The sequence below is a fragment of the Frigoribacterium sp. CFBP 13707 genome, assembly GCF_014842245.1.
GTDB lineage: Bacteria > Actinomycetota > Actinomycetes > Actinomycetales > Microbacteriaceae > Frigoribacterium > Frigoribacterium endophyticum.
This window is the reverse complement of sequence record NZ_JACYVL010000005.1, coordinates 1,354-50,008: the sequence shown is the minus strand read 5'-3', so window position 1 is coordinate 50,008 and position 48,655 is coordinate 1,354. Positions and strand designations below refer to the sequence as shown.

General features: G+C 74.5%; 39 protein-coding genes. 28 read left to right on the top strand and 11 right to left on the bottom strand.

Annotation, left to right across the window (positions count from 1 at the left end; genetic code table 11):
• Positions 1-16: 16 nt before the first annotated feature.
• The 6 genes from IFT45_RS10835 to IFT45_RS10810 all read right to left on the bottom strand — a co-directional run bounded on the left by IFT45_RS10835 (position 17) and on the right by IFT45_RS10810 (position 6,050).
• Positions 17-1,546, bottom strand: coding sequence for a DHA2 family efflux MFS transporter permease subunit (locus IFT45_RS10835; protein ID WP_185231597.1), 1,530 nt, complete (start codon positions 1,544-1,546; stop codon positions 17-19).
• 103 nt (positions 1,547-1,649) lie between these two features.
• On the bottom strand, positions 1,650-2,240 hold the full coding sequence (locus IFT45_RS10830; RefSeq protein WP_197982382.1) for a PadR family transcriptional regulator: 591 nt from the start codon (positions 2,238-2,240) through the stop codon (positions 1,650-1,652).
• Positions 2,241-2,274: 34 nt separating this feature from the next.
• Positions 2,275-2,928: an MOSC domain-containing protein gene (locus IFT45_RS10825; protein WP_185231599.1), complete on the bottom strand. Its 654-nt coding sequence runs from the start codon at positions 2,926-2,928 to the stop codon at positions 2,275-2,277.
• A 216-nt stretch (positions 2,929-3,144) separates the two neighbouring features.
• The gene (locus tag IFT45_RS10820; RefSeq protein WP_371810986.1) at positions 3,145-3,609 is read right to left on the bottom strand and encodes an acyl-CoA thioesterase; all 465 of its coding nucleotides are present in this window, start codon (positions 3,607-3,609) and stop codon (positions 3,145-3,147) included.
• Positions 3,610-3,663: 54 nt separating this feature from the next.
• Positions 3,664-4,749 carry a type IV toxin-antitoxin system AbiEi family antitoxin domain-containing protein gene (locus tag IFT45_RS10815; protein ID WP_192128119.1) on the bottom strand — a complete coding sequence of 362 codons (1,086 nt, stop codon included), beginning with the start codon at positions 4,747-4,749 and terminating at the stop codon, positions 3,664-3,666.
• Between the two features lie 167 nt (positions 4,750-4,916).
• A complete protein-coding gene (locus tag IFT45_RS10810; RefSeq protein ID WP_192128118.1) occupies positions 4,917-6,050 on the bottom strand; it encodes a LacI family DNA-binding transcriptional regulator in 1,134 nt (377 codons plus the stop codon).
• Between the two features lie 354 nt (positions 6,051-6,404).
• Here IFT45_RS10810 and IFT45_RS10805 point away from each other — a divergent pair, with 354 nt between their 5' ends.
• The 9 genes from IFT45_RS10805 to IFT45_RS10765 all read left to right on the top strand — a co-directional run bounded on the left by IFT45_RS10805 (position 6,405) and on the right by IFT45_RS10765 (position 16,869).
• Positions 6,405-8,081: a glycoside hydrolase family 13 protein gene (locus IFT45_RS10805; RefSeq protein ID WP_192128117.1), complete on the top strand. Its 1,677-nt coding sequence runs from the start codon at positions 6,405-6,407 to the stop codon at positions 8,079-8,081.
• 231 nt (positions 8,082-8,312) lie between these two features.
• Positions 8,313-9,266, top strand: coding sequence for an NAD(P)-dependent oxidoreductase (locus IFT45_RS10800; protein WP_192045307.1), 954 nt, complete (start codon positions 8,313-8,315; stop codon positions 9,264-9,266).
• Positions 9,267-9,412: 146 nt separating this feature from the next.
• Complete coding sequence (locus IFT45_RS10795; RefSeq protein ID WP_192128116.1) at positions 9,413-9,847, top strand: hypothetical protein; 435 nt, start codon at positions 9,413-9,415, stop codon at positions 9,845-9,847.
• 165 nt (positions 9,848-10,012) lie between these two features.
• On the top strand, positions 10,013-10,621 hold the full coding sequence (locus IFT45_RS10790; protein WP_192128115.1) for a hypothetical protein: 609 nt from the start codon (positions 10,013-10,015) through the stop codon (positions 10,619-10,621).
• Positions 10,622-10,787: 166 nt separating this feature from the next.
• Positions 10,788-11,345, top strand: a complete 558-nt coding sequence (locus IFT45_RS10785; protein WP_185231610.1) for an NAD(P)H-dependent oxidoreductase — start codon at positions 10,788-10,790, stop codon at positions 11,343-11,345.
• A gap of 298 nt (positions 11,346-11,643) precedes the next feature.
• Positions 11,644-13,422, top strand: coding sequence for an oligosaccharide flippase family protein (locus IFT45_RS10780; RefSeq protein WP_192128113.1), 1,779 nt, complete (start codon positions 11,644-11,646; stop codon positions 13,420-13,422).
• Positions 13,419-15,014 (top strand): glycosyltransferase, encoded by a 1,596-nt coding sequence (locus tag IFT45_RS10775; RefSeq protein WP_192128111.1) that lies wholly within the window; start codon positions 13,419-13,421, stop codon positions 15,012-15,014. Before IFT45_RS10780 ends, IFT45_RS10775 begins: the two co-directional genes overlap by 4 nt.
• Complete coding sequence (locus IFT45_RS10770; RefSeq protein WP_206759069.1) at positions 15,011-16,138, top strand: glycosyltransferase family 4 protein; 1,128 nt, start codon at positions 15,011-15,013, stop codon at positions 16,136-16,138. Before IFT45_RS10775 ends, IFT45_RS10770 begins: the two co-directional genes overlap by 4 nt.
• Positions 16,139-16,299: 161 nt before the next feature.
• Positions 16,300-16,869 (top strand): manganese efflux pump MntP family protein, encoded by a 570-nt coding sequence (locus tag IFT45_RS10765; protein ID WP_056052713.1) that lies wholly within the window; start codon positions 16,300-16,302, stop codon positions 16,867-16,869.
• Between the two features lie 340 nt (positions 16,870-17,209).
• On the opposite strand, the gene IFT45_RS17505 is transcribed toward IFT45_RS10765, so the two are convergent.
• A complete protein-coding gene (locus IFT45_RS17505) occupies positions 17,210-18,205 on the bottom strand; it encodes a glycoside hydrolase family 16 protein (RefSeq protein ID WP_192128106.1) in 996 nt (331 codons plus the stop codon).
• A gap of 326 nt (positions 18,206-18,531) precedes the next feature.
• Between IFT45_RS17505 and IFT45_RS10755 the strand changes: the two genes are divergently transcribed.
• Together IFT45_RS10755 and IFT45_RS10750 are read left to right on the top strand one after the other, a co-directional pair.
• The gene (locus IFT45_RS10755) at positions 18,532-20,823 is read left to right on the top strand and encodes a hypothetical protein (protein WP_192128104.1); all 2,292 of its coding nucleotides are present in this window, start codon (positions 18,532-18,534) and stop codon (positions 20,821-20,823) included.
• The gene (locus IFT45_RS10750) at positions 20,816-22,783 is read left to right on the top strand and encodes a PIG-L family deacetylase (protein ID WP_197982381.1); all 1,968 of its coding nucleotides are present in this window, start codon (positions 20,816-20,818) and stop codon (positions 22,781-22,783) included. Before IFT45_RS10755 ends, IFT45_RS10750 begins: the two co-directional genes overlap by 8 nt.
• 137 nt (positions 22,784-22,920) lie before the next feature.
• Here the strand turns inward: IFT45_RS10750 and IFT45_RS10745 are convergent, their stop codons facing one another.
• Positions 22,921-23,277 (bottom strand): PRC-barrel domain-containing protein, encoded by a 357-nt coding sequence (locus tag IFT45_RS10745; RefSeq protein WP_192128102.1) that lies wholly within the window; start codon positions 23,275-23,277, stop codon positions 22,921-22,923.
• 150 nt (positions 23,278-23,427) lie between these two features.
• Between IFT45_RS10745 and IFT45_RS10740 the strand changes: the two genes are divergently transcribed.
• From IFT45_RS10740 to IFT45_RS10730, 3 genes are all read left to right on the top strand, one after another.
• Positions 23,428-24,273, top strand: a complete 846-nt coding sequence (locus IFT45_RS10740; protein ID WP_192128101.1) for a gamma-glutamyl-gamma-aminobutyrate hydrolase family protein — start codon at positions 23,428-23,430, stop codon at positions 24,271-24,273.
• Between the two features lie 197 nt (positions 24,274-24,470).
• A complete protein-coding gene (locus IFT45_RS10735) occupies positions 24,471-25,907 on the top strand; it encodes an MFS transporter (protein ID WP_192128100.1) in 1,437 nt (478 codons plus the stop codon).
• 165 nt (positions 25,908-26,072) lie between these two features.
• Positions 26,073-27,458, top strand: a complete 1,386-nt coding sequence (locus IFT45_RS10730) for an NtaA/DmoA family FMN-dependent monooxygenase (RefSeq protein WP_371810972.1) — start codon at positions 26,073-26,075, stop codon at positions 27,456-27,458.
• Positions 27,459-27,541: 83 nt separating this feature from the next.
• On the opposite strand, the gene IFT45_RS10725 is transcribed toward IFT45_RS10730, so the two are convergent.
• Positions 27,542-28,003, bottom strand: coding sequence for a hypothetical protein (locus IFT45_RS10725; protein ID WP_167258303.1), 462 nt, complete (start codon positions 28,001-28,003; stop codon positions 27,542-27,544).
• A gap of 204 nt (positions 28,004-28,207) precedes the next feature.
• Between IFT45_RS10725 and IFT45_RS10720 the strand changes: the two genes are divergently transcribed.
• Together IFT45_RS10720 and IFT45_RS10715 are read left to right on the top strand one after the other, a co-directional pair.
• Positions 28,208-29,467 carry a D-arabinono-1,4-lactone oxidase gene (locus IFT45_RS10720; RefSeq protein ID WP_192045317.1) on the top strand — a complete coding sequence of 420 codons (1,260 nt, stop codon included), beginning with the start codon at positions 28,208-28,210 and terminating at the stop codon, positions 29,465-29,467.
• Positions 29,460-30,455, top strand: coding sequence for an aldose 1-epimerase family protein (locus IFT45_RS10715; protein ID WP_371810971.1), 996 nt, complete (start codon positions 29,460-29,462; stop codon positions 30,453-30,455). Before IFT45_RS10720 ends, IFT45_RS10715 begins: the two co-directional genes overlap by 8 nt.
• A 59-nt stretch (positions 30,456-30,514) precedes the next feature.
• Here IFT45_RS10715 and IFT45_RS10710 read toward each other — a convergent pair whose 3' ends face one another.
• Entirely contained in the window at positions 30,515-30,832 is a 318-nt protein-coding gene (locus IFT45_RS10710; RefSeq protein ID WP_056052739.1) for a hypothetical protein, read from the bottom strand.
• Between the two features lie 201 nt (positions 30,833-31,033).
• Between IFT45_RS10710 and IFT45_RS10705 the strand changes: the two genes are divergently transcribed.
• The 9 genes from IFT45_RS10705 (at position 31,034) to IFT45_RS10665 (ending at position 41,807) form a co-directional block, all read left to right on the top strand.
• On the top strand, positions 31,034-31,186 hold the full coding sequence (locus IFT45_RS10705; RefSeq protein ID WP_185231629.1) for a hypothetical protein: 153 nt from the start codon (positions 31,034-31,036) through the stop codon (positions 31,184-31,186).
• A gap of 232 nt (positions 31,187-31,418) precedes the next feature.
• Positions 31,419-32,552 (top strand): multiple monosaccharide ABC transporter substrate-binding protein, encoded by a 1,134-nt coding sequence (chvE, locus tag IFT45_RS10700; RefSeq protein ID WP_167258309.1) that lies wholly within the window; start codon positions 31,419-31,421, stop codon positions 32,550-32,552.
• Between the two features lie 117 nt (positions 32,553-32,669).
• Complete coding sequence (gene mmsA / locus IFT45_RS10695; RefSeq protein WP_197982387.1) at positions 32,670-34,199, top strand: multiple monosaccharide ABC transporter ATP-binding protein; 1,530 nt, start codon at positions 32,670-32,672, stop codon at positions 34,197-34,199.
• The gene (mmsB, locus tag IFT45_RS10690; protein ID WP_192128099.1) at positions 34,186-35,451 is read left to right on the top strand and encodes a multiple monosaccharide ABC transporter permease; all 1,266 of its coding nucleotides are present in this window, start codon (positions 34,186-34,188) and stop codon (positions 35,449-35,451) included. Before mmsA ends, mmsB begins: the two co-directional genes overlap by 14 nt.
• 153 nt (positions 35,452-35,604) lie before the next feature.
• The gene (locus tag IFT45_RS10685) at positions 35,605-36,594 is read left to right on the top strand and encodes a LacI family DNA-binding transcriptional regulator (protein WP_341777179.1); all 990 of its coding nucleotides are present in this window, start codon (positions 35,605-35,607) and stop codon (positions 36,592-36,594) included.
• Between the two features lie 97 nt (positions 36,595-36,691).
• Complete coding sequence (gene araB, locus IFT45_RS10680) at positions 36,692-38,449, top strand: ribulokinase (RefSeq protein WP_192128098.1); 1,758 nt, start codon at positions 36,692-36,694, stop codon at positions 38,447-38,449.
• Positions 38,446-39,156: an L-ribulose-5-phosphate 4-epimerase gene (locus IFT45_RS10675; protein ID WP_056052756.1), complete on the top strand. Its 711-nt coding sequence runs from the start codon at positions 38,446-38,448 to the stop codon at positions 39,154-39,156. Before araB ends, IFT45_RS10675 begins: the two co-directional genes overlap by 4 nt.
• Positions 39,153-40,691: an L-arabinose isomerase gene (araA, locus tag IFT45_RS10670; protein WP_192128097.1), complete on the top strand. Its 1,539-nt coding sequence runs from the start codon at positions 39,153-39,155 to the stop codon at positions 40,689-40,691. The genes IFT45_RS10675 and araA overlap by 4 nt, the downstream gene beginning before the upstream one ends.
• A 108-nt stretch (positions 40,692-40,799) precedes the next feature.
• Positions 40,800-41,807: an LLM class flavin-dependent oxidoreductase gene (locus tag IFT45_RS10665; RefSeq protein ID WP_167258321.1), complete on the top strand. Its 1,008-nt coding sequence runs from the start codon at positions 40,800-40,802 to the stop codon at positions 41,805-41,807.
• 78 nt (positions 41,808-41,885) lie between these two features.
• Here the strand turns inward: IFT45_RS10665 and IFT45_RS10660 are convergent, their stop codons facing one another.
• A complete protein-coding gene (locus tag IFT45_RS10660) occupies positions 41,886-43,124 on the bottom strand; it encodes a mannosyltransferase family protein (protein ID WP_192128096.1) in 1,239 nt (412 codons plus the stop codon).
• Positions 43,125-43,229: 105 nt separating this feature from the next.
• Between IFT45_RS10660 and IFT45_RS10655 the strand changes: the two genes are divergently transcribed.
• From IFT45_RS10655 to IFT45_RS10645, 3 genes are all read left to right on the top strand, one after another.
• Positions 43,230-44,327, top strand: a complete 1,098-nt coding sequence (locus tag IFT45_RS10655) for a LuxR C-terminal-related transcriptional regulator (protein ID WP_192128095.1) — start codon at positions 43,230-43,232, stop codon at positions 44,325-44,327.
• Positions 44,328-44,583: 256 nt separating this feature from the next.
• On the top strand, positions 44,584-47,883 hold the full coding sequence (locus IFT45_RS10650) for a S8 family serine peptidase (RefSeq protein WP_192128093.1): 3,300 nt from the start codon (positions 44,584-44,586) through the stop codon (positions 47,881-47,883).
• A gap of 154 nt (positions 47,884-48,037) precedes the next feature.
• A partial coding sequence (locus IFT45_RS10645; protein WP_371810970.1) for an endonuclease/exonuclease/phosphatase family protein occupies positions 48,038-48,655 on the top strand: 618 nt, incomplete at its 3' end.

Here is a 48,655-nt window from a genome sequence, read left to right as displayed (position 1 = left end):
CCGGTCGAGCGACCCGCTAGCGCGACCCCGCCGGGCTCTTCTCCGCCCGCTCCGCGCCCGCGCCGGCCGGGGGCCGACCGTGCGACACGCGCCGCGGCAGCGCGAACACGAGCAGGAAGGCGACGACCGCGAACGCCGCGCTCACCCCCATGGCCGCCGCCGCCGCGTCGGTGAAGCCGGTCGCCCGGCCCGCCGCCGTGGCGAGCTCACGCCCGCCGGGCAGCGACCCGAACAGCACGCTGCCGATGATGGCGATGCCCACGGCCGAGCCGATCCGCTGGATGGCCGAGATGACGGCGCTCGCCGAGCCGGCGTCCTGCGGGTCGACGGTCGCGACGATGAACTGCACGTTCGGCGCGATGAAGAACCCGTTGCCGAGCCCCGCGATCAGCAGCGGCGCGAGCAGCAGCCAGTTGGTCAGGTCGGCCGCCTCGGTGGTCATCAGCACGAGCCACATCCAGATGAGGCCGATCGCGACGAGCGCCGTGCCCAGCACCAGCACGTTGCGGCCGAGCTTCTGGGCGATCTGGTTGCTCTGCGACGACGAGATGATGCTGCCGACCGCGAACGGGATGGCGACGGCGCCCGAGGCGAGCGCGCTGTTGCCGAGGCCCGACTGCCAGAGCAGCGAGATCGTGAAGAAGATGCTGGTGAAGGCCGCGAAGTACACGAGGGCGAGCACGACGCCGCCGGTGAAGGAGGGGTGCGCGAACAGCTTCGGGGGCACGAGGGGAGTGCGGCCGCGCTTCGTGTACGCGACCTCCCAGGCGCCGAAGGCGGCGAGCAGCAGCACGCCCGCGGCGATGGTCAGGTAGGTCCAGAGCGGCCAGCCCTCGTCCTGGCCCTGGATGAGGGGGACGAGCAGCGCGACGAACGCGGCTGAGACGAGCACCAGGCCGATCCAGTCGAGGCCCTTGTCGGGGCGGGGCAGCGACTCGTCGCGCTTCGGCAGCAGGATGGCCGCGGCGATCAGCGTCGCGACGCCGAAGGGGAGGTTGACGAAGAAGACGAGGCGCCAGCCGTTCTCGTCGCCGAACGCCTGGATGATGAGCCCGCCGATGATCGGCCCGAGGGCCGACGAGACGCCGATGACGGCCCCCATGATGGCGAAGGCCTTGCCGCGCGACCGGCCGGGGAAGAGCAGCTGGATGAACGCGGTGACGGCCGGCACGAAGATGCCGCCCGCGAGGCCCTGCACGACGCGGAACACGACGAGCTGGACGTCGCTCGTGGCCACGCCGCAGGCGAGGCTGGCGAGCGTGAACAGCAGCACGCCGGTGAAGTAGACCCACTTGTGGCCGATCCGGTCACCGATGCGGCCGGCCGGGATGAGCGTGAGCCCGAACGCCAGCGCGTAGCCCGAGATGATCCACGACAGGGTCGACTCCGAGGCGTCGAGCGAGGTGCGGATGGTGGGCAGGGCGACGTTCACGATCGTGGTGTCGAGCAGGGCGATGAACATGCCCAGCAGGAGCGCCACGAGGGCGAACCAGGCGTGACGAGGCACGGCGGGTGCGGCGCCGGGGCGGGCGGGTGCGTCGGTCATGGGGGCCTTCCGTGCCGCGGGGGCGGCGGTGAGTGTGCCCGGCGCGGAGCGCGCAGCGGGCGGAGCGGGGGCGTCGTGGTCGACGGTGAGGGGGAGTCGCGGGTCAGCCCGACGAGGGCCTGCCGGTCAGTGCGTGCCTGGCCCCCGCCTCCTCGTCCTCGACGATGTCGGGCAGGGCCTCGATCAGCGTGTCGTGCCAGCTGATCTCGGCGCGGAGGCGGTGCTCACGGTGCGAGAGGGCGTGCTTCTCGGCGACGGACAGCCAGGGATCGGCGCGTCGACGGTGGTCGGCGGACTCGGCGAGCAGCCGCTCGAGCTCGGCGCGACGGCGCCGGACGGTGGCGGGGAGCTCGTCGACCCGGTCGGGGTCGACGCGGGTCAGGGCGAGGTCGAAGGGGTCGGGGCGCAGGACGATCTCGTCCTGCGCGTGTCGGCGGGACGCGTCGAGTGCGGCGCGGCCCGCGTCGGTGATGCCGTAGACCTGGCGCTCGGGGAAGGACCCCTCGCGCTCGGTGCGGACCGGGGCGAGCAGCCCCTCGGCGGCCAGCCGCTTGATGGCGCCGTAGAGGCCGCCGACCGAGACGTCCGTCCAGAAGTGCACGTGCTCCTGCTCGGCCTGCAGCCGGAGCTGGTGGCCGTGCATGTCTCCGTGGCGCGCGAACGAGTCGAGCACGAAGAGACGGATGGAGGACACGAGGCGTTACTCTCGCACGAGTAGTCGCCCGCGGTCAACTTTTCTGCAGAGACTGCACCGAGTCGCGGTCGACGACCTTGGCGGCGATGCCGCGCACCACGTCGGAGAGCCGCTCGTCGGCGTCGAGGAGCGACCGCGCGGCCTCGGGCGTCAGGCCGGCGAAGCAGTCGCCGATCGTGACGGCGTGGGAGGGTCGCGACACCACGACGATCTGGTCGCCCGCCGCGGCGGGCCCCGACTTCACGACCCGCAGGTAGGCGCCCGGGCGGCCCTCGGCCTGGAAGCGCGCCACCCACCGTGGCTCGCGGAGCCGGCGCTGGAAGGTCGCGCACGGGGTGCGGGGCATGGTCACCTCGAGGAGGAGGCCGTCGCCGACGGCCCAGCGCTCGCCGAGGACGGCCCCCGTCACGTCGAGGCCCGAGGTGCGGAGGTTCTCGCCGAACAGGCCGGGCGTGACCTCGTAGCCGAGCAGGTCGCCGAAGTGGAGCGCGTCCTCGTCGGCGTAGGCGTAGACGGCCTTGTCGGGGCCGCCGTGGTGCTTGCGGCTGGCCTGGACGTCGCCCCAGACGCCGAGCGGCTTGACGGGCACGGGCACGTCGAGTGGGCGCTTGTCGATCGCGGTCACGCCGACGCTGCCGGAGTCGGGCAGGAGGCGGTCGACGCGGCAGACGGCGGTGAGGAGGGGCACGGAGCCATGGTGCCCGAACGCGGCGGAGGCGACAAGCGGTCGGGGCGGAGCGGCCGCCGCGCGCTGGTCGACCGTTCAGGTCGCGGCTGCGTCGCTCACCCGGGCGACGCCCGAGACGCGAGCGTCACCTGAACGCTCGACGCGACGGTGCCACGACGGGACGACGCGACGATGCGACGGCGCACGCGGGCGGGAGCCCGCGAGCGGCCGTGGGCCTCAGCCCTGGCTGTTGAGCGACCCGGTCGGGATCCGGTCGCGGTCGTACGTGATCTCCGTGAAGCCGTGCGCCGCGGGGGCGCCGTCGGGCCCGATGTTGACGAAGACCATCCTGTCGATCGTCAGGATGCTCTGGCGGGTGACCATGTTGCGCACCTCGGCCCGCATGGTCAGCGACGTCCGGCCGAAGGCGGTCGCGCGGAGGCCCATCTCGACGAGGTCGCCCTGTGCGGCGCTCGACACGAAGTTGATCTCGGAGATGTACTTCGTCACGACGCGACCGTTGCCCAGCTGGAGGATCGCGTAGATCGCGGCCTCCTCGTCGATCCAGCGCAGCAGGCTGCCGCCGAACAGGGTGCCGTTCGCGTTGAGGTCCTCGGGGCGGACCCACTTGCGGGTGCGGAAGTTGATCTCGTCGGTCGTCTCCGTGGGCGACGCGAGGGGGTCGGGCGCGCCGGGGGTGATGGCGTCGGTCACGATGGTCTCCTTCGGGTGGGCCGGTCGGCTCGCCCAGAGAGCCTAGGGCGACGCTGCCGTGCGCGCCCGCACCGGGTGCGTCGCGCCGGGTCGCCCCCGTGCCCCGGGTGCCGGGCTCGGAGCGGGACGCCCTGGGCTCGGCGGCCGTCCCGCGCTCGGCGGCCGACCCCGGTGAGCGGCTGCCAGCGGCGACGGGCGCCGGGGCAGGCGCCACGCCCGGCGCCCGGCTCCCCGTGCCGACGGCGGCACGGGGCGCGAGCCGTCCCGGGGCGGGCGGCGACGTCGACCGCCCCGGCGGTGGAGCGCGACGGCTGCCTCGACGGCGTCCAGCACCTGGCGCCAGTCGTACCGCACGACCGCGTAGCTGAGGTGCATCGGGATCCTGCCCGCGACGTAGCCGCGGAGGTCCTTGACCGCGTCGCGGTCGAAGCGCTGGGCGTGCCACCGACGACCGTCGGTCTCGATGCCGAGGACGCCCTCCACGACGAGGTCGGTGCGCTCGCCGAAGCCGTTCGGCACCTGCGAGGTGACGTGGAAGCCCGCCTGACGCAGGCGGACCCGCACCACGCTCTCGAGGATGCTCTCGCTCGACACGTCGACCCAGTCGACGACGCCGCGGGCGTCCGCGGGCAGCCGGGCGGCGATGTCGCGGAGGTCGCGCGACGTGATGCGCCCTCCGTGCAGCGCCCAGTCCAGGAGCGCCACGGCGATCTCGAAGGACTCCTCGAGCACGGCCCTCACGAGGGCGTCCCGCACGTCGACCATCGCGACTCCACCGCGGCTCCTGACGTCGCCGTCGTCGTAGACCACCCGGCTCGACCTTCGGTGGCGCAGGCGCGAGGCATGGGGAGGGACCGACACCGTGACGAGCGGCGGTCGCTCCCACATCCAGGCCCCCAGCTCGAAGAGGGCGGACCCGCCCGTCAGGCGTCCTCCCACGCTGACCGCCACGACTCGTGCGTCGCCCCGGGGGAGGTTCGTGTACCAGCCGAGCCGGGGGCGGTGCAGGTCGCCCGACCTCACCGCCCGCGTGAGGTCGCGGTCGGTCGCGCCGGCTCGGCGCAGCTGCCGACGGGTGGCGAACCCGCCGGCGGCCTCGATCACCTCGACGACGTCTGCTGTGTGCATCCGCCCACCCTGGTCGAGCTGCGCGCGACAGCGGCGGCGGGCACCGGGCGCTGGGGACGATCCGCACGCAGCGACGGCGGGGGAGGGAGCGGCGCGCGCCGTTCGGCATCCGGCGCCCCGCACCCCGGCTCCTCGGCACCCGGCGGCACCCCGCACCGGTCGACGGATCAGGTCGTCGTGGCGCCGGGCGGGCCCCCCGTGCCTCGAGCCGCACGCTCGTCCTGACCGCTCGACGCGTCGCCCCGCCGGCCCCCAGCGGGAGCAGCACGGGTCGTGCGCCCCAGCACCACGGTGGTCGGCAGTTCGTGCACCTCCGGCGGTGCCGTGGTCCGCGGCCCCGTCGCGAGGGCGACCGCCGCCTCCGCCGCGAGCCGGGCCAGCTCGGCGACCGGCTGCGACACGGTCGTCAGCCCGGCGTCCACGGCCCGTCGCTGCCCGTCAAATCCCACGATCGACACGTCGCCGGGCACGTCCACGCCGAGTCGCTCGAGCGACGCCAGCACGCCGAGGGCGAGGTCGTCGTCCTCGGCGAGCACCGCGACCGGCAGCGGACCAGTCAGGAGGCGCGCCGCGGCTTCGTCGCCCAGCCCCGACCCCGCCGCGAGCTCGAGGAGGCTCCGCTCCGACGCGGCGACTCCTGCGGCGTCCAGCTCCGCGGCCCATCCCGCCTCCCGCTCGTGGGCGCTCCAGCGGAAGTCGCGGTCGGGCGCGGCTCGCAGGTAGACGAAGCGCCGGTGGCCGAGGCCGAGCAGCAGCCGTGTGGCCGTCCGGCCGGCGGCGAGGTCGTCGATGCCGACGCTGGGGTGCCCGGCGACGCGCTGGCTGAGGTAGACCACGGGCATGTCGAGGGCGGTCAGCGTCGCCTGTTCGGCGTCCGACAGGGCGAAGGAGGCGACGATCACCGCGTCGGCGTTGCGTCGCGCCGGGAGGGCCGCGAAGAACGCCTCGCGCTCGGTGCGGTCGTGCACCCGGTAGAGGAGGAGGTCGAGGCCCGCGGCGCGGAGCACGTCGTAGATGCCGTCGAGGATGCTGCCGCTGAACCAGTCGGTCAGCGGCGCCCCGATCAGCACGGCGACGCGGCGCACCTTGCCCGTGGCGAGGCTCGAGGCCGTCCGCGAGACGACGAACCCGAGCCGCTCGGCAGCGTCGACCACCGCGCGGCGGGTCTCGCTCCTCACCTTCGGCGACCCCCGCAGGGCGCGCGACACCGTCGCCACCGACACGCCCGCCGCGACGGCCACGTCGTCCATGGTGGGCACCCGCGGGGACTCGGGTGCAGTGCTGCTCGTCTCGTCGGCCATGGTTCCTCCTCGGTCGGTGCAAGCGCTTGCACAGATGATCTCATCTCCGGCGGCAACTGAGGCCCGACCAGGCTCGCTACACCGTCGACTGGATGAAGGTCCGTCTTCTTGCGGGTGGAGCTGCTCGTCTTGACGACGATCCGGGGCCGTTCCTAGGCTGTGCAAGCGCGGTCACCGACGTCCGCGCACGTCGGCGGTCGTGTGCGGCGGCGCGAGCTGCGCGCCGCTCGTCACCCGCCGCCGCGTCGAGCGTTCAGGAGGCACCGGCCGCCGGGCCGCGCACCCCGGGCGGGGTGCCGCCCGCACCTGAGAGCTCGACCCGCACCACCCACCACGACCACCCCGAGGAGCCCCATGACCGACACGGACGCCACCCCCACCGAGGTCCCCGTCGCCGACGCCGACTGGTGGCGCCAGGCCACCGTCTACCAGGTGTACCCGCGCAGCTTCGCCGACTCCGACGGCGACGGCCTCGGCGACATCGCCGGCGTGACCTCGCGCGTGCCGTACCTGGCCCAGCTCGGGGTCGACGCGATCTGGCTGAGCCCGTTCTACCCGTCCGAGCTCGCCGACGGCGGCTACGACGTCGCCGACTACCGCGACGTCGACCCGCGGCTCGGCACCCTGACCGACTTCGACGACATGGTCGCGGCCGCGCACGGAGCCGGCCTCAAGGTCATCGTCGACATCGTGCCGAACCACACGTCCGACCAGCACGTCTGGTTCCGCGAGGCCCTCGCGTCCGAGCCCGGCAGCCCCGCCCGCGCCCGCTACGTCTTCCGCGACGGGCTGGACGGCGGCGCCACCCCGCCGTCGACCTGGCCGTCGAACTTCGGCGGCAGCGCCTGGACGCGGCTCACCCGCCCCGACGGCACCCCCGAGCAGTGGTACCTGCACCTGTTCGCGCCCGAGCAGCCCGACCTCGACTGGAGCAACCTCGAGGTCCGCGACGACTTCAAGCGCACCCTGCGATTCTGGTCCGACCGGGGCGTGGACGGCTTCCGCGTCGACGTCGCGCACGGGCTCGCCAAGGACCTCGTCGAGCCCCTCCGCGACGCCAACCCGAAGGACTTCGGCCTGCCCACCGACGGCAGCGACCCCCTGTACGACCGCGACGAGGTCCACGAGATCTTCCAGGAGTGGCGCGAGGTGCTTGACGAGTACGACCCGCCCCGCACCGCGGTCGCCGAGGCCTGGGTCGCCCGCGAGCGCGTCTCGCTCTACGCGCGGCCGACCGAGCTCGGCCAGGCCTTCAACTTCGAGCTGACCCGGGCCGAGTTCGACCCCGCCGAGTTCCGGACCATCATCGAGTCGAACCTCGAGCTCGCGGCCGAGAGCGGCGCCTCCAGCACCTGGGTCCTGTCGAACCACGACGTGGTGCGCCACGCGACGCGCTACGGCCTGCCGGCGACGACCGACGGCGACGCCTTCCTCCTGTCGGGCGGCACCTCGCCCGAGCTCGACCGCGCCACGGGCCTCCGTCGCGCCCGCGCCGCGTCGATGCTCATGCTCGCCCTGCCCGGCTCGGCCTACGTCTACCAGGGCGAGGAGCTCGGCCTGTTCGAGGTCGCCGACATCCCCGACGACCAGCTGCAGGACCCGGTCTGGATCCGCACCGAGCACGGCCTCAAGGGCCGCGACGGCTGCCGCGTCCCGCTCCCGTGGGACACCTCGTCGCCCGCGTTCGGCTTCGGCACGCACGAGCCGCACCTGCCCCAGCCGGCCTGGTTCGCCGACTCGGCCGTCTCGGTCGAGGAGGGCGACGCCGACTCGACCCTGTCGCTCTACCGTCGTGCCCTGGCGCTCCGTCACCAGCTGCAGCGCGGCGAGGACCTCACCTGGGTCGACGACGACTCCGCGGTCGTGCACTTCGCGCGGCACGACGGCTGGCACTCGGTGACGAACTTCTCGACGGAGGCGGCGGCCCTGCCCGAGGGCGAGGTCCTGCTGTCGAGCGGTCCGGTCGAGACGCCGGCCGGAGGCGCGGCGCAGCTCCCGGGGGAGACCACGGTCTGGCTCCGCGTCCGCTGAGCACCACGACGGCCCCGACGGCAGCTGCCGTCGGGGCCGTCGTGCGCCCGGGTCCGTCGCCCTCGCCGGGCGCGGCGGGCGCCACGTGGCGCCCTGCCGTGGTGAGAGGAGACGCGGATCGCCGTTGACCCGCGCCTCGTGCCGCAGGAGGCGCGGCCCCGTGCGACGACGACACTCTGCCACCGCGGGCACCCCCCGGACGGGGTCGTGACCTGATCGATAGATTGACGCATGACCAGCGTCGCCGTGACCGTCCTGCCCGCCGCCTCGACCGGGGCCGACGCCTGGGGCGCCGAGCCCGCCCGGCGGGCCCTCGAGGAGTCGGGGGCCCGGGAGGTGCCGCTCGGCGACGACACCCGGATGATCGTCGTCGCGGGCTCGATCGACCAGGGCGAGCTGCGCCGGGCGATCGACGAGCACCCCGGCGTCGCCGTCGTGCAGCTGCCGAGCGCGGGGGTGGACGTCCACGTCGAGACGATGCGGGCGACCCGGCGGGAGGGGCTCGTCTTCACGAGCGCCAAGGGCGCCTACAGCGCCCCGGTCGCGGAGCACGCGTTGGCCCTGGTGCTGGCGACGCTGCGCTCCCTGCAGATCAGGGCCCGCGCCTCCTCGTGGGAGTCCGAGCAGCGCGGCGTCTCGCTGAACGGGGCGCACGTCGTCATCGTCGGCGCGGGCGGCATCGGCACGGAGCTGCTGCGGCTGCTGCAGCCCTTCGACGTCGGGGTGACGATGGTGGTGCGCACCGCACGCGAGGTGGAGGGAGCGGAGCGCACGGTGACGACCGACCAGCTCGACGACGTGCTGCCCGACGCGGACGTGGTGGTCGTCGCGGCCGCCCTCACCGAGGGGACGACGCGCCTGGTCGGCCGACGACAGCTCGAGCTGATGCGCGACACGGCCGTGCTGGTCAACATCGCCCGGGGAGCGCTCGTCGACACCGACGCGCTCGTGGAGGCGCTCGCCGAGGGCCGGATCGGCGGCGCGGGGCTCGACGTGGTCGACCCGGAGCCGCTGCCGGACGGGCACCCGTTGTGGAGCGAGCCGCGGGCGCTGGTCACGCCGCACCAGGCCAACACGGAGGAGATGACCGCGCCGCTGTTCCAGGCGCGGGTGCGGGCGAACGTCGAGGCGCTCGCGAGCGGCGGCGCCCCGGAGGGGGTCGTCGACGTCGACGCCGGGTACTGAGCGGCGCGGCGCGCAGTCGTCGGCCCGGGCGGCTCGCGTCGAGGGATCAGGAGCGAGGGGCTGATCCGGGGGAGGATCGTCGGGGAGGAGCGTGTCGCTCCTGATCGCTCGACACCTCGACGAGCCGGCCGACAGGGAGGACGCCCGTGCCCCACGACCCCGACGTCGATCTGCTGGTCGAGGCGGTCGCGGCCGTGCACCGCGAGCTCGCCGCCCTGCCCGTGGTGCGCGGGCTGCTCGCGACGCGGCTGGTCGACGCCGGCACGTCGCCCGTCAGGGTCGCGGCCCGCGTCGGCGTGCGCCGGGTGGTCGTGCGGTCGTGGCTCGCCGCCTGGGCGGGGTCGACCGAGGGGCAGCGCCGCGACGCGGACGCGTTCCCCGTCGTGCTGACGGCGGGGGAGGAGGTCGAGCAGCTGCGGGAGCTGAAGGGGGCGACGCGACGGCTGACGGCCGAGCGGGCCGGGCTGGCGCTCGCCGCCGTGGAGGACGGCGCGACGGTCGCCGACCTCGCGGGGGCGACGGGCGAGACGGAGGGGCAGGTCGGTCGATGGCTCAGGGGCGAGCCGACGCGCGGGCGCTGAGCCGGGACGGGCCGACGCTGCCTCCTGAACGGTCGACGCCGAGCGGCGGCGCGGCGGCCCGGCGGCGGGGCCCGGCAGCCCGGCGGCCCCGACCCGGACGCTGCCGCACCAGGACGAGGCCGCACGCTCAGCAGTCCGCAGCCGCGGCGGCGTACCGTCGCCGCCATGCCCCGCACAGACGACCGCTTCACCGGCCGCATCGCCGGCATCGGCACGACCTCCGGCACGCGCGTCGTCGTCGGCATGTGGCAGAGCTCCCCGCTCGGGCGCTTCAGCGACGTGATGGTGGAGTCGCCCGACGGCCACCGGACGCTGCTGGCCCCGACCGAGGTGATCGCCGAGTACGTGTCGTCGACGTACACGTTCGACGAGGTGCGGGTGGTGCCCGTCGCCGTCCACCGGGTCGACGGCGGCCTGCGGATCACCGCGGGCGACCTCGACGTGCGTCTCACCGTCGGCGGCGTCTCGGCGCTCGGCATGCTGCTCCGGCTCGTCCCGCGCGGGCTGGCCACCCGCCCCGCGTGGCTGCGCGTCGTCGACCCGGTGGCCCGAGTCCTCGTGCGGGGAGCCCGGACGGCCGGCACCGCGGGCGGCGGCCGCCGTGAGTTCTACGGCGTCACCGTGGCCCGCCACGTGACGGCGGCCGAGGTCCGCGACGGCGACCGCCACCTGGGCACCCTCGCGCCCTTGTCGCCGCGGGTGCGCTTCGGCTTCGGCTCGGCTCCGGCGCAGCCCAGCCTCGTCGACGTGGTCAGCACGATCCGCCACGCCTGACCCCGGCCGCCGACCCGGCCGCCGACCCCGGCCGCCGACCCGGCCGCCGACCCCGGCGACCCGCCGACCACGGCTGCCTCGCCAGCCCGCGGGAATGCCCCCCGCCCCCGCCGGGTAGTACCTCGGTGACGCGTCATCGTCCGCAGCCCCCACCCAAGGAGAACCCATGACCACCGTCCTCGTCCTCGTCGGCAGCCTGCGCTCCGGCTCCACGAACGCCCAGCTCGCCGAGGCCGCCGCGCAGGTCGCGCCCGCCGGTGCGACCCTGACCGTCTTCGACGGCATCGCCCAGCTCCCCTTCTACAACGAGGACGTCGACGTGCCCGGGTCCGTGCCGGAGGCGGCGGTCGCCTTCCGCTCCGCCCTCACCGAGGCGGACGCCCTGCTGGTCGTCACCCCCGAGTACAACGGCACCATCCCCGCGGTTCTCAAGAACGCCATCGACTGGGCCTCGCGCCCCTACGGCGAGAGCGCCCTGGCCGGCAAGCCGACCGCGGTCATCGGCAGCGCGTTCGGTCAGTTCGGCGGCGTCTGGGCCCAGGACGAGGCGCGCAAGTCGCTCGGCATCGCCGGTGCCCGCGTGCTCGACGACGTCACGCTGAGCATCCCCGGCTCGATCGAGCGCTTCGCGGAGGTCCACCCCTCCGACGACGCCGAGGTCGCCCAGCAGCTGACCGCGGTCGTCGCCGCGGTCGTCGCCTCGACGGAGCCCGCCGCGGCCTAGCCCCCCGACGGGCCGGCCCGGGGACGTCCTCGCGGTCGGCCCGCCGTCTCGGCGCCGTCCCCCGGTCGGCCCCGCCGGGGGACACCAGTGCTGACGCCGAGGAGCGGACACCGAGGAGGCGCGGGCTCGGGTCCCCGGCAGGGGCCCCGTCCGGGGCGTTGTGGCTCAAAGGGCCATGGGATAGCGTCGGCTCGTCGCTCGACCCGGACGCCGACCCCTCGTCCTGGCCTCGTGACGCACTCTCACCCCGTGCGTCGACGTCGGGCGCGCCCACCCGAACCCCGACAGGACCCGACCCATGCAGGCCCTCCCGCCTGACCGTCACCGGCGCCCCGAACGCCCGACGGCTGCCTCGCCCGTGCCCGAGCACCGGCCCGCGATCGCCGCGCCCGCGATCGCCGAGCCCGCGCCCGCGACCCGCGCGCCCCGAGCGCCGCGCCACCTCGCGACCGAGCCCGCCGGTGCCGAGCCCCCCGCCGCGCCCGTAGCGCCCGCGCCCGTCCCCACCCCCGCGTCCCCCGAGCCCCCCGCCGAGTCCCGTCTCTTCGGCCGCGGCCTCCTCTACGTCGTCGTCTGGTCGCTGCAGCTCGTCGCCGGCACCGTCGTGTCGCCCGTGCTCGCGCACCTGCTCGGCGTCTCCGACTTCGGGGCGCTCGCCTCGGCGCAGGCGATCTTCCAGGTCGTCAGCGTGCTGGCCCTGCTCGGCCTCGACCAGGCCCTCGTCCTGCAGCACGCCGAGGACGGCGACGCCCGCGCCGCCCGCGGCCTCGTCGCCGTCGGCCTGGTGGTGTCGTTCGTCGCGACCGGAGCCGCCCTCGTCTCCGTGCCCCTGTGGGCCGGGGCGGCCGGGTTCGGCCCCGACCACGACCTCCTCCTCGTCGTCCTGCTGTGGACGGCGCCGTCCGCCGCCGTCCAGGTCATGCTCGCCCTCCTCCTCGCCGAGGACCGCTTCCGCGCCTTCGCGACGACGAGCATCGTCTCGGCCGTCGGCGGCCAGGTCATCGGCCTGACCCTGCTGCTGACGCTCGGGGGCGGCGCGCTCACCTACGCCTGGGGCAGTGTCATCAGCCAGACGCTCGCGATGCTGCTCGGCCTCGTCCTGACGCGCCCGCGCCTCCGGGGCCTCGTCGACCGCGGAGTGACCCGGCGTGCGATCGCGTTCGGCGTGCCGCTCGCCCTCGCGAGCCTCGCCTACTTCGTGCTCAACGCCGGCGACCGGATCGTGCTGCAGCGCCTGCTCGGCCCCGACGCCGTCGGTCAGTACCAGGTGGCATACGTGGTGGGCTCGTCGGTGATCCTGATGCTGTCGTTCACGTCGAACGCCTGGGCGCCGCACTTCGCCCGCATGCGCGACGCGGTCGAGCGGACGGCCCTCGCCGTCCGGTCGCGCGACGAGATCTACCGGCTGCTGAACCCCGTGGTGCTCGCGATCACGCTGGTCACCCCGTTCGCGATGCCGATCCTCGTGCCGGCCAGCTTCGACCCGACGAGCCTCGTCGTGGTCGTCTGGGTGGTGGCCCTGACCGCCTACCCGGCGACGGCCGGCGGAGCCAGCGGCCGCCTCCTCACGATCGAGCGCAAGGCGGGCACGATCGGCGTCATCACGGCCGTCGCGGCGGCGGTCAACGTCGGCCTGAACTTCGTGCTGGTGCCGCTGCTCGGCATCCTCGGCGCGGCGGTCGCGACCGTGATCGCCTACTCGGTGCTGTCGGCGCTGCAGCTCCGCGTGCTGCCCACGCGGGCGAGCTGGCGCGGAGCCCCCGCTCCGCTGCTGTGGTCCGTGCTCGCCACGGTCGTCGTCGCCGGCGCCTCCACCCTGCTGCCCCAGACCCTCGAGTGGAACCTCGGCCGCGTGGTCGTCGCGCTCGCCTGCCTGCCGTGGTTCTTCCGCCGCCTGGCCGCGGCCCGCCGAGGTCCCCAGCCCGAGGGCCCCGAGGAGTCGCGGGTCGAGCCCGCCGACGAGGGCACCGGGGAGTCGCGGGTCGAGCCCGCCACCAGCTCCGCCCCTGCGCCGCAGCCCGCCCCGAGCTCCGCCCCGCACCCCGCCCCGCACCCCGCCCCCGAGGAGACCCCGTGACCCGCGCCCCGCACCCCGCCGACCCGGCGCCCCGGCGGGTGGTGCTCGTCGATCTCTCCCGGCCCCTGCCCGACCTCGTGGCCGACGACCGGCACGCGACCGCCCTCGTGGTGGCGACCTGGCACGGCCGACCCGTGGGGTCGCTCGAGCTCGCGCTCGACGCCGATCCGGAGGCGACGCGGGCACGGCTCGCGCCGCTGCTCGCGCTCGTGCCCGCGGCGCGCGCCGTGGAGGAGGCGCGACCTCCCCGCCTGGGTGACGACCGCCTCCCGAGCGTCACCGTGGTGGTGTCGACCATCGTCGCGCGTCGGGAGGACCTCGAGCTGATGCTCGACGGCTTCGCCCGGGTCGACCACCCCGACGTGGAGTTCCTGATCGTCGACAACCGGCCCGTGCTGCCGGCCGACGACGTGCTGCCCGGGCTCGTCGCCGGGCGTGACCGGGTGCGGGTCGTCCACGAGCCCCGTCGGGGCATCTCGGCCGGGCGCAACGCCGGGGTCGCCGAGGCCCGGGGCGAGATCGTCGTCTTCACCGACGACGACGTGCGGGTCGAGCCCGACTGGCTCCGCGAGCTGACGCGGCCCTACGTCGACGACCCGTCGATCGACGCCGTGACCGGGCTCATCCTGCCCGCCGAGCTCGACACCCCGGCGCAGATCTGGTTCGAGCGGTACTACGGCGGGTTCAGCGGCGAGCGCACCTGGCAGCCGCTCGTGCTCACCCCGGAGCGGGCCGCCGGCGGGCTGCTCACCGGGGCACGCGTCCGCGTCGAGGCCGACGGCGAGCTCGTGCGGCGCTTCGCCGTCTACGGCGTCGGCGCCTTCGGGGCCGGCGCGAACATGTCGTTCCGGCGGAGCGCCCTGCGCCGCATCAGCGGCTTCGACCTGGCCCTCGGCACCGGCACGCCGGCCCGCGGCGGCGAGGACCTCGCGGCCCTCGTCGGCGTGCTCTGGACGGGCGGGCGCATCGCCTACGAGCCGGGCGCCGTCGTCCACCACCGGCACCGCCGCGGCACCGACGAGCTGCTGCACCAGCTGCGCGGCAACGGCCTCGGCTTCACGGCGATGCTCACCGGGCTCGTGCTGCGCGACCCGCGGCACCTGCTCGGCCTGGCCTGGCAGGCGCCCCTGGCCGTGCGGTCGATGGCCGTCCAGAGCGTGCGCCGCATCGGGGGAGGCGCGGGGCCGGTCATCGAGGACGCCCCGGCCGGTGCGCCGGGCGCGGCTCGTGCTGACCTCGCCGACGGTGCCGCCGGTGCCGCCGGTGCCGCCGGTGCCGACGGTCCGGCCGGTGCCGACGGCGCGGCCGGCGCCGACGGCGCGGCCGGCGACGCTGGCCACGGCTACCCGCGGTCGCTCGTGCTCGCCGAGCTGCGCGGCTACCCGTCCGGGCCCCGCGCCTACCTCGTGAGCCGTCGCGCCGCGCGGCGGAGCTCGTGGGTCGCGCCGGTCGACGAGCCGAGCTGGCCCGTGCGCGGCCGAGCAGGTCGGGCAGACCGCCCCGGCCCGGCCGCGGGCGGCACGGCGACCGCGCCGGCGACCGTGGGCGGTGCCGGCGACCCGGCCCGCGACTCCCTCGTGCCCCGGCCGTGAGCGAGGGGCGGCCCCTGCGGGTGCTGACGACCGTCGAGACGCTCGCGCCGGTCGGCGGCGTCGAGGTCTGCACCCTGCAGGACGTCACGGGGCTGGCGTCCCGCGGGCACGACACGACGGTGCTCTGGCACGTCGACGGCGAGCACCGGGCGGCCTACGAGGCCGTCGGGGCGACGCTGCGCGGGCCGTTCCGGTTCGACGCGGCGCCGCGGAGCGCTCTCCGCGACCTGGCGGCCTTCGGCCCGTCGGTGGCGGAGGCCCGTCGGGCCCGCGCCGACGTGCTGTGGCTGAACCGCCCCGAGCAGATCGTCTGGGCGCAGGTGGCGAGGCGTGCCGCGGGCCTGCCCGTGGTGGCGCACCTGCACCACCTGCCGAACTACGACCGGACCCGCCTCGTGATGTCCGGGGTCGCCCACTTCGTGGCCGTCTCGCACCACATGGCGGCGGTCTGGGTGGCCGCGGGCCTCGAGCCCGAGCGCGTCACGGTCGTCCACAACGCGGTCGATCCCGGCGATTACCCCCTCGGCGGGCCGGCCGAGGCGGAGGTCGCGCGTCGAGCGCTCGGGCTCGACCTCGCGCCCGGCGCCCGCGTCGCGCTCGCCTACGGCCGGCTGACCGTCGGCAAGGGCGTCGACGCGCTCGTGAGGGCGTGGGGGAGGCTCGCGCTCGATCCGCGCCGGGCCGTGCTCGTGCTCGCCGGCCCCGAGCCCGACGCGGCCGTCGCCGAGGCCCTCGACGCGCTGCCGCCGGGCAGCTGGCGGCGGCTCGGGCTGCAGGGCGACGTCGTGCCGCTGCTGCACGCCGCGGACGTCGTCGTGATGCCGTCGGCCGAGCCGGAGGCCTTCGGCCGCGTGCTGGTCGAGGCCATGTCGACCGGTCGACCCGCGGTCGCGACGGCGGTCGGTGCCGCGCCCGAGGTGCTGACCGGCGAGTTCGCGCGCTTCCTCGTGCCGCCGCGCGACGAGGCGGCGCTGGCCGCGACGGTCGGCGCGGCCCTCGGGTGGCGCGAGGTCGACCCGGGGCTGGGCGAGCGGGCACGCGCGCACGTCGCGACGGCCTTCCCGCACGGTCGGCACCTCGACGAGCTCGAGGCCGTCCTGCGGCGGCACGCCCGCGCGCGCTGAGCGGTGCGGCGGCGCGGTGCGGCTGCGCCAACCCAGGATTTCGTCTCGTCGAACATGCCTGACCAGCCCTTTCCGTGCAGTCGAGCCCCCGGGGCCGTGCCAGGATCGTCGAGTTCCGCCGGGCGACGACGCCTCGTGCTCGTCTCCTCGAAAGGTCGTCCGTGAGCGTCTGGGCCCTCCTCCTCATCGCCGTCGGCGTCTCCGCCGACGCCTTCGCCGTCGCCCTCGGCAAGGGCCTCCACCTGCGGGCGCGGGCGCTGCGCAACGCCGTCGTCATCGCCCTGGCCTTCGGGGCCGCCCAGGCCCTGATGCCGCTCATCGGCTGGCTGCTGGGAACGGCGTTCGCCCCGGTGATCTCCGGCGTCGACCACTGGATCGCCTTCGGCCTGCTCGCGCTGGTCGGCGGCAAGATGATCTGGGAGGCCGCGCGGGCCCACCCCGACGACGACGTCGACGCCGACCGGGTGCCGCTGCGCGAGCTCGTCGTGCTGTCGGTGGCGACGAGCATCGACGCGTTGGCGGTGGGCGTGACTCTGGCGTTCCTGCCGGTGTCGATCGGCGCGTCGGTCGCGCTGATCGGCGTCACGACGGCGGTGCTGACGTTCGTCGGCGTGCTCGTCGGGGCGAAGGTGGGTTCGGCGCTGGGCCGCCCGGCCGAGATCGCGGGCGGCGTCGTGCTCGTGCTGATCGGGACGAGCATCCTGCTCGAGCACCTCGGCGTGCTCGCCTAGGGCGCGCCGCGCCGCGCCGCGCGGTCCCGCGTCGAGCGTTCAGGGGCGGGCCGCGCCGCGGGCCCGCTGCCGCCGCGGGCGGCCGCTGCGCCCTGACTCGTCAACGCGCGTCTGCCGCGGCGACGCAGCGCGGCCTGACGTCGAGCGTTCAGGGGCGGGCCGCGCCGCGGGCCCGCTGTCGGCCCGGGCGGCCGCTGCTCCCTGAACCGTCGACGCGCGTCTGCCGCGGCGACGCAGCGCGGCCTGACGTCGAGCGTTCAGGGGCGGGCCGCGCCGCGGGGCCGCTGTCGGCCCGGGCGGCCGCTGCGCCCTGAACCGTCGACGCGCGCCGCGCCCCGGCTCAGCCGTCGTACCGGTCGATCGTCGCCCAGTCGATCTCGACGTGCCCTGCGCCGTCCGGCGGCGTCTCGCCGGCCGCCTCGACCTGCATCACCCAGTGCATCGACGCCGTCGGCAGCGCCTCGCTCGTGGTCGCCCACACGCGGTCGTCGACGAGGTAGTCGATCCGGTCGGGTCGCCACTCGATCGTGTACGTGTGCCAGCCGTCGAAGGAGATGCCGGTGTCGCCGACGAACGAGTTCACCGACGGGTCGCCCGGCGTGTGGTTGTAGCCGCGCACCGTGCCGTCGAGGCGCCCCTCGGGGAAGTCGACCTCGCCGTCGTCCCAGTCGTTGCCGTCGCTCCAGAGGAGGAAGGCCGCGTAGAACCCGGGCACCGCGTCGGCCCGCATCCGTACGCTGAACCGCCCGTGCACCTGCCCGCCCCACTCGCCGCCGACGAGCGGCACCACGGCGGCGCTCGTGACGGCGCCGTCGCCGGCCGACACCGCGAGGTCGAGCACGCCGTCGCGCACCGACACCGCGTCGGCCCGGTAGTCGCCGATGCCCGACGTGTCGGTGAAGCCGTCGTAGGCGACCCAGCTGTCGTCGTACCGACCGGGGAAGCGCCCGGCCGCGACCGGGTGCGCGAAGTCGTCCGAGAAGGTGCGCGTCCAGCCGGGCCCCGAGCTGGTCGGCATCGCCTGGCCGCTGCCGTTCGGCGCCACGCCGGCCCCGGCCCCCGTCCCGCCGACCCCCGTCCCGTCCGCCCCCGTCGACGGCGCAGGCTCGGCCGCGGCCGAGCTCGTCGGCTCCGGGCTCGGCGTGCTGGAGGGGCGGTCGGTCACGTCGGGGTGCCTCCCGGGCGTCGAGGTCGAGGTGGAGGTGGGGCCGCCCGCGTCGTCCGCCTGCCGCGCCGTGCTCGTCGACACGGTGACCGCGACGGCCACGGCGACGGCGGCGACGAGCAGCCCGACGGCCGCGACGACGCGCCTCGGGCGCGGGGGTCTGCGGGGCACGTCTCAGCTCTCCGGCCGTCCGCGTCGGGGTCGCCGCGAGCAGCTCGCGGCCGGGAGGGCCGTCGACAGCCTCGCCGCCGGGGGCTCCGCGGTCAAGCCGAGCGGCCGTCCTGCCCGCAGAAACGCCCTGATGCCACCCGTTCGAGGGTCGCGGGGCATCCGGGGTGCCGGGCTACACTCGCAGGACCGGCAGGCTACCCGCGCCCGCCGTACCCGAACGACGCCGGCCTCGACCGTGCGTGCCCGCGACCCCTCCGCCCCGCCCCACCCAGGCTCGGCGGGCGAGCACGTCCCTCCCCGCCGACGGCAACCCCTGGAGATCGCTCGTGCCCCGAGTCGTCCCCGTCACCGTGAGCGCGCGCCCCGACGGCGTGCACCCCGAGCTCCCGCGCGACGGAACCCCCCTGCCCGTCCCGACGATGGGCCCTGTGTCGCGCCTCGCGGCCGCCGCGCTCGTCGCCCTCACCCTGCTCGGCCTCGCGGTCGCGCTGGTCGCCGACCTCGTCGTGCTGCGCCAGGCGACCGCCACGGTCTTCCTGCTGCTCGAGCTCGGCGTCGCGCCGGCGCTCCTCGCGCGCCCGCTGCGCGCCTCCCGCTTCACCCTGGTGGCTCTGGTCGGCGGTCTCGTCGCCGCGGTGCTGACCGGCATCACGATGGCGACCCTGCACGTCTGGGTGCCCGTCCCCGCGGCCGTCGTCGTCGCGACCGCCACCGTCGTGATGCTGGTGGTCGCGGTGCGACGCGACCTCCGGGCACTCCGCGACGGGCGCCTCCCGCAGGCCCCGGCCGTCGAGGTGCCTCGGCCCGGCGACCAGGCCCCGGACCCCCGTGCCCTGGACCGACGGGCACTGGACCCCGAGGCCCCCGCCGAGGCGCGGGCCGCGTCGACCGCCCGCCTCCCGCTGGTGCCCCTCGCCACCGTCGCCGGGGTCGCCCTCGTGGTCGTGGCGTCGCTGCTCGTCCGGGGCGACCCGCCCCCCGGCGGCCTGCTCTCGATCGAGGGCCCGCTGTGGTGGGCCGGCCTCGTGCTGCTCGTGGCGGCCGCGGTCGTCGCCGTCGTGTCGCGACGCAGCCCGGCGCTGCCCTTGATGAGCCTGAGCGGCGTCGCTGTGCTGTCGCAGGCGATCGCCTACGGCACCCCGACGATGGTCTCGGCGGCGCGGCACGTCGGCGTGGTCGAGTCGATCCGGGCGAACGGCGGCACGTCGACCGGCGTCGACATCTTCCAGTCGTGGTCGGGGCTGTTCGCGGCCGTGGCGTGGGCCGCCGACGTCGCGGGACTCCGCGACGTGATGGTGGTCGCGACCTGGTGGCCGGTGATGATCAGCCCGCTGATCACCCTCGCGGCGACCGTCCTCGCGGCGAGGTTCCTCACCGACGACGGCCGCGCCTGGATCGCCGGCGGGCTGTTCGGCCTGACGCTCACGCTCAACACGCTGTACTTCTCGCCCCAGTCGCTCGGCGTCGTGCTCTCGCTGTCGGTCTTCGCGCTGGCCCTCAGCGGTCGCCCGCCGATCTCGGGCGCGCGACGTCGGTCGCGCCCCGCGTCGGTCGCGCCGTGGCGCCTCGCCGCCGTGCTGGTGCTGGGCTGTGCCCTCGCCGTGACGCACCAGATCTCGCCGTACCTCACCACGGCGGCGCTGGTCGTGTTCGTCGCGTTCCGGCTGATCCGCCCGTGGTGGCTGCCGACGCTGGTGCTGGTGCCCGCCGTGCTGTGGGCGCTGTCGAACGCGTCGGTGCTCGGGGCCTTCCTGCTGCCGACCGCCTTCGGCGACGTGGTGTCGAACGCCGCGCCGCCCGCGCACTCGGCCGCGACCCTGCCCGTGCCGGTCGTCAAGACCCTCGCCTTCGCGCTGCCCGCGGCCGTGCTGGTGCTGCTCGGCCTCGTCGCGCTCGTGACGGTCGTGCTGCGGCGGGGCGACCGCCGCGCCTGGGCGCTCGCCGTCGCGGCGGTCAGCCCGGTCAGCCTGGTGGTCGCCACGAACTACGGCGCCGAGGGCATCTTCCGCGTCACGCTGTTCGCCGCGCCGTGGCTGAGCGTGCTCGCGGCGTCGCTGCCCTGGCACCGGCTGCTGCCGCGGCTGGCCCGGTCGTCCGCCCGTGCCCGCCGGCGGGCCGCGGTGGTCGTGACCTCGGTCGCCCTCGTCGTCGTGGTCGGCGTGAACGTCTTCGGCGCCACCGCCCTCGACTGGAACCGGGTCGCGAGCGCCGACACGACGCGCGTCACCGCCCGCTACGAGGAGACCGCGGCCGCCGGCGCCGCGCTGCTCGTACCCGGCACCGGCAACGCCACCCCCGGGGCCCGCACCGCCCGCTACGACCAGGTGCAGTACCTCACCCGTGAGGCGCTCGGCGGCTGGCCCGACACGTCGTCGTACGACGCGGCCGCCGACGAGGCGCGCCTCACCTCGGGCCTCGAGGCGTGGGACGCGACCGAGCGGTGGGTCCTCGTCTCCGACGTGGTCGGCGCCTACGACGACCGCTACGGCTTCCAGTCGTACGACGACTACACCGAGCTCGCCGCGGCGTTCGCGGCCGACGACCGCTGGGAGGCCGTCATGACGACGCCCACCGCCACCCTCTACCGACTAAGCACGACAGGAGCCGGCGATGAGTGAGCCGACCAGCACGACGGCCCCGAGCCGGGGGGAGTCGCGGGTCGGCACCCGCAGGACGCCCCGGCGCCCGTCCCCCCGCGCCCTCCGCCTCGTGGCCGTCGCCGTCGCCGCGCTGGCCCTCGCGCCGCTGTTCGTCGGGCCGCTGGCCGCGCCGGCCGAGGCCGCGACCACCGGCACCGCCGCCCTGCCCGCCGCCCCGTCGCTGCGGCAGTCCGGCTGCGCGGCCGGCACCACGCTGTCGGTCGTCGCGCACCAGGACGACGACCTGCTCTTCCAGAGCACGGCCCTCGGCGCCGACCTCCGTGCCGGGCGCTGCGTCACCACGGTCTACGTCACCGCGGGCGACGCGGGGCGTGCGTCGACCTACTGGCGCGGCCGCGAGGCCGGGGTCCGGGCGGCCTACGCGCAGACGCTCGGCGTGGCCGACACGTGGTCGTCGACGACCGTCTCGCTCGGCGGCCGAGCCGTCGGGATCTCCCGCCTCGGCGGGTCGTCGAAGGTCCAGATGGTCTTCCTGCACCTCCCTGACGGCGGCCTCGACGGGAAGGGCTTCGCGGCCACCGGCCGGCAGAGCCTGCCCCAGCTGTGGGCGGGCACGCAGTCGCGCCTCAGCACCGTCGACGGGCTCACGAGCTACTCGCTGGGCGAGCTCCGCGCGCAGCTCGTCACGATCATGAAGGGCGTGGCCCCGACCAACGTCGACACCCTCGACCACGTCGGAGCGATCGACGACGGCGACCACCCCGACCACCACGTCGTCGCCTACCTCACCGACGCGGCGCGGCGGCAGCTCACCACCGCTCCCGGCTTCGCCGGCTGGCGGGGCTACGGGCTCTCGCAGCTCCCCGTTAACCTCACCGACGACCAGGTGCGGGCCAAGTCGCTGGCGTTCTTCCGGTACGCGGCCTCCGACGACGGCACCTGCGCGAGCTGGGACGCCTGCTGGGGCCGCCCGGAGTACTCCTGGCTGTCGCGCGAGCAGACGGTCGGCACGCCGACCATGACCGCCCCGGGCGGAGGGCCCGTCACCACGACGCCCGTGACGACGACCCCGACGACGCCCGCCCCGACCGACCCCGCGACCGACGTGACCGCCGGCGCGGTCGCGACCGCCAGCTCGGAGAACGGAGCCGACGGCCAGACCGCCGCCGCCGCGATCGACGGCGTCGCCGACGGCTACCCGGGCGTCGCCACCGCCGAGTGGGCGACGGTCGGCGGCCGCGCCGGCTCGTGGCTCCAGCTCACCTGGGCCGCCGCCCGCAGCGTCGACCGCTTGGTGCTGAGCGACCGTCCGAACGCCGACGACCAGGTGACGGGCGCGACCCTGACGTTCTCCGACGGCTCGACCGTCACGGTGCCCGCGCTGGCGAACGGGGGAGGCGCCACCACGGTCTCGTTCCCGGCCCGCTCCGTCTCGTCGGTGCGCGTCACGGTGACGGCCGTGTCGTCGACCACCCGGAACGTCGGCCTGGCCGAGGTGCGGGTGCAGTCGACCGCCGCGGCGACCACGACGCCCGCCCCGGCCCCCGCCCCGACCCGTGTCGACGTCACGGCCGGCGCCGTCGCGACGGCGGCGTGGGACGACCCGTCGACGGGCCAGACCGCCGACAAGGCGATCGACGGCGTGGCCGACGGGTACCCGACCGCGCCGACCGCCGAGTGGGTCGCCCCCTGGGGGCGCACCGGCGTCACCCTGACGCTGACCTGGCCGACGGCGGTGACGACCGACCAGGTCGTGCTGCACGACCGGCCCAACGGCTCCGACCAGGTGACCGCCGGCACCCTGACCTTCTCCGACGGGTCGACCGTCGACGTGCCCGCCCTGGCGGACGACGGCTCGGCCACCACGGTGTCGTTCGCGAGCCGCAGCACCACGTCGGTGCGCTTCACCGTCACCGGGGTCAGCGCCAGCACGGGAAACGTGGGCCTGGCCGAGATCCGGGTGCGGGGCACGCGCTAGCCGAGCCGCGGGCGGCGCGGCGCGGCCGGCCGGCCGCCTGCCCGCCTGCCCGCATTCCTGCCCGCCTGCACGACGAGAGGCGCGGTGCCGACCGGCACCGCGCCTCCTCGCTGCTCCCGTCGGCCGACGGGCGCCGCCTAGCGGCGGCCGAGCCGCCGCTCGCCGCCCGTGCCGAGCGTGTAGGGCAGTCTGTAGTAGGCGAACAGCTCCTGCTCGCGCTGGGCCTCGAGCTCGCCGTCGGTCTCGATCGACGGCGCCTCCTTCGCGAGCTTCTTGTCGAACTGCACCTTGAGGTGCTTCGGCGCGACGAGCGCGCCGTCGAGCGGCACGAAGACGAGGCGGGTGCGGCCGAGGATGCCGACCTGGACGGCGGCGAACGACGGCACGTCGCTCGACGTGTCGAAGTAGATGCTCTCGAGCGTGCCGATCTTGTCGCCGGTGGGGTCGACGACCGCGAGGCCGACCCAGTCTCGGAGGTTCTCCGGTTCGAACATGGCGTGACCTCTCTGCCGCCCCGGCGTGGTCCGGGGTCGTGCGCCTCCGACGGTACCGGCCCGGACCGCCGTGCGCCCTGCCGAGCGGCGGGTCGCGTCGAGCTCTCAGGAGACGGCGTGGCGTCGTGCCCCGGGTGGCACGATGGGCGCATGTCGCTCCTGAGCCCTCGACACGACGACGCCCGCCCCGACGAGGCCAGCCCCGCCGACGCCCGCCCCGCCGACGCCCACGGCGCCCGGCGCCTGCTCGTCGTCGACGTGGCCGACGGCGGCCGCGACGACCCCGCGTTCGAGGCCGAGCTGCAGCGGCTCACCGCCTCCGTCGTCGCCGCCGCCGAGGCGCTCGGCCTCGTGGTCGACCGCGTGGCCGCCGAGCAGGCCGGCGACGACGAGCTGGGGCGCCGGCTGGCCGCGGCCGACGCCGTCGTGCTCACCGGCGGCGAGGACGTCGACCCGTCGACCTACGACGGCGACGTCGCCGAGCCGCACGGCGGCCAGACCTTCCCCGACGCCGACCGGGCGCAGATCGCCCTGGTGCGGGCGGCCGTGGCGGCGCGCACGCCGCTGATCGGCATCTGCCGCGGCATGCAGCTCGTGAACGTCGCCCTCGGCGGCGACCTCGTGCAGCACCTCGACGGCCACGTCGCGGCCGACGTCGACGACAGCATGGTCGACCACGTCGTCAGCGTCGCCGACGACAGCAGCCTCGCCAGCGTGCTCGGGGCCACGACCCTCGACGTGCGCAGCTCGCACCACCAGGCCGTCGCCCAGCCGGGGCGGGGCCTCCGCGTGGTCGCCTGGGCCGCCGACGGCACGCCCGAGGCGATGGAGCACGAGGAGGCGCCCCTCTGGTGCGTGCAGTGGCACCCGGAGGACGCGGGGTCGCGCGGCACCGTCCTCACCGACCTGCTCGTCGCGGCGCGCGACGCCGCCGGGGCCCGCGTCGACCCGGGGCGCGCGCCCGGGGCCCCGCCGGTGCGTGCGCCCAGGGCGTAGCCCGGCCCGCTCGGGGGCCTTGCGGGCGGGGGAGGGGGCCGTGTCACACTGGACGGACAGCGCCCTCGTCGTGGAGCGGCAACACCCCCACACCCGTCAGACCTGACCCGCGACGAGTGCGCAGCGCCCCGGCCCCGGCCCCGGCGCGTCCCGACGCTCGTCGTCGTGCGCCTCCGTGCGGGAGAACGGAGGCCCTCGTGACCGACACCACCACCCGCCCCGCCGACCGGCCCGAGACCGAGCCCGTCCGCGTGCCCTCGACCTACACGGGCTCGATGCGCGTCAGTGACGTCGGCACCGCCGACCGCGCCGCCGAGGCCGCCGCCGCCCGCGGCACCGTCCACGTGCTGACCCCGTCGGCCGTGGTCGGCATCGCCGTGCTCGGCCTGTCGACCTTCCTCGCCATCACCACCGAGCTCATGCCGGTCGGCCTGCTGTCGACGATGAGCGTCGACCTCGGCGTCTCCGAGTCGCGCATGGGCGTCGTCGTCACGGTCTACGCGCTCGCCGTCGCCCTGCTCGCCCTGCCGCTCACCTGGGCCACGGCCCGCGTGCCGCGCAAGGCCGTGCTCGTGACCACGCTCGTCGGCTACACGGCGTCGAACCTCATCGTGGCGCTGGCTCCCTCCTTCGCCGTGGTGTGCGCCGGCCGGGTCGTCGGCGGCGTCGCGCACGCCCTCTTCTTCTCCGTCGCGTCGGCCTACGCGACGCGCATCGTGCCTCCCCGGCTGGCCGGCCGCGCGATCGCGTTCGTCTACTCGGGCAGCTCGCTCGGCTTCGTCATCGGCGTGCCGCTCGCGACGACGGTCGGCGACCACCTCGGCTGGCGGGCCGCCGTCGGGGCCGTGGCCGCCGCCTCCGCGCTGCTCGCCGTCGTCGCGGTGGCGTTCCTGCCCGCGGTGCGGGGCGAGTCGTACCCGCACGTCGGCTCGGTCCGGTCGTGGGCCCGCACCGGGCTGCTGGCCGTGGTCGTCGCCGACCTGCTGCTCTTCGCGGGGCACTACGTGGTCTACACGTACGTCGGGCCGTACCTCGTGACCGCGGGGCTCGGCGACGACGCGGTCGGCACGGCGCTGCTGGTGCTCGGCGCGACCGGGGTGGTCGGGCTGCTGACCGCGGGCGCCTTCGTCGACCGCGCCCCGCGGCAGACCCTCCTCGTCGCCGTGGCGACGATGGCCGTCGCCCTCGCGGCGCTGCCGCTGGTGCACGGCTCGCTCGTCGGCACCTTCGTCGTCGCGGGCGTGTGGGTCGCCGCGAACGGCACGACCGGCACCCTCTTCATGGCGGCGGCGATCCGCGCGGGCGGCGTCAGCCCCGACATCGCGGGCGCGCTGATCAACGCGGGCTCGAACGTCGGCATCGCCGGCGGCGCGGCGCTCGGCGCGCAGCTGACCGGGGTCACCGGACTCGGTGCGCTGCCGTTCTCGGCGGCCGTGGTCGTCGCCGCGAGCTTCGTCGTCGTGGCGCTGGCCCGCCGCGGATTCCCGCTCCACGGTCACGCGCAGGAGCAGCTGTCGACGTCGAACCTCCGCACCATCACGTCGTCGGTCGCGGCCGTGACCGGGTCGGTGGCGGTGGTGCGCGGCACGGCGACGGGCTCCGGCCCGGCCGTCACGGGCGGCCGCCGCCGCTGAGCCCCGGCCCGGCGCGACCGAGCGCAGAGCGACGCCCGGCCCGACCCGCACCGACCCAGCGCAGAGCGACCCCGCCCCGCCCCGCCCGGCCCCGGCCCCGGCCACCCGCCGCAACGCGGCGCAACGCGCCCCCGGCCGGAGGCGCGGTGTGGCATCGTCGTCGACGTGACCGACACCGAGACCCGCCCCAAGCAGCTCATCCTCAACCTGTTCGAGATGAACTGCGTCGGGCACATCACGCACGGCCTCTGGCGCCTGCCGGGCAACCACCGGCGCGAGTACACCGACATGGCGTACTGGATCGAGCTGGCCCGCCTCGCCGAGAGCGGCGGCTTCGACGCCGTCTTCCTCGCCGACGTGCTGGGCACCTACGACGTGTACGGCGACAGCCCGGCCCCGGCGCTGCTCGAGGGCATCCAGGCACCGGCGAACGACCCGATGCTGGTCGTCCCCGTCATGGCCGCCGTCACCGAGCACCTCGGCTTCGGCGTCACGGCGTCGACGAGCTACGAGCCGCCGTTCGCGTTCGCCCGCCGCATGTCGACCCTCGACCACCTCACCAAGGGGCGGGTCGGCTGGAACGTCGTCACCTCGTACCTGCCGAGCGCCGCCCGCAACTTCGGCCTCGACGACCAGATCCCCAAGGAAGAGAGGTACGCCCGCGCCGCGGAGTACCTCGAGGTGCTCTACGCCCTGTGGGAGGGCTCGTGGGAGGACGACGCCGTCGTCGCCGACCCCGCGGCCGACGGCCTGGCTCCCGGCTCGGGCGTCTACACCGACCCGTCGAAGGTGCACGCGATCGACCACGTGGGCCGGTTCTTCCGGGTCGCCGGCCCGCACCTCAGCGAGCCGTCGCCGCAGCGGACCCCGGTGCTCTTCCTCGCGACGGCGTCGCCCACCGGCGTGGCGCAGGCCGCGCAGCACGCCGAGGTGGTGTTCACCGGCGGCCGGGCCGTGCGTCAGGTGGCCGAGGCGACGCGCGCCGCGGCCGTCGAGGCCGGCCGGTCGGCGGACGACGTGTCGTTCATCGTCCAGGCCGGCGTCGTCACGGCCGAGACCGAGGAGGCGGTGGCCGAGAAGCTGGCCCTCTACCGGTCGTTCGCGAGCGAGCAGGGCGCGCTCGTGCACCGCAGCGTCCCGTTCGACGCCCCGTCGCACCCGCGCGACCGCACGGTGCGCGAGGCCCTCGAGGCGGAGGGGCGGCTCGACCACCCCGGGGCGGCGGCCCTGCCGCTCGACATCACCGTCGGCCAGCTGGTCGACAGCGTCGACGAGGCCTGGGGCGGCGCGTTCTTCGTGGCCGGCACCCCGACGGTCGTCGCCGACGAGATCGAGCGCTGGCTCGACGAGGAGGGCATCGACGGCATCAACCTCCGCCAGTACCACTCCTTCGACACGCTGCGCGACTTCGTCGAGCTCGTCGTGCCCGAGCTGCGGCGTCGGGGCAGGGTGCGTGAAGCGTACGTGCCGGGGCAGACCCTGCGTGAGCGGTACACCGGGGGCGGCCCGCGCCTCCCCGACTCCCACCCCGCGGCGGCGCACCGCCGCTGACGGGGCCGTGCCGGAGGCGGTGGTCGCGCCCCGGGGGAGGGCTCGACCCATCGGGCGGGCGCGACCTAGCGGGCGGGCGTGGCCTAGCGGGCGGTCCCGGCCCGGTACCGCGCCGGGGTCGGCGGCACGCGCAGCCAGGCGGTGCGGGTGACGCCGTCGCGCGAGACCCACTCGACGAAGACGGTGCCGAGCACGGCCAGCTCGTCGAGCTCGCCGGGCGTGGCGATGCCGACGGAGGCGCCGCGGCGGAGGGACGACGCGGTGCGGACGACGTCGTGCGGCAGCTCGACCGACACGCGGCGCGGCGTCTGGCCGCCGATCGCACGGAGCACGAGGCAGGTGCCGAGGGGCACCGCGGGGTCGCTGCCGTCGTTCGGCGACTGCAGGTACGTGAGGTAGAAGCGGGGGGCGCTGCGGCGGCGGAGGGCGACGACGCGCTCGGGCCGGACGGAGGCGGGGTCGACGCGGGGGCGGGTCCGGCCGCGGGCGCCGAGGCGCGCGCCGGTCGCGGTGACGCCGTCGGCGTCGGAGCTGGTGGTGCTCATGCTGGAGGGTCCCCTGGTCGTGGTGGTGCGGCGCCGTCCTGTCGGCGCATGCCAAGGCAACCGCACGGCCGGTGTCCGCGCAACGGAGGACACGGGCCCAGTTGGGGGGACACCTCGGCCCCAGAGAAGGGGGACCGGTCGCCCCGGGCGGACGGAGTGAGCGCTCACGTAGACTGGCACCGCCATCCGAGCCGAAGGAGTCTCATGCACAACTGGGCCGCCAACGTCGAGTACTCGACGACCGACCTCCGCCGTCCGGCCACCGTCGACGAGCTGCGCGACGTCGTCGCCTCCAGCCGCCGCGTGAAGGCGCTCGGCTCGCGCCACTCGTTCAGCCGCATCGCCGACACCGACGGCGTGCTCGTCTCGACCGAGGCGCTGGGCGTGCCGATCGAGCTCGACGCCGACCGCGACGTCGTCCGCGTCGGCGCGGCCGCCACGCACGCCGTGCTGGCCCGCGAGCTGCAGCGCCACGGCCGGGCCCTGCCCAACCTGGCCTCGCTGCCGCACATCTCCGTCGCCGGCGCCGTCCAGACCGGCACCCACGGCTCGGGCGTCGGCAACCCCGCCCTCTCGGCCTCGGTCAGCGCGGTCGAGATCGTCCGCGCCGACGGCTCGCTCGACGTCGTCCGCCGCGGCGACGAGGCCTTCGAGGCGACGGTCGTCGGCCTCGGCGCCCTCGGCGTCGTGACGGCCCTCGAGCTCGACACCGTGCCGACGTTCGACGTCGTGCAGACCGTCCACCAGGGGCTGCCCTGGGCCGCCGCGCTCGAGCAGCTCGACGCCGTGCTCGCCCACGCCTACAGCGTCAGCCTGTTCACCCGCTACACCGGCGACGACGTCGAGCAGGTCTGGAGCAAGGCCCGGGTCGACGGCGTCGGCTCGTCGGGCCTCGACCTCCGCGAGCTCGGCGGCCGTCCGGCCGAGGCCGCGCTGCACATGCTGCCCGACACGGCGGCCGACGCGGTGACGCCCCAGCTCGGCGAGCCCGGGCCGTGGCTCGACCGGCTGCCGCACTTCCGCGCCGAGTTCACGCCGAGCGCGGGCGAGGAGATCCAGAGCGAGTACCTGGTGCCCGCCGAGCACGCGGCCGCGGCCGTCGAGGCGCTCCGGGCGATCGGCGACCGGCTCGCCGAGGTCATCTTCGTCAGCGAGATCCGCACCGTGGCGCCCGACGCGGCGTGGCTGAGCCCGAGCGGCGGCCGGCAGAGCGTCGCCTTCCACTTCACCTGGCGACGTCAGGCGGAGGCGGTGCTGGCGGTGCTGCCGCTGGTCGAGGAGGCGCTGGCCGGCTTCGACGCACGACCGCACTGGGGCAAGGTGGCGACCCTCGACCACGAGACGCTGCGCGCCCGCTACCCTCGCCTCGACGACTTCGCGGCGCACGCCGCCGCCGTCGACCCGGAGGGTCGCTTCCGCAACGCCCACCTCGACACCGTCGCCCTCGGAGGACACCGTGCCTGACGTCACCACGACCACCCCCACCACGACCGGCCCCGCCACGACCGGCCCCGCCACGACCGGCCCCGCCGGCCCGCTGCCCGTCAGCGGCGCGCCCGTCTCGCTCGAGCACGGCCCCTACCGGGCCGAGCTCGCGGCCGTCGGCGCGACCCTCCGCAGCCTCACGCACGACGGCCGCGACCTCGTCGTCCCGTTCGCGGCCGACGTGGTCCGCCCGCTCTACCGCGGGGCGCTGCTCGCGCCGTGGCCGAACCGCATCGTCGACGGCGCCTACGACGAGGCGGGCGAGACCCTGCAGCTGCCGCTCAACGAGGTCGAGCGGGGGCACGCCCTGCACGGGCTGGTCGGCTGGGCCGAGTGGCGCGTGGAGTCGAGCGAGCCGCACCGCGCCTCCCTCGTGACGGAGCTGGCCCCGAGCGACGGCTACCCCTGGCGGCTGGCGCTCCGCGCCACCTACGAGCTCGGCGACGCCGGCCTCACCACGACCGTCGAGGCCACCAACGTCGGCGTCGGCGAGGCGCCCTACGGCGTCGCGCCGCACCCGTACCTCGTCGCCGGCGAGGGCCGGGTCGACGACTGGGCCCTCACCCTGCCGGCCGACAGCTACCTCGAGGTGACCGACGACCGCCTCGTGCCGACCGGCGTGCACGGGGTGACCGAGCGCGAGGGCTTCGACTTCCGCGAGGGGAGCGTCGTGGGCGAGACCTTCGTCGACCACGCCTTCACCGAGCTCGCCCGCACCGGCGAGGGCCAGGTCGCGACGGCACGGCTGACGGCGGCCGACGGCGGGGGCGTCGAGATGACCTGGGGCCCCGAGCTGCCCTGGGTGCAGGTGCACACGGCCGATCGCCCGGAGCGCGAGAACGACCGCGTCGGCCTGGCCGTCGAGCCGATGACCTGCCCGCCCGACGCCTTCACGAGCGGCATCGACCTGGTGCGCCTCGCTCCGGGTGAGAGCCACGTCGCGAGCTGGACGATCACCGCGATCTGACGCCGACGGCGCGGGCGCCCGGGCAGCCGGGTGCCTGCGCCTGCGCCCGCGCCTGCCCCCTAGGCGCTGAGCGCCTCGTGGCCGAGCGGCTCCGACTGCCAGGTGACGGCCGACACCGTCCCGGTCGACAGCCGCAGCAGGGCCGCCTCGAGCGCGCGGCGGGTGCGACGCCCGGCCAGCTCGTCGCGCACCACGACGTCGAAGCGCAGCAGGTCGGGCAGCTCCGTGAGCAGCACCGTGCCGGCGTCGGCGAGCTGCACGAGGTACTGCCCCTCGTCGACGCGGGCGGCCGCGTGCTCGGCCAGCAGGCGTCGCGACAGCCAGAACAGGCCGGCGCTGTCGTGCGCGGTGTGGACGGTGGCGGTCACGGCGAGCATGCAGTCATGGTGCCTCGTCATCCGCTCAGGCCCGTGAACGCCGTGTTGCGAACGTGTGAACCATGCCGGATGCGCGGACGACTTGACATCGGACGGATGCTGATTCAGTATTGCCCCGAACCACCCGATGTGAGCGCTCACATGACAGTGATCGAGCACGACGGTTCACTCCGAGGCACGTTCTCTGACGAAGAGGTCACCGTGAACACCAGCACCCCCGACGGCTCGCGCGCCACCCCCGCGTCGACCGTCCGCCCCCGCCGCTCGCCCGCGGCGACCGCGCCCGACGCGTCCGCGTCGCCGACCCGCGGCACGGCTCGCCGCGCCCCCGTCACGGCCCTCGACGCCGTCTGACCCCCGACCCCCGACGGGCGCTCACGCACCCCGTCGGCCCGTCCCCGACGCGGCCCCGCCGCCGACCAGGACGCGCTCCACCGGCCAGCCCGGCACGCCCTCCCGCGTGCCTCCCCGGCCGTCCGCACCACCGAGCACCACGCACGAGCACCACCCTTCAGCACCACCTCCACAGCATCACCATCCGTCATCGACGACGCCGTCGAGATGACACGGACACGAAGGAATCACCGTGAAGAACAAGAAGCTCATCGTCGGCATCGTCGCCGCCGGTCTGGCGATCTCCCTGGCCGGCTGCTCCGGCGGAGCGGGCGGCCGCGGCGGCGACAGCGGCAGCGGCAGCAGCGGCGGGGACAACTCCGGCGCCCTCGTCGGCGTCGCGATGCCGACCAAGGTCTCCGAGCGCTGGATCAAGGACGGCGACGCCGTCAAGAGCGCCCTCGAGGACAAGGGCTACAAGGTCGACCTCGAGTACGCCGACAACAAGATCCCCCAGCAGGTCCAGCAGGTCAGCAACATGATCACCAAGGGCGCCAAGGTGCTCATCGTCGCCTCGATCGACGGCGGCTCGCTGAGCGACCAGCTCGACTCGGCCGCCAAGGCCGGCATCAAGGTCATCTCGTACGACCGCCTCCTCACCGGCAGCGAGAACGTCGACTACTACGTGTCGTTCGACAACTACAAGGTCGGCGTCGACCAGGCCACCAGCCTGCTCACCGGCCTCGGCCTCGCCGACGCCGACGGCGCGAAGATCGACGGCGCGGCCGCCAAGAACATCGAGGTCTTCGCGGGCAGCCCCGACGACAACAACGCGACGTTCTTCTTCAACGGCGCGATGGAGACCCTCAAGCCCTACCTCGAGGACGGCTCGCTGACGATCGGCTCCGGCCAGGACCAGTTCACGCAGGCCGCCACGCTGCAGTGGGACCCGGCGACCGCCAAGGCCCGCATGCAGAACCTGATCGCCTCGACTTACTCGGGCGGCACGAAGCTCGACGGCGTGCTGTCGCCCTACGACGGCATCTCGATCGGCATCATCTCGGCGCTCGAGGGCGCCGGCTACAGCGACTCGGCGCTGCCGATCGTGACCGGCCAGGACGCCGAGGCCGCCTCGGTCAAGTCGATCATCGCCGGCCAGCAGTACTCGACGATCTACAAGGACACCCGTCAGCTCGCTGACCAGTCCGTCGTGATGGCCGACGACATCCTCAACGGCAAGACGCCCGAGACGAACGACGACAAGACGTACGACAACAAGGCGAAGGTCGTCCCGACGTACCTCTTCCAGCCCACCATCGTCACGAAGGACAACTACAAGGAAGTCCTCGTCGACAGCGGCTACTACACCGAGGACGACCTCAAGTAGGTCACGCCCCCTCGGGGCGGGGGAGGCGCGGCTGACGCCAGCCGCGCCTCCCCCCTCCCCGGCCCCCTCAGCACCACCCACACGGAAGAAGGAACAGTGGCGAACACGATCCTGGAGATGCGCGACATCACCAAGACGTTCCCCGGCGTCAAGGCACTGCAGGACGTCACGCTGGAGGTCGAGCGCGGCCAGGTCCACGCGATCTGCGGCGAGAACGGCGCCGGCAAGTCGACGCTGATGAAGGTGCTCTCGGGGGTCTACCCCGCCGGCTCCTTCGAGGGTCAGATCCTCCTCGACGGCCAGCCCGTCGAGTTCAAGAACATCAACGACTCCGAGGCCGCGGGCGTCGTCATCATCCACCAGGAGCTCGCCCTGAGCCCCTTCCTGTCGATCGCCGAGAACATCTTCCTCGGCAACGAGCAGTCCAAGGGCGGCTTCATCGACTGGAACAAGACGAACCTCGACGCCGCGGGCCTGCTCGCCCGGGTCGGCCTCCGTGACAACCCCATCACGAAGGTCACCGACATCGGCGTCGGCAAGCAGCAGCTGGTCGAGATCGCCAAGGCCCTCTCGAAGAAGGTCAAGCTGCTCATCCTCGACGAGCCGACCGCGGCGCTGAACGACGACGACTCGGCGCACCTGCTCGACCTGATCAAGAGCCTGCAGGGCCAGGGCATCACGTCGATCATCATCAGCCACAAGCTCAACGAGATCAAGGAGATCGCCGACAAGGTCACGATCATCCGCGACGGCAAGACGATCGAGACCCTCGACATGCACGCCGGCGAGGTCTCGGAGGACCGCATCATCAAGGGCATGGTCGGCCGCGACCTCGAGAGCCGCTACCCGGCCCACGAGTCGTCCATCGGCGAGGAGCTCCTCCGCATCGAGGACTGGACGGTGCACCACCCCCTCGACGCGTCGCGCGAGATCATCCACCAGGCCAACCTGGCCGTCGCGGCCGGCGAGATAGTCGGCATCGCGGGCCTCATGGGCGCGGGCCGCACCGAGCTCGCCATGAGCGTCTTCGGCAAGAGCTACGGCACCGGCATCTCGGGCACCGTCTACAAGCGCGGCGAGAAGATCGACACCAGCACGGTGACCAAGGCCATCGCGGCCGGCATCGCCTACGCCACCGAGGACCGCAAGAAGTACGGCCTCAACCTGATCGACGACATCCAGCGGAACGTCTCCGGCTCCGCGCTCCGGAAGCTCGCGAAGCTCGGCTTCGTGAACGGCTCCGAGGAGAGCACGGTCGCCGAGCGCTACCGCAAGAGCATGAACATCAAGGCCCCCACCGTGGCGGCCGTGACGGGCAAGCTCTCCGGCGGCAACCAGCAGAAGGTCGTGCTCTCCAAGTGGATGTACGCCGACCCCGACGTGCTCATCCTCGACGAGCCCACCCGCGGCATCGACGTCGGGGCGAAGTACGAGATCTACACGATCATCAACCAGCTGGCCGACCAGGGGAAGGGCGTCATCGTCATCTCCTCCGAGCTCCCCGAGCTGCTCGGCATCTGCGACCGCATCTACACCCTCTCGGAGGGGCGCATCACGGCCGACGTGCCGATCGCCGACGCCACCCCCGAGTTCCTCCTGAAGTACATGACCCTCGAGCGAGAGAGCCCCGTCAATGAGCGCGCCTAGCCCCACCCAGGCCACCGAGCCCAAGCCCACCGGAACGGGGAACTCCTCGCCGCGCGGCCAGTCCGGCTCCGTCAACCCGATCACCGGCGCCGTGTCGTACCTGGCCGGCCAGCTGCGTCAGATCGGCCTGTTCATCGCGCTGATCGTCATCGTGCTGTTCTTCCAGATCACGACCAACGGCATCACCCTCGCGCCGATCAACGTCTCGAACCTGGTCGTCCAGAACAGCTACATCCTGATCCTCGCCATCGGCATGGTCATGGTGATCATCGCCGGCCACATCGACCTCTCGGTTGGCTCGGTCGTCGCCTTCACCGGCGCCATGGCCGGCGTCATGATCACGCAGTGGGGACTGCCCTGGCCCGTGGCCGCGGTGCTCTGCCTCGTGATCGGCGCCCTGGTCGGTGCCTGGCAGGGCTTCTGGATCGCCTACTTCGGGATCCCGGCGTTCATCGTGACGCTGGCGGGCATGCTCGCCTTCCGCGGCGCGGCGCAGATCGCCCTGCAGAACCAGCAGATCTCGCCCTTCCCCCAGGGCTTCCGCAACATCGGCTCCGGCTTCCTCCCGGCGTTCGGCACGACGGGCTACGAGCCGCTCACGCTGATCCTCGGCGCGATCGCCTCGGTCGCCCTGATCGGCACGGGCCTCCGCGGCCGCGCCGTCCGTCGCAAGTACCAGCTCGAGGACGAGCCCTTCCTGTGGTTCATCACGAAGATGGTCTTCACGGTCGCCCTCGTCATGTACATCGGCTTCCTCCTCGCCAGCTACTCGGGCACCCCGATCGTGCTGGTCGTGCTCGCCGTGCTCGTCGTCGTCTACTCGATGGTGATGAAGAACTCGGTCTTCGGCCGCCACGTCTACGCCATCGGCGGCAACCTGCACGCCGCTGAGCTGTCGGGCGTCAAGACCAAGCGCGTGACGTTCCTGCTGTTCGTCAACATGGGCGTCATCTCGGCCCTCGCCGGCCTGGTCTTCACCGGCCAGCTCAACCTCGCCAGCCCCAGCGCCGGCAACGGCTTCGAGCTGGACGCCATCGCGGCGGTCTTCATCGGCGGCGCGGCGGTCACGGGCGGCATCGGCACGGTCACCGGCGCCATCGTCGGCGGCCTGATCATCGGCATCCTGAACAACGGCATGTCGATCCTCGGCGTCGGCACGGAGTACCAGTCGCTCATCAAGGGCCTGGTGCTGCTCGCCGCGGTCGCGTTCGACGTCTTCAACAAGCGTCGCGCCGCGTCCTCCCGCAAGTAGGAGGCGAGACGTCGACCGGTCGGTCGGTCGACGACACGAGGAGGCGCGGGTCGAGGTCGACCCGCGCCTCCGGCGTCCCCGCAGGGGTCGCCTCCCCGCAGCACGGCCGGGCACCCGCCCGGCTCCCGGCCCTCGTTCCCTAGGATCGTCTCCGTGCCCACCCTCTTCGACGTCGCCAGGGCTGCCGGCGTCTCGCACCAGACGGTGTCCCGTGTCGTCAACGGCGACCCCACCGTCCGCCCGGTCACGAAGGCCAAGGTCGACGCCGCCGTCGAGGCCCTCGGCTACCGTCCGAGCCTCGCCGCCCGGGCCCTCGCCAGCCGCAAGACGCGCTCGATCGGGCTGATCAGCACCGGGTTCCCGTTCTACGGGCCGTCCAGCACGATGCACGGCTTCAACGGCGCCGCGCGGCGCGCCGGCTACCAGGTGTCGATGGCGACGCTCGACAGCGACGACGCCGACGGGGTCCGCCAGGCGGTCGACGCGCTCGTGGGCCAGGCCGTCGCCGCGGTGGTGCTGATCGCCCCCGACGCCGAGGCGCTCGACGTGCTGCGCTCGGCCGACGTGACGGTGCCGCTCGTCACGGCCGACAGCGTCGCCGACGACGGTCACCACCCGGTCTCCATCGACCAGGCGGCCGGCGCCGAGCGGGCGGTCGAGCACCTCGCGTCGCTCGGCCACCGGGCGGTCGCCCACGTCGCCGGCCCCGACGCCTGGATGGACGGCCGCGACCGCGAGCGCGGCTGGCGCGACGCCTGCGCGCGGCTCGGCCTCGACGCCTCGGTGCTGCTCCGCGGCGACTGGACCCCCGCCTCCGGCCACGCCCTGGGGCGGGAGCTCGCCGGGCGCGACGACGTCACGGCCGTGTTCTGCGCCAACGACCAGATGGCGCTCGGCGTCGTGCACGCGCTGACCGAGGCCGGCGTCCGCGTGCCCGGCGACGTGAGCATCGTCGGGTTCGACGACATCCCCGAGGCGGAGCACTTCCTCCCGCCGCTGACCACCGTCCGCCAGGACTTCGAGGCCCTCGGCCGCCGCATCATGGACACGGTCGAGGCCGTGCTCGGCGGCGACGAGACGCCCGTCGCCCCGATGGCCCCCGAGCTCGTCGTGCGGCTCTCGACCGCGCCTCCCCGGCACTAGCCGACCCGCGCCTCCGACCGGGGGCGCGATTGCACGCGTGAGCGCTCACGTGGCACAATGTGAGCGCTCACTTTCACCACCATGACAAGGATGTTCCATGGCAGCGACCCCTGACCACGCCGACTCCCACGTCGTCGGCGTCGACTTCGGCACCCTGAGCGGACGGGCCGTCGTCGTACGGGTCTCCGACGGCGCCGAGCTCGGCAGCGCGACGTTCGAGTACCCCCACGCGGTCGTCGACCGCACCCTGCCCGGCACCGGCGAGCGCCTGCCCGCCGAGTGGGCCCTGCAGGTGCCGAGCGACTACGTCGACGTGCTGCAGAACGCCGTCCCGGAGGCCCTCGCCGCCTCGGGCGTCGACCCGGCCAGCGTCGTCGGCATCGGCACCGACTTCACCGCCTGCACGATGGTGCCGACCACCGCCGACGGCACCCCGCTCAACGAGCTGCCCGAGTTCGCCGGCCGCCCGCACGCCTACGTCAAGCTGTGGCGCCACCACGCCGCGCAGGGCCAGGCCGACCGCATCAACGAGCTCGCCCGCGAGCGCGGCGAGTCGTGGCTGCCCCGCTACGGCGGGCTCATCTCGAGCGAGTGGGAGTTCGCCAAGGGCCTCCAGCTGCTCGAGGAGGACCCGGAGGTCTACGCCGCGACGGAGCACTGGGTGGAGGCCGCCGACTGGATCATCTGGCAGCTCAGCGGGCGCTACGTCCGCAACGCCTGCACCGCCGGCTACAAGGGCATCCTCCAGGACGGCGAGTACCCGAGCCGCGAGTTCCTCGCCGCGCTGAACCCCGACTTCGCCGACTTCGCCGAGTCGAAGGTCGCCCACGAGATCGGGGCGCTCGGCTCCGCGGCCGGCACGCTGACGGCCGAGGCCGCCGGCTGGACGGGCCTGCCCGAGGGCATCGCCGTCGCGGTCGGCAACGTCGACGCGCACGTCACGGCCCCCGCCGCCAAGGCGACGCAGCCCGGCCAGATGGTCGCCATCATGGGCACGAGCACCTGCCACGTCATGAACGGCTCCGAGCTCGCCGAGGTCCCCGGCATGTGCGGCGTCGTGGACGGCGGCATCACCGAGGGCTTCTACGGCTACGAGGCCGGCCAGTCGGGCGTGGGAGACATCTTCGCCTGGTACGTCCGCAACCAGGTGCCGCAGTCGGCCGTGGACGCGGCCGAGGCCGCCGGCAAGAGCGTGCACCAGCACCTCACCGACCTCGCCTACGAGCAGCCCGTCGGGGCGCACGGCCTCGTCGCCCTCGACTGGCACAGCGGCAACCGCTCGGTGCTCGTCGACCACGAGCTCTCCGGCGTCATCGTCGGCCAGACGCTCAGCACCACGCCGGAGGAGGGCTACCGCGCCCTGCTCGAGGCCACGGCCTACGGCACGCGTCGCATCGTCGAGGCGTTCAACGACTCCGGCGTGCCCGTCACCGAGTTCATCGCCGCGGGCGGCCTGCTGAAGAACCGCCACCTGATGCAGACCTACAGCGACGTGCTCCGCCTGCCGATCTCGACCATCCGCAGCGAGCAGGGCCCCGCGCTCGGCTCCGCCATCCACGCCGCCGTCGCGGCCGGGGCCTACCCCGACACGCGCGTCGCCGGCGAGGCCATGGGCAGCGTCGACCGGGCCACCTACACGCCCGACCCCGACGCGGCCGACGCGTACGACGCGCTGTACGCGGAGTACCTGCTGCTGCACGACTGGTTCGGGCGCGGCGGCAACGACGTCATGCACCGTCTCAAGGCGATCCGCCGCGACGCGCTCGGCTCGGGCCGGGCGGCGACCGACGCCGTCGACCCGGCCCGCGCCTCCGGCGAGTCTGAGGCCCCGGCCGTCGAGGGGGCGAGCGCATGACCTTCATCGACCGCGCCACCGAGTCGGCCATCGACGAGACCCGCCGGGCCGTCTGCGACCTGCACGCCGAGCTGACCCGCTACGGCCTCGTCGTCTGGACGGGCGGCAACGTGTCGCAGCGCGTGCCCGGCACGAACCTCTTCGTCATCAAGCCGAGCGGGGTCGACTACGACGACCTCACGCCCGAGAACCAGATCCTCTGCCACCTCGACGGCACCGTCGTCGCCGGCAGCCCGGGCAGCGACCGCAGCCCGTCGAGCGACACCGCGGCGCACGCCTACGTGTACCGCCACATGCCGAAGGTCGGGGGAGTGGTGCACACGCACTCCACCTACGCCACGGCCTGGGCGGCCCGCGGCGAGGCGATCCCGTGCGTCATCACGGCGATGGCCGACGAGTTCGGCGGCGAGATCCCGATCGGGCCGTTCGCGATCATCGGCGACGAGTCGATCGGCGAGGGCATCGTGCAGACGCTCGAGGGCCACCGCAGCCGCGCGGTGCTGATGCAGAACCACGGCGTCTTCACCATCGGCAAGGACGCCCGCGACGCCGTCAAGGCCGCCGTCATGACGGAGGACGTCGCCCGCACCATCCACCTCTCGCGCCAGCTCGGCGCACCCCTGCCCATCCCGGCCGAGAGCATCGACGCTCTCTTCGACCGGTACCAGAACGTGTACGGCCAGAAGCCCTCAGGAGACCTGTCATGACCAGCCCCACCCCGAACACCGTCGACCCCGTCGCCTTCCTCGCCTCGAAGCAGGTCTGGTTCCTCACCGGCAGCCAGGGCCTCTACGGAGAAGACACGCTCCGCCAGGTCGCCGAGCAGTCGAGGGCCATCGCCGACGAGCTCGCCGCCGCCTCCGACGTGCCCGTCGAGCTGGTCTGGAAGCCCGTGCTCACCGACGCCGAGTCGATCAAGCGCACGATGCTCGAGGCCAACCTCGACGACAGCGTCATCGGCGTCACCACCTGGATGCACACCTTCAGCCCGGCCAAGATGTGGATCGGCGGCCTCGACGCCCTCCGCAAGCCGCTGCTGCACCTCCACACGCAGGCGAACGTCGAGCTGCCCTGGGGCGAGATCGACTTCGACTTCATGAACCTCAACCAGGCCGCGCACGGCGACCGCGAGTTCGGCTACGTGCAGACCCGCCTCGGCGTCGCCCGCAAGACCGTGGTCGGCCACGTCAGCGACCCCCGCGTGCAGCACCAGGTGGGCACGTGGATGCGGGCCGCGGCCGGGGCCGCCGCGATGCGCTCGCTCAAGCTGGCGCGCTTCGGCGACAACATGCGCTTCGTCGCCGTCACCGAGGGCGACAAGACCGAGGCCGAGCTGGCGTTCGGCGTGCAGGTCAACACCTGGGGCGTCAACGAGCTGGCCGAGGCCGTCGCGGCCGCCCCGGAGCAGGCCGTCGACGACCTCGTCGCCCTGTACGAGCGCGACTACGAGGTCGCCCCCGAGCTGCGCGCCGACGGCGCCCGCCACCAGTCGCTGCGCGACGGCGCCGCGATCGAGCTGGGGCTGCGCTCCTTCCTCGAGGCCGGCGGCTTCAGCGCCTTCACGACCAACTTCGAGGACCTCGGCGCGCTGAAGCAGCTCCCGGGCCTCGCGGTGCAGCGCCTCATGGCCGAGGGCTACGGCTTCGGCGCGGAGGGCGACTGGAAGACCGCGGTGCTCGTGCGCGCCGCCGCCGTGATGGGCGCCGGCCTGCCGGGCGGCGCCTCCCTCATGGAGGACTACACGTACCACCTCGTGCCCGGCGCCGAGAAGATCCTCGGCGCCCACATGCTCGAGGTGAGCCCGACGCTCACCGCGGGCCGCGCCTCCCTCGAGGTGCACGAGCTCGGCATCGGCGGCAAGGACGACCCGGTGCGCCTGGTCTTCACGGCCGACCCGGGCGAGGCCGTCGTCGTCGCCATGAGCGACGTCCGCGACCGGTTCCGCCTGACGGTCAACGTGGTCGACGTGGTCGCCCCCGACGCCGACCTGCCGAACCTGCCCGTCGGCCGCGCCGTGTGGGAGCCCCGCCCGTCGTTCGCCGTGTCGGCCGAGGCCTGGCTCACCGCCGGCGCCGCCCACCACACGGTGATGTCGACGGCCGTCGGCCTGGAGGCGTTCGAGGACCTCGCGCGCATCCTCGAGACCGAGCTGCTGATCATCGACGAGCACACCACGATGCGCGAGTTCAGCCGCGAGGTGCGCTGGAACGCCGCGTACCACCGCCTGGCGCGCGGGCTCTAGGCGCCCCCGGGCCGGAGGCGGTCCGCACCTCCCTGAACGGGGTGCGGGCCGCCTCCTCGGCGTCCGGGCGTCGGGAACACGACCCGCGCCTCCGTGGTTGAGCCCACCATGACCGTTCCCCTCTCGATCCTCGACCTCGCTCCGATCGCCCCCGGCGAGACCGCCCGCGACAGCTTCGCCGCCTCGGTCGCCCTCGCTCAGCAGGCCGAGGCGAGCGGGTACCGACGCGTCTGGTACGCCGAGCACCACAACATGTCGTCGATCGCGTCGAGCGCGACGTCCGTCCTGATCGCCCACGTGGCGAGCCAGACCTCGACCATCCGCCTCGGGTCGGGCGGGGTCATGCTGCCGAACCACTCGCCCCTCACCATCGCCGAGCAGTTCGGCACGCTCGAGACCCTGCACCCGGGGCGCATCGACCTCGGGCTCGGCCGGGCCCCCGGCAGCGACCAGGCCACGTTCCGCGCGCTGCGCCGCGACCCCGCGTCGTCCGAGCGCTTCCCCCAGGACGTCCTCGAGCTGCAGGCGTTCCTCGCGGGGGAGTCCCGCGTGCCCGGCGTCAGCGCGACGCCCGGGGCCGGCACGGCGGTGCCGCTCTACATCCTCGGCTCGTCGCTCTTCGGCGCCCAGCTGGCCGCGGCGCTGGGCCTGCCCTACGCGTTCGCGTCGCACTTCGCCCCCGATGCCCTGCACCAGGCGGTCGCGACCTACCGCCGGGAGTTCCAGCCGTCGGCCCAGCTCGACCAGCCGTACGTGCTCGCCGGCGTCAACGCCATCGCCTCCGACGACGCCGACGACGCCCAGCGCCAGTTCGCGGAGATGAAGCGGGCCCGCCTGATGATGCTGCTCCGCCAGAGCGGTCAGGTCACCGTCGACCGCACCTTCAGCGACGACGAGCTCGACCACCTGCTCCGCACGCCGGCCGGCGGCCACGTCGCGAGCATGACGACCTACACGGGCGTCGGCACCGGCGACGAGGTGGCCGACTACGTGAGCCGGTTCGCGCACAGCGCCGACGCCGACGAGGTCATCGTGGCGCACGCGTCGCTCCGCACCTCCGATCGGCTGCGCTCGGTCGCGCTGCTCGCCGAGTCGACGGCGCGGGTCCCCGCCTAGCCGGCGCGGCGGGGCCCGCTCAGGCGATGGCCCCGTGCGGGCCCGCCCCGGCGGCGCTGCGCGGGCCCGCCCCGGCGGTCACGGCGCGACGTACAGCCAGAGCAGCACCGCGGCCACCGGCTGCAGCACGAGGCTGGTGCCGAGCAGGCTGCGGCGCAGCCACGGCCGCTCGCCGATCGCGCGCGTGCCGAGCAGCGGCGTCAGCGGCATCAGCAGGCGGAACAGGCTCTGCTGCGGCAGGAACACCGCGAGCAGGTAGAGGCCGAAGCTCACGACGAAGCCGTGCACCTCGTGGCCGAGCTGTGCCGTCGACCGTCGGCTGAGCCACCAGGCCGCGAGGGCGATGATCAGCAGCACCAGGGCGATGCCGGCGACCCCGAGCCACCGCCCCGCGAGCAGGAACCACGGCGTGAGCGGCACGAAGTCGGGGCGCCCGACGTAGTCGACCCACCAGGCCATCTCGGTCTGCAGGTAGGCGTCCGGCTCGCCCGTGGCGAGGTGGGCCACGACCGGCCAGGCGAGCCCGGCCGCGGCGACGACGAGCCCCGCGACGACGATGCGCGTCAGCTCCCGCCGGTCGAGCGACGCGCGCTCGGTGCGCCAGCGCACGACGAGGTGGATCGCGAGGGCGAGCGCGAGCGCGAGCGCCCCCGGCCGGGTGAACGCCGCCACCACGCCGCAGAGCAGCACGAGCTGGTACTGGCGGCGCTGCAGCGCGAGCACGCCGGAGAAGAGCAGGAAGAGCGACAGGCTCTCGGCGTAGCCGACGCTGAGCACGTACGACAGCGGGCCGAAGCAGAAGAGCAGCACGGCCCAGAACGCGCTCCGGTGCCCGACGCGGGGCTCGAGGAGGCGGTGCAGCACGATGACGGCACCGGCGCCGGCGGCCGTGGCGATCAGCACCGAGGCGACCGCGAAGCTCATCCCGGTGGCGACCATCAGCAGGTGGCACAGGGTCGGGAAGACGGGCAGGAACGCCCACTCGTTGGGCAGCACCTCGCCCGCCGCGTCGGTGGGCAGCGTGCCCGGGTAGCCGTGCAGGGCGATGGTGCGGTACCGGTCGCTGTCCCACGAGACGGTGAAGTCCAGGAACGACCGCTCGCTGCCGGGCGTGACGAAGGTCGCCCCGGTCAGGGTCGCGACCTCGTAGACGACGAACAGGATCGTCGTCGAGAAGACGCGCGACACGAGGTACAGGGCGAGCAGCCCGGGCCAGCGGCCGGAGAAGCGGCCCGCCAGGTCGAGCGCCGGCCAGCGGAGCGACCGACGCCGGAGGTCGACGGAGGTGCCGGAGGCGGTGGTCGCCTCGCCGCTCATCGCGCGTTCCGTCGGGGGGTCATCCCGACGACGCTACCAAGAGGGAGGCGCGACCGCCTGGTCCCGATGTCGTCACGGAGCCCGACGACCGTGCACCATGGGACGATGCCCCTGCCCTCGCTCGCCGCCCTCGGCATCGATGCCGTCACCGCCGACGTCTACGAGTTCGTGCTGTCGAGCGGCGACACCGTCGACGTCGGCACGATCTCGGCCGTCCGCGCGCTCGACGTGGCGACCGTGGTCACGGCCCTCGAGCAGCTGCGCAACCTCGGCCTCGTGCACCGCACGGCCGACGGCACGGTCGCGCCCGACGGCACGAGCACCGCCGGCTACGGGGCCGTCGACCCCCGCGTCGCCGTCTCGGCGCTCGTCGCCGCGCGCGACGAGCAGCTCGCCGACGCCCGCACCGCGGTGGCCGACCTCGGGGCGCTCTTCGACGACGGCCGCCGCCAGGCCGACCCCTCGGGCTCGACCACCGTCCTGACCGGGCACGCGGCCGTGGGCGACTGGTACTCGCGCCTGCAGCACCGGGCGCGCCACGAGTTCCTGGCCTTCGACCGCCCGCCCTACGTCGTCGCGACGAACGAGTCCGTCGAGCGGGGCGCCCTCGGCCGCGGCGTCCGCTGGCGGGCCATCTACACGGTGGCCAGCTTCACGGGCGACGGCAGCCTCCAGGGAATCCACCGGCTCGGCGCCCACGGCGAGGAGGCGCGGGTCACCCACGACCTGCCGGTCAAGCTGGCGGTGGCCGACCGGGCCGTCGCCCTCGTGTCGGTGGGTCCCCTCGACGACCCGACCGCGCCTCCCGAGGCCCTCGTCACGGAGTCACCGGCCCTGATCGCGGCGCTCTGCGACCTGTTCGAGTCGCGCTGGCGCACCGCGCTGCCCGTGCCCGCGCTGCCCTCGGCCTCGGTCGACGGCTCGCCCGACTGGGCCGAGGTGGCCGACCGCCTCGCGGCCGCGACGAGCGGCGACGAGGGCGCGGTGCCCGAGGGCGTCCCGACGTCGTCGCGCCCGCCGACCGTCGACGAGCGCGACCTGCTCGCGCTGGTCGCCGCCGGGGCGACGGACGAGGTCATCTCCGCCCAGCTCGGGGTGTCACCGCGCACGCTGCGGCGCCGCCTCCGCGACCTCTTCGACGAGCTCGGCGCGAGCAACAGGTTCCACGCCGGCGTCGAGGCGGCACGGCGCGGCTGGGTCTGACGAGCCCCGGGCAGGGCTCCCCGCTCCTCCCCGACAGGCTCCGTCCAGCTTCCTCCCCGGGCTCGCCCAGCGGCGTCGCCAGGGGGTCACCCGGCGGACACCGTGCGTACCCCGTTCCGTTGCACGGAGGTAAACATCGTGGCCGGGTGAGGTCAGTGGCCTGCTCCGGCCAGGTGCCCCCGTAGTGGGGTCGGCGCATTCTCAGGTAACTCTTACGGGAGACCGCGGCACGGGCCGCGGCATGCGAAAGGCACCCGTGATCAGATCGTCCGGCCGTCGACGGCCGTTGTACCCCACCGCCCTGCTCGTGACCGGCCTCGTCGCCGCCGGGGCGATCGCCCTCCCGGCGACCGCCGCGTCCGCCGCCGACGGGCCCGTCGTCGTGAGCGACTCGGAGTTCACCGACGGCAGCTACGTCGTCACGCTCCGCGACCCGGCGGTCACCGCCTACGACGGCGGGAAGTCCGGCTTCGCCGCGACCGCGACGCCCGACGAGGGGGTCGACCTCACCGACCCGGCGACGTCGAAGTACGTCGAGCACCTGCAGAGCGAGCAGGAGGCGGTGGCCGGCTCGGTCGGCGTCACCCCCGTCGCGACGTACCAGGTCACCACCAACGGCTTCGCGGCGGACCTCACCGCAGCCCAGGCGAAGCAGCTCGTCGGGTCGTCGAAGGTCGCGGCCGTCGTCAAGAACGAGATCCTGCACACGACGGCCGTGCCGTCGACCGACTACCTCGGCCTCTCCGGCGCCGGCGGCGTCTGGGGCACGCAGGGCACCGGCGAGGGCGTCGTCGTCGGCGTCATCGACACCGGCATCGCCCCCGAGAACCCCTCCTTCGCCGGCGACGCGCTGACCGCGACGCCGAGCGACACCGTGCCCTACACGACCGCGTCGGGCATCTCGTACGAGAAGTCCGACGGCGGCACCTTCACCGGCGTGTGCCAGCGCGGCGAGGCGTTCGACCAGAGCGACTGCAGCACGAAGATCGTCGGGGCGCGCTACTTCCTCGGCGGCTTCGGCGAGGACCGCATCGAGACCGCCGAGAACGGCGAGTACGTCTCGCCCCGCGACGGCGACAGCCACGGCTCCCACACGGCCAGCACGGCCGCCGGCAACGCCGACGTGCCCGTGACGATCAACGGCCGCGACTTCGGCGACATCTCCGGCGTCGCCCCCGACGCCAAGGTCGCCGCCTACAAGGTCTGCTGGACGGGCAAGGTCTCGGCGAACGTCGCCGACGGCTGCGCCACGGCCGACCTGCTGAGCGCCATCGACGCGGCCACCGCCGACAACGTCGACGTCATCAACTACTCGATCGGCGGCGGCAGCGCCACGTCGACGAACTCGCTCACCGACCAGGCGTTCTACAACGCGGCCGCGGCGGGCATCTTCGTGGCGGCCTCGGCCGGCAACTCGGGCCCCGGCGCGTCGACCCTCGACAACGCCGCTCCGTGGATCACCACGGTCGCCGCCAGCACCATCCCGAGCTACGACGCCACCGCGCAGGTGACCGGGCCCGACGGCGTCGTCACGAACTACCTCGGCGGCTCGACCTCGCTGTCGACCGACCCGGCCGGCGTGACCGGCCGCTTCGTCGACGCGCTGTCGTCCGGCCTGCCCGGCGTCGACCGGACCGCCCTGTCGTACTGCACCGGCGGCACCCTCGACCCGGCGCTCGTCACGGGCACCATCGTGCTCTGCGACCGCGGCGTCACCGACCGCACGGCCAAGTCGGCCGAGGTGCAGCGCGCCGGCGGCATCGGCATGGTGCTGGTCAACAAGACCCCGAGCTCGGTCGACGTCGACGCCCACGTCGTCCCGACCGTGCACGTCGACGCCGGCGCCGGCAACGTGAACTACACCGCGCTGCACGCCGCCGCCGCCCCCGGCACCTCGACCGTGACGCTCCTCGACGGCAACCCGACCGGCCAGCCCGAGCCCGCCACGCCGCAGGTCGCCGGCTTCTCGTCGCGCGGCCCGGTCGAGGCCGACGGCGGCAACGTGCTGAAGCCCGACGTCGCCGCCCCCGGCGTCGCCATCCTCGCCGCCGGCGCGAACGCGGAGGGCGCCGCGGCGACCTACGAGTTCCTCTCCGGCACGTCGATGTCGTCGCCCCACGTGGCCGGCCTCGCGGCGCTCTACCTCTCGGTGACGCCCACCGCGACTCCCATGGAGGTGAAGTCGGCCATGATGACCACCGCCGGCGACACCGTCGACACCACGGGCGCGCCCTCGCAGGACGTCTTCGCCCAGGGCGCCGGCCAGGTGCAGCCCGCCGACATGTTCGACGCCGGCCTGCTCTACCTGAGCGGCGTGGCCGAGTGGGACAGCTACATCGCCACCCTCGGCAGCGCCGAGGGCTCGCAGCTCAACCAGGCCTCCATCGCCGTCGGCGCGCTGCTCAACTCCACGACGGTGACCCGCACCGTGACGTCGACCGGGGCGGGCACGTACACCGCCCAGCCCGTGTCGCTGCCCGGCGTGGCCACCACCGTCTCGCCCTCGACCCTGTCGTTCACGGGTGCCGGCCAGACCGCCTCGTACGAGGTGACCTTCTCCCGCACCACCGCCGCGTACGACAAGTACACGACGGGCTACCTGACCTGGACGGACGGAGGCGCCCACACGGTGCGCAGCCCGCTCGCGGTCCGCCCCGTGGCCGTCGACGTGCCGAGCGACATCACCGGCACCGGCGTCACCGGCAGCGCCGACGCGCCCATCACCTCGGGCGGCGACCAGACCCTGGCCCTGTCGGCCGAGGGCCTGGTGAAGGGCGAGCGGACGAGCGGCAGCGGCACGGTCGGCGACTTCGACTACGTCGACGTCACCATCCCGGCCGACACGCAGTTCGTGCGCTACCAGCTGACGGCCGGCGGAGCGGACGCCCCCGCGGTCGACGAGCCCGTCGACTTCGACCTCACGCTCTACGAGCTCGACGCGACGGGCACCCCCGTGGCGATCACCGCGACCTCCGCGACCTCGGCCGCGGACGAGCAGATCGACATCACCAAGCCCGAGGCCGGCAGCTACCTGCTCGAGGTCGCGTACTACTCGGGCGGCGAGACGATGACCTACGACCTCGACGCCTACACGCTGATCCCGTCGGCGTACACCGGGTCGTTCGCGGTCTCGCCGACCACCCTGACGCTGGCCTCGAACCAGGAGGCCGTCGTCACGGCGTCGTGGACGGGCCTCGAGCCGGAGTCGCAGTACCTCGGCCGCATCGTCTACGGGGCCACCGGTCGCGTCACCTACGTGACGGTCGACTCCGGCCCCGCGGTCACCGCGCCCGTCGACCCGGGCACGCCCGCCCCGGCGCCCGGCGACCCCGGTGCCGGCGCCCCCGGCACGGGTGCTCCCGGCGCCGGCGGAGCGGGCGGCACGGGCGGCGGGAACGCCGCGCCGGCGGCGAGCGACCTGGCCTTCACCGGCCAGGACGTCGCCCCGATGATCGCCGCGGGCGTGGCCCTGCTGCTCGCCGGCCTCGCGGCCGCCGTGATCGGACGACGCCGCCTGCGCAGCGTCGCCGTGACGGAGCGCACGCCGGAGGCGTAGCGGCCTGACGGCTCCACGGCCGACGCGACCGGAGGCGGTCCGCAGCTCCCTGGGGGAGGTGCGGGCCGCCTCCGTCGTGTGTCGGGTCGACCACGCTGTCCTCCGCGCGCAGCCTGCACCTGATGGAAACATCGAGGGACTAGGTTCGTCACTCGTGGACGACGAGACCGGCAACACGATGCGCGTGGTGAGCTACAACCTGCGCGAGCACACCGCCAAGCACGAGATCCAGGCCCTCGCGGAGGACCACACGGCCGACGTGCTGTGCCTCCAGGAAGCCGACACGAACGACATCCCCGAGTCGTTCGGCGCGTACACGCTCGCCGCGTCGACGCGCAACAACCGGCTGGGGCTCGCGGCCTACTACCGGGCCGAGCGCTTCGAGCTGCTCGGCACCAACGTCTACGCGCTGAAGAAGTCGATGCACGACCGCGTCATGTCGCCCGCGCACGAGCGCCTGCTGGCCATGCACCTGCACGACCGCCTGTCGGGGCAGGACGTCCTGATCGGCTCGTTCCACGCGGCGCCGCTCACCGCGACGAACGGCCTCCGCAAGAAGCAGGTCGAGTCGGCGCACCAGCTGATGCGGGCGCTCGCCCCCGGCGTGCCGATGCTCATGGTCGGCGACTTCAACTACCCGTGGTTCCACGGCGGGCTGAAGAAGCGCATCGAGCGCGACGGCTTCACGCTGACCCGCAGCAGCACGCCGACGTACCTGGGCTACCGCTACGTGAAGGGCCACTTCGACTTCGCGACGAGCTACGACCTCACG

Bases quoted from the DNA above. Each gene is read 5' to 3' on its own strand.
- IFT45_RS10835 (WP_185231597.1), bottom strand. From the start codon at position 1,546: ATGACCGACGCACCCGCCCGCCCCGGCGCCGCACCCGCCGTGCCTCGT.
- IFT45_RS10815 (WP_192128119.1), bottom strand. From the start codon at position 4,749: ATGCACACAGCAGACGTCGTCGAGGTGATCGAGGCCGCCGGCGGGTTC.
- IFT45_RS10810 (WP_192128118.1), bottom strand. From the start codon at position 6,050: ATGGCCGACGAGACGAGCAGCACTGCACCCGAGTCCCCGCGGGTGCCC.
- IFT45_RS10805 (WP_192128117.1), top strand. From the start codon at position 6,405: ATGACCGACACGGACGCCACCCCCACCGAGGTCCCCGTCGCCGACGCC.
- IFT45_RS10800 (WP_192045307.1), top strand. From the start codon at position 8,313: ATGACCAGCGTCGCCGTGACCGTCCTGCCCGCCGCCTCGACCGGGGCC.
- IFT45_RS10790 (WP_192128115.1), top strand. From the start codon at position 10,013: ATGCCCCGCACAGACGACCGCTTCACCGGCCGCATCGCCGGCATCGGC.
- IFT45_RS10785 (WP_185231610.1), top strand. From the start codon at position 10,788: ATGACCACCGTCCTCGTCCTCGTCGGCAGCCTGCGCTCCGGCTCCACG.
- IFT45_RS10780 (WP_192128113.1), top strand. From the start codon at position 11,644: ATGCAGGCCCTCCCGCCTGACCGTCACCGGCGCCCCGAACGCCCGACG.
- IFT45_RS10750 (WP_197982381.1), top strand. From the start codon at position 20,816: ATGAGTGAGCCGACCAGCACGACGGCCCCGAGCCGGGGGGAGTCGCGG.
- IFT45_RS10745 (WP_192128102.1), bottom strand. From the start codon at position 23,277: ATGTTCGAACCGGAGAACCTCCGAGACTGGGTCGGCCTCGCGGTCGTC.
- IFT45_RS10740 (WP_192128101.1), top strand. From the start codon at position 23,428: ATGTCGCTCCTGAGCCCTCGACACGACGACGCCCGCCCCGACGAGGCC.
- IFT45_RS10725 (WP_167258303.1), bottom strand. From the start codon at position 28,003: ATGAGCACCACCAGCTCCGACGCCGACGGCGTCACCGCGACCGGCGCG.
- IFT45_RS10720 (WP_192045317.1), top strand. From the start codon at position 28,208: ATGCACAACTGGGCCGCCAACGTCGAGTACTCGACGACCGACCTCCGC.
- IFT45_RS10710 (WP_056052739.1), bottom strand. From the start codon at position 30,832: ATGCTCGCCGTGACCGCCACCGTCCACACCGCGCACGACAGCGCCGGC.
- mmsA (WP_197982387.1), top strand. From the start codon at position 32,670: ATGCGCGACATCACCAAGACGTTCCCCGGCGTCAAGGCACTGCAGGAC.
- mmsB (WP_192128099.1), top strand. From the start codon at position 34,186: ATGAGCGCGCCTAGCCCCACCCAGGCCACCGAGCCCAAGCCCACCGGA.
- araB (WP_192128098.1), top strand. From the start codon at position 36,692: ATGGCAGCGACCCCTGACCACGCCGACTCCCACGTCGTCGGCGTCGAC.
- IFT45_RS10675 (WP_056052756.1), top strand. From the start codon at position 38,446: ATGACCTTCATCGACCGCGCCACCGAGTCGGCCATCGACGAGACCCGC.
- araA (WP_192128097.1), top strand. From the start codon at position 39,153: ATGACCAGCCCCACCCCGAACACCGTCGACCCCGTCGCCTTCCTCGCC.
- IFT45_RS10665 (WP_167258321.1), top strand. From the start codon at position 40,800: ATGACCGTTCCCCTCTCGATCCTCGACCTCGCTCCGATCGCCCCCGGC.
- IFT45_RS10660 (WP_192128096.1), bottom strand. From the start codon at position 43,124: ATGAGCGGCGAGGCGACCACCGCCTCCGGCACCTCCGTCGACCTCCGG.
- IFT45_RS10655 (WP_192128095.1), top strand. From the start codon at position 43,230: ATGCCCCTGCCCTCGCTCGCCGCCCTCGGCATCGATGCCGTCACCGCC.